Here is a 55,970-nt window from a genome sequence, read left to right on the forward strand (position 1 = left end):
GGGTCCGCACCGGCCGGCAGATCACAGCCTCGTTCATGTCTCTCCTGACTGTTGGTGAGCCGGGCCGCGGGGTCACACCGCGCCGGCCTTGCGGAGCCCGTCCTGCGCGCCGGAGTCGAAGCCCAGGTCGGTGAGGATCGCGGTGGTGTGCTCGCCGAGGGCCGGGACGTCCTCCAGCGGCGTGCCCCATGCGGGGGTGACGATCGGGGGCAGCAGCGAGGCGAGCGGCCCCACCGGGGACCCGACCTCCCGCCATCGGCCGCGCGAGGTGAGCTGCGGGTGGTCGACGACCTCGGTGACCCGGTTGAACTCGGCGTTGCCGATGCCCGCCGCGTCTGCGCGCGCGCAGATCTCGGCGAGGTCGAGGGTGGACGTCCAGGCGGCGATGGCGTCATCGAGCCGGGCGCGCTGCCCGCACCGCAGCGGGGTGGTGGCCAGGGACGGGTCGTCGGCGAGGTCCGGACGATCGATGAGGTCGCGGGCGAGGCGCTGCCACTCGGCGTCGTTCGTCGTGCCGAGCACGACCGTGCGGCCGTCCTTGGTCGGGTAGGCGTTGTAGGGGGCGACGATGGGCGACGACATCCCGATCGGCGCGCGCTCCTCGCCCGTGTACCGGGCGTACAGGAGGGCGAAGCCGAGGAAGTCGGCCGCCGTGTCGAACATGCTCACCTGCAGTGCGGCGCCGGTGCCGGTGCGGGCGCGCCCGAGCAGCGCGGCCATGATGCCGGACGCGGCCTGCATCGCCGTCCCGATGTCGGCGATCGGGATGCCGGGCTTGGCGGGCGCGTCGGCCCGGCCGGTCGCGGCGCACGACCCGCTCTCGGCCTGGACGAGCAGGTCGTAGGCGCGGCGGTGGTCGAGCGGGCCGCCCGTGCCGTACCCGGAGATGTCCACGGCGACCATCGACGGGTACCGCTCGACCAGCGTCGTCGCGTCCAGTCCGAGGCGGCGGGCGGAACCGGGCGCGAGGTTCTGCACGACGACGTCGGCGCGTTCCAGCAGCCGGTCGAGGACGGGCCGCGCCTCGGGCCGCTTGCAGTCCAGCGCCAGCGACCGCTTGTTGCGGTTGAGCCAGACGAAGTAGGTCGCCATGCCGTCGGCCGCGTCGTCGAACCAGCGGGTGAGGTCCCCGGCGCGCGGGTGCTCGACCTTGATGACCTCGGCGCCGAGATCGGCCAGCATCCGCGTGCAGTAGGGCGCCGACACCGCCTGCTCGAAGCTCACCACGACGGTGCCGGCGAGGGGCGGTGCGGGGGCGCGGGCCGGGTCTCGGCTGCCTGGCCGGTCGGGCATCGGGGTCCTCCAGGACGTGCGGCGCGGGTGCGGATCGGGCCGGCTTTCACCTGAGTCTAACTTTGACGTCAATGTCGATGACAGCTGGCCGGCGCGCGGGGCGGCTCGGTGACGGGCATTGACCTGGCGATCAGCTCATTATAATTTCGACGTCTATGTCAAGTAATTCGGGCGGGGCCGTGGCGACGGGCAGCGCGCACCTGCGCGCCGCGCGGGCGGGCGGCGTGCTGACCCTCACGCTCAACCGGCCGGAGGTCCGCAACGCCTTCTCGCGGGAGATGCTCGACGGCCTGGCCGCGATGCTGGACCTCGCCGCCGGCGCGGACGACGTCCGGGTCGTGGTCCTGGCCGGGGCCGGCGGCACGTTCTGCGCCGGCGGCGACCTCGCCAGGCTCGCGGCGGGGGAGAGCATCTTCGGCCCGCCGGACGCCCCCGACGTGCGGCTCGCGGCCCAGAAGGCGCTCCAGCGCGCGACCGTCGTCCGGCTCCGCGAGCTGGGCAAGCCGTCCGTGGCGCTGGTCGAGGGCGCGGCCGTCGGTGCGGGGCTCGGCCTCGCCCTCGCCTGCGACCTGCGCTACGCGGCCGCGTCCGCGACGCTGCGCACGGGGTTCGGCCGGCTCGGGCTCGCCGGCGACTTCGGCTGCACCTGGGCGCTGAACCGGCTGGTCGGCCCGTCCCGGGCGCTGGAGCTGCTGTACCTGTCGCCGCCCCTGCCCGCCGCGCGAGCCGAAGAACTCGGCCTGGTCACCGAGGCCGTCCCCGACGACGAACTGCACGGCCACGTCGCCGGCGTGGCCGGACGCCTCGCCGCCGTCTCCCCGGACGCGGTGAAGGCGATGAAGCGCCATGTGGCCCGCGCCCACGACCACGACCTCGCCGAGTGCGCGGACGCCGAGGCCGAGTGGCACGTCCGGCTCCTGGAGTCCGGCGCCCACCGCGACGCGGTCCGCGCGATCGGGCGCGCCCGCGCCGTGCCCGCCCCGTCCGTCCCCGAGAACACAGGAGCCGAGCATCATGACGAATCTTGACGGCCGCGTCGCGCTGGTGACGGGCGCCGCCCGCGGCATCGGAGCGGAGATCGCCCGGACGTACGCCCGCGCCGGTGCCAGCGTCGGCGTCCTGGACCTGGAGGAGGAGCTGACGCGGGAGACCGTGGCCTCGATCGGGAAGGAGGGCGGACGCGCCCTCGGCCTCGGCGCGGACGTCGCCGACGCCGCGCAGGTCGAGCGGGCGGTGGAGCGGGTCGTCCAGGAGCTCGGCGGGCTCGACATCGTGGTCAACAACGCCGGGGTCACCCGGGACAACCTGCTGTTCAAGATGACCGAGGACGACTGGGACACCGTGGTGAACGTGCACATGCGCGGCGTGTTCCTGGTGACCCGCGCCGCGCAGAAGATCATGGTCGAGCGCCGGTACGGGCGGGTCGTCAACATCTCCTCCACCTCGGCGCTCGGCAACCGGGGCCAGGCGAACTACTCCGCGGCCAAGGCGGGCATCCAGGGCTTCACCCGGACGACCGCCATCGAGCTCGGCCCGTTCGGCGTCACGGTCAACTCGATCGGCCCCGGCTACGTCGACACCGAGATGACCCGGGCGACGGCGGAGCGCCTCGGCGTCCCGGTCGAGCGGCGGCTGGCGGACGTCGCGGCCACCCTGCCGATGCGGCGGGTCGGCAAGCCCGCCGACATCGCCAACGCCGCCCTGTTCCTCGCCGCCGAGGAGTCGGGGTTCGTGACCGGGCAGGTGCTGTACGTCGACGGCGGGCGCTCGGTGCGCTGACGCAGGAAACCGATCTGGGAGCATTCGATGAGCCAGGACACCGCGCCCTCCGGCGCCACCGCCGACGAGGCGCTCACCGACGAGGAACTGCGCGCGGCCGTCCGGGACGTGGCCGGGCGGTTCGACGACGCCTACTGGGCCGAGGCCGACCAGGAGTCCCGGTTCCCCTGGGAGTTCTACAACGCGTTCGCGGAGGCGGGCTGGCTCGGCATCGCGATCCCGCGCGAGTACGGCGGCGCGGGCATGGGGATCTCGGCGGCGTCGTCCATGATGTACGAGATCGCGGCGTCCGGGGCGGGCATGAACGGCTGCAGCCCCTTCCACCTGACGATCTTCGGGCTCAACCTGGTGGCCCGGCACGGCGGCGACCGGCTGTGCCGCGAGCTGCTCCCCGCCGCCGCCACCGGCGACCTGCACGTCTGCTTCGCCATCACCGAGCCCGACGCCGGCTCCGACACCAGCCGGATCCGCACCTTCGCCCGCCGGGACGGCTCCGACTACGTGATCAACGGGCGCAAGGTCTGGATCACCAAGGCGGCGCAGTCGCAGAAGGCGGTGCTGCTGGCGCGCACGAGCGAGCCGCGCGAGGGGAAACGCCCGACGGACGGGCTGTCGATGTTCGTCGTCGACCTGACCGGCGGCGGCGTCGAGATGCGCGCGATCCCGAAGCTCGGCCGCAACGCGGTGTCCTCCTACGAGCTGTTCATCGACGACTTCCGCGTGCCCGGATCGGCGCTCGTCGGCGAGGAGGGCAGCGGGTTCAAGTACCTGCTGGACGGCATCAACCCCGAGCGGATCCTGCTCGCGCACGAATCGCTGGGCATCGGCCGCGCGGCGCTGCGCCGGGCCGTCCGGTACGCGGGGGAGCGGGTGGTGTTCAACCGTCCGATCGGCCAGAACCAGGGGATCGCGTTCCCGCTCGCCGAGGCGTCGATGCGGCTGGACGCGGCGGAGCTGGCCGCGCGGCACGCCGCCGCCCGCTACGACTCCGGGGAGCCGTGCGGCAAGGAGGCGAACACGGCGAAGTACCTGTGCGCCGACGCCGCCTTCGCCGCGGCGGACGCGGCCGTCCAGACGCACGGCGGGTTCGGTTATGCCCGCGAGTACCACGTCGAGCGCTACTTCCGGGAGTCCCGCCTGATGCGCATCGCGCCGGTCAGCCAGGAGATGGTGCTGAACTACATCAGCGAGCACGTCCTCGGCCTGCCGAAGTCGTACTGAAGGCGGAACGATGACTCCAAGCTCTGCTCTCGACGGCTGGGGCCTCCGGACGGTGCCCGCCGCGCTCGTGCGGCGTTACCGCGACGAAGGCCGGTGGACCGGCGAGTCCCTCGGCTCGACGGTGGCCGCCGGGCTCGGCCGGGCCCCGCACCTGCCCTTCCACGTCCGCTCCCGGGTGCGTCCCTACAGCGGCACGCTCGCCGACGTGGACCGGGCCGCGCGGTCGCTGGCCCGGTCCCTCAAGGCCCGCGGCGTCGGCCCCGGCTCGGTGGTCGTCCTGCAGCTGCCGAACTGGGTCGAGGCCGCCGTGACGTTCTGGGCCGCCGCCTATGTCGGTGCGATCGTCGTCCCGGTGGTGCACTTCTACGGCCCCAAGGAGGTCGGCCACATCCTGGACGACACCCGTCCCGCGGTGGTCGTCACGCCCGACGCCTTCGGGCGCACCGACCACCTCCGCCAGTACGAGGACCTGTTCGCCGCGCGCGGCGGCGAACCGCTGTGGCTGGTGGTGAGCGAACGCCCGGAGCGGGAGCTGCCGAGGAACGCCGTCCCCTTCCACCGGATGCTGGACGCCGACCCGCTGCCGGCGCCGGAGCCCGTCGACCCCGCGTCCCCGGCGATCGTGGGCTTCACGTCCGGGACGACGCTCAAGCCCAAGGGCGTGGTGCACAGCCACCAGACGATCGGCTGGGAGGCGCGGCAGGCCGACCACTTCTACGGCAAGGGCGGGCCGCCGCAGGTGGTGGGCACCCCGGTCGGCCACTTCATGGGAATGATCAACGCGTTCCTGCTGCCGCTGCTGCGCTCGGAGCCCGTGCACCTGATCGACGTCTGGGACCCGGCGGAGGTGCTGGCGCTGATGGGCGAGCGGGGCGTCGGCATCGCCGGCGGGCCGCCCTACTTCCTGACCAGCCTGCTCGACCACCCGGACTTCACCCCCGGGCACCTGGCCCTGATCCCGTACATGGGGCTGGGCGGCGCGACGGTGCCGGAGGCCTTCACCGAGCGGGCGACGAAGGAGGGCATCGCGGTGTACCGGTCGTACGGGAGCACGGAGCACCCGTCGGTCACGGCGAGCCTGCTGGAGGACGCGCCGGGCAAGCGCCTGCGCACGGACGGCCGGGCGCTGCCGGGCGCCGAGTTCCGCCTGGACGGCGACGGCGAGATCCTCACCCGCGGCGCCGACTGCTTCATCGGCTACACCGACCCCGGCCTCACCGCCCGGGCGTTCGACGCCGACGGCTGGTACCGCACCGGCGACATGGGCGAGGTGGACGGCGACGGCTACCTCACCATCACCGACCGGGTCGCCGACGTGATCATCCGGGGCGGCGAGAACATCAGCGCCCAGGAGGTCGAGGCGCTGCTGCTGAGGATGGAGCGGGTCGCCGAGGTGAGCGTGGTGGCCGAGCCGGACGCGCGGCTGGGCGAGCACGCCTGCGCCGTGATCCGCCCGCGCGATCCGGCGCGCCCGGTGACGGTGGACGACGTGCGGGCGCACCTCGCCGCGGCCGGGCTCGCCCGGCCGAAATGGCCGGAGTCGGTGCACCTCGTCGCGGACTTCCCGCGCACCGCCACCGGAAAGATCCAGAAGTTCCGCCTCCGCGAACAGGTCCGCGGCGGCTCGCTGCCGGACGCGCTGTGACGCGCCCCGAGGAGGAAGCCTTGGAAGCATCGGGATACATCGACCGGCCGGACTACCTGGTGGACGTGCGCCGCAAGCGCAACCTCGTCCGCGTGACCCACGAGGGCGTGACTCTGGCCGAGACCACCGCCGCCCTCGTCGTCGACGAGCAGGACCACGGGCTCGTCCTCTACATACCGAGGGCGGACGTGCGGACCGAGCATCTCGCGCCGTCGGACCTGACCTCGCGCTGCCCGTTCAAGGGGCAGGCGAAGTACTGGCGGCGGCGGGACGGCGCTGAGCCCATCGCCTGGGAGTACCCGGAGCCGTACACCGAGGTCGCCGTCCTGCGCGACCACATCGCCTTCTACCAGGACCGGGCCGTCGTCCAGATCGGCGCGGCCGACCCGGTCACCTCCGCCGGAAGGTGAGGGACCTGGGGACCGCGGGGGCGGAGCCCGCCACCGGGGGAGAGCCGGAGAAGGCCTGGGACGAGGACGAGCTGCTCCGGCTGATGGACGTCCGGCCGGCCGGACCCGGGCGGTACAGGGCCCCGGCCCACGGGGTCGCCGTCCGCAACGTCGTGGAGGCCGGGCAGCTCCTGGCGGACGCCGTCGTCGCGGCGTCGAAGGAGATCCCCGATCAGCGGGTCGCGTCGGCGTCCATGGTGTTCTCGCGGGCCGCCCGACACGACGCGGGGATCGAGGTCGAGCTGGACGTACCGCACAGGGGCCGGACCTACTCGACCGTCCAGGCGCGCGTGTCGCAGGACGGCCGGTTCTGCTGCGCCGGGCTGATCCTCATGGGAGCCGACGCCGACGACCTCATCGGCTCGACGGCGCCGATGCCCGACGTCTCCCGGCCGGCGCGTCCCTTCGAGCGGCCGGGCATGCGGGTGCAGGGCCGCGAGCTGCGCATCGTCGACGACGCCTACGACGAGGACCCGCGGAGCGTCGGGCCGCCCGAGCTGTTCGTGTGGACGCGCTTCGCCGACGCGCCGCCGGCCGCCTACCTGCACAGCGCCCTGATGACGCACCCGGTCGCGCACTGGACGATCGCCGCGGCGCTGCGTCCGCACGCCGGATACAGCGAGGCCATGGCGCACAGGACCATCTCCACCGGCATATCCAAGGTCACGGTCGCCTACCACGAGGACGTCGACGTCACCGAGTGGCTGCTGTACGCGACCCGGGTCGTCTACACGGGCCGCGGAACGACCCAGAGCGAGGGACGCGTGTACAGCGAGGACGCGCGCCTGGTCGCCTCCTACTCCGTGCAGGGGATGATCCGGCCCCCGACCGGCCGGCTCGCGGACCCGTCCACCGCGCTCTGACGCCGCGCGGCGCTCACTCGCTCTTGAGCTTGTCCTTCATTCCCGCGTGCCGCAGGAGGACGGGGAACCCGACGTCGCTGAGGGCGTTGCCGTGCCCGGTCTGGTGGATGTCGAACACGGTCTGGATCGCAGCGTAGAAGCCTTGCACGTCGAGGGTCTGGTTGACGGCGCGTTTGGCCTGCCGCAGTGCGAAGGGGTGCATCTGCGCGATCTGCCCGGCGAGTTCCATCGTGGTCGGCTCCAGCTCGTCCAGCGGGACGACGCGGTTGACCATGCCGACCTTCTCCGCCTCGTCCGCGGTGACCGGACGGCCGGTGAACAGGATCTCCTTGGCCTTGCGGGGGCCGAGTTCCCAGGTGTGGCCGTGGTACTCCACGCCGCCGATGCCCATGTGGACCACAGGATCGGAGAACTGCGCGTTCTCGGCGGCCACGATCAGGTCGCACGGCCAGCACAGCATGAGCCCGCCCGCGATGCACTTGCCCTGCACCGCCGCGATCGACGGCTTGGGGACGTTGCGCCACCGCAGCGTGTACTCCAGGTACCGCCGCGCCTCGACGGCGTAGATCGACTCGAGGGTGATCTTCGCGGGCGGCGGGCCGCCGCTCTTCAGGTCGTGGCCGGACGAGAAGTGCTTGCCGTTGCCCTTCAGCACGATGACCCGCACCTCGTCATCGGCGGCGGCGCGGCTCCACGCGGCGTCGAGGTCGTCCAGCAGTTCCATGGTCTGCGCGTTGGCGACCTCGGGGCGGTTCAGGGTGATGACCGCGACGCGGTCCTTGACGTCGTACAAGATCTGGTCCATCGGTTCCTCCTCTGCGGGGGGGTCTGCGGAGCCGCGTCGCCGGGCGTCATGGCGCGGACCGGGACCCGGTCATCTGCGGTGGTCCATGAGGGCCAGGGTGGCGTCGGCGGCGTCCAGGACCGCGCCCGGCTCGGCGCCCGCCGCCTCGGCGACGCCCGCGATCAGCCCGACGTCCTTGCGGAGCAGCGCGCCGGCGTAGGCGGCGAGGCGGTCGAGGCTTCCCCCGGTCGGGGCGACCCGGTCGAGGGCGAAGCTGGCGCCGCTGCCGTGGGAGATCACCTCGGCCAGGCTCCCGGGGTCCACGTCCAGCGCCCGGCCGAGGGTGAGCGCGGTCGACGCCGTCGCGAGGTTGGCGGTGAACAGCAGGTTGTTCAGCAGCTTGGCGACCTGCCCGGAGCCGAGCGGACCCGTGTGGACGATCGGGTCGCCGTAGGAGGCGAACACCGGGCGGCAGCGTTCGACGGTCTCCTGCTCGCCGCCCGCCATCACCAGGAGGCGGCCCTCGGACGCCGCGGGGCCGCCCCCGCTCACCGGCGCGTCGATGAGCGAGACCCCGGCCTTGTCCGCCTCGGCCGCCAGGCGGCGGCAGGTGTCGGGGTGGACGGTGCTGTGCACGGCGATCACCCCGCCGTCCGCGAGCCCCGCCAGCACACCGCCCTCACCGGCCACGACCTGCTCCACCCCGGCGTCGTCGACCACGCAGACGCAGACGAGGTCGCTGGCCGCGGCCAGCTCGGCGGGGGACGCGGCGACGGCCGCGGCGGTGCCGGCGAACGGCTCCAGCGTCGCGGGGCGGCGCGCCCACAGCGTCGTCGGGTGCCCGGCGTCGACGATCCGCCGCGCCATGGGGCCGCCCTGGCTGCCCAGCCCGATGAAACCGACGCGCATGCCCGAGGCGCTCATACGCCCCTCCTCACTGAGATCGATGTGCTCTTGCAGGTCGCGGCCCTGCGCGGGCCGATGCTTAGCGGGGCAGGCCGAGGATGCGCTCGGCGATGATGTTGCGCTGGATCTCCGACGTGCCGCCGGCGATCGTCCCGCCGAAACTGCGCGCGTACCGCTCGAACCAGCTCGCGTAGTGGTCGGCGAGGTCCATGTGGTTGTACGGCGCGGTCAGGGTGGGATGCACCAGGGAGTCGGGCCCGTGCTCCTCCAGCGCGTGCAGGGACGCCTCCTGCACGGCCTCGGACCCGAACAGCTTGAGCACCGAGAGCTCGGCGGGGTCCCGGCCGCCGGCGAGCTGGCGGTAGCCGAGGAGCCGGATCGCCTGGAGGTCCATGAGCAGCGTCGCGTACCACTCCTCGCTGCTGGGCGAGTCCTCGATCAGGTAGCTCATCCAGTCGGCGTAGCTCAGCCACAGCAGCGTCCGCTCGTGCCCGAGCGAGCCGTGCGCCACCCCCCAGCCGCCGTGCAGGGGGCCGATCAGGTTCTCCCGGGGGACCCGGACGTCGGTGAAGAACACCTCGTTGAAGTCGTGGTCGTCGGGGGCGGCGATCGATCCGAACGGCCTGCGGACCAGACCCTCGCTGCCGGTGGGGATGACGAGGACGCTGATGCCCTTGTGCTTGGGCGCGTCGGGATCGGTGCGCACGAACGTCAGCAGGATGTCGGCGTCGTGCGCGCCGGACGTCCACACCTTCTGCCCGTTGACCACGAACTCGTCGCCGTCGAGGACGGCGCGGGTGCGCAGCCCGGCCAGGTCGGAGCCGGCGCCCGGCTCGCTCATCCCGAGCGCGGCGGTGATCTCGGCGCGCAGGATCGGGACGGCCCACCGGCGCTTCTGCTCCTCGGTGCCGAACGTCAGCAGCGAGGCGGCGACGATGCCGAGGCCCTGCGGGTTGAAGCTGTGGTAGATCCGCCGCCGCGACAGCTCCTCCAGGTGGGCGAGCTGCTGCGGCAGCGTGGCGTCGCGGCCGCCGTACTCCGGCGGGTTCCCCGGCAGCAGCCAGCCCGCGTCGAAGAGCGTGCGCTGCCAGCGCCGCGCCCACTCCGGGATGTCCGCGCTGGACTTCGGCCGGACCGCGGCCTCCTCCGCGCTCGGCAGGTTCGCGTCGAGGAACGCGGCGAACTCCGCGCGGAACTCCTCGACCTCGGGGTCGGGGGCCAGCTTCATCGGACGGCTCCCTTCTGTGCGAACTCCTCCAGCAGCGCTCGCCGGTGCACCGACGCTCCGCCCAGCAGCAGGTCGCACGCCTTGGCTCGTTTGAGGTAGATCTGCAGGTCGTTCTCCCACGTGTAGCCCATGGCGCCGAAGAGCTGGTAGCCGTGCTTGAACACGATCCGCTGGCACTCCCCGGCGGCGGCCTTGGCCATCAGCGCGGCCTCGCGGCGGCGGGCGTCGTCCTCGGCGATGGTCAGCGCCGAGTAGTAGGCCAGCGCCTTCGCCCGCTCGATCGCGACGTGCATGTCCGCCGCCTTGTGCTTGACGGCCTGGAAGGAGCCGATCGGCACGCCGAACTGCTCGCGCCGCTTCACGTGCGCCAGCGCGAGGTCCAGGATGCGGCGGCACGCCCCGACGGCGGTGATCGCCAGGCCCATCAGGGTCAGGTCCGGGATCCCGGCGGCGAGGTCCGGGGCCGCGACGTGCGCGACGCGCAGGGTCGGGTCGAAGACCGGGACCGGTTCGACGTCCAGTTCCGCCCCGGCGACGACGACCACGCCGTCACGGGTGAGCAGCGCCACCTCGTCGGCGCGGTCGGCGTCCAGGACGAAGCGTCCGGTGCCGTCGCACACCCCGGTCCCGGAGCCGTCCGGCAGCCGCCCGGCGAGCGGCGCGAACCAGGTCGCCGTGGCGAGGAACGGGGTGGGGTCGGCGACGTAGCCCAGCTCGTCCAGGATGATCGCGAGCTCGACCGGCGGGGTCTCCAGCCAGCCGAGCTCCTGGTAGGTCCGCCAGAGCTTCTCCTCGGGCTGCGACCGCGACTTGGCCACCGTGTCGCGGACCATCTCCTGCAGCAGCCGCTGGTCCTCGTCGAACTCGAAATCCATGAGCGCCCTCGCCTCAGAGCAGTGTCGTGGCGGCCGGCCCGGCGGCGTCGGCCGCCCCGCGCCGGACCGCTTCGCCGTGATGGGCCGTCTTCGGATCGCCGGAGGCCGGTGCCATTCAGACGATCCTCGTTTCGTGGTCCTGCCAGTAGCCCTCCCGGAGCAGGGCCTTGCGCAGCTTGCCGCTCGGGTCCCGCGGCAGGGCGGGCACGAAGTCGACGTCGCGCGGGCACTTGTAGTGGGCGAGGCGGTCCCGGCAGTACGCGAGCAGCTCGTCCTTCAGCTCGTCGCCGCCTTGCCCGTCCGCCGGCTCGACCACCGCCAGGACCCGCTCGCCCATCTCCGGGTCGGGTACCCCGATCACCGCGGCGTCGGCCACGCGGGGGTGCATGACCAGGAGGTTCTCCGCCTCCTGCGGGTAGATGTTGACCCCGCCGGACACGATCATGTGGGCGACGCGGTCGGTCAGGTACAGGTAGCCGTCCTCGTCCAGGCGGCCGACGTCGCCGAGCGTGCGGTCGCCGAAGTAGACGACGCCGTCCCGGATGCTGACGTCGTCGCCGGCCTTGCCGACCGAGCCGGGGTGCGCGAGCCATTCCTCCGGGCCGATGGCGACGTGCCCGTAGCCCTCGGTGCCCGAGTAGTACTCGTGGATGATCGGCCCGAACCAGTCGAGCATCCGCCGCTTGACCTCCACCGGGCAGGGCGCCGCGCTGTGGAAGACCAGCTCGAGGCTGCTCAGGTCGCGGTCGCGCTGCCCGGCGGGCAGCTTCAGCATGCGGATGAACATCGTCGGGACGAACTGCGCGTGGGTGACCCGGTGTCGTTCGATCAGCTCCAGGCAGCGGGCCGCGTCGAAGCGGTCCATGACGACGAGGGTCGCGCCCAGCCGCAGCAGCGACATGCAGTACACGAGCGGCGCGGCGTGGTAGAGCGGGGCGGGGGAGAGGTAGACGCTCCCGGGGCCGATGCCGTACCGCTCCAGGCCCATCGCGACGCGGACGCAGTCGGCGGACGGGTCGCCCATCGGGCCGGCGGTGAGCTGCTTGCGGATCGCCTTGGGGCGTCCCGTGGTCCCCCCGGAGTACAGCAGCTCGCGTCCCTCGCACTCGCGGGACTCGCCGTTCGCCGGGGCCGCGAGCAGCCGCTCGTAGACCTCCGTGGTGACGAGCAGCGCGCCGTCGGTCATCTCCTCGATCTCCGACGGCCGCAGGTGGGTGTTCACCGGCGTGTAGTACAGGCCCGAGCGCTGGGCGGCCCAGGCGACCTCCAGCAGCGCGGCGCCGTTGGGCATCTGGACGGCGATGCGCTCGCCCGGGGCCAGGTCCAGCGCGGCGGCCAGCCGGCGGGAACGGGCGTCGAGCTCCCCGTAGGTCACGGTCCTGCCGCCGCTCTCGATGACGGCGGGCGCGTCGGGGCGCTCCCGCGCCTGCCAGCCCAGGTGGTGCATGGCGAGAGAATAGCATTCTCAAGAATCGATAGTAAGAGTCTCTTGAGGGAGACGTTTTTAAGTCCATCATGAGTGTGGCTTTATCGATAGCGCAGAGTATCGTTCTGCACGTGACCGAAGTCTCCGAAGAGCCGGCGTGGCGCAGGCGGGCCGTCGAGCGATCCACCCGAGCCGCCAAGCTCCGCGCCGAGCAGCGCGTGCAGCGCTTCCTGGACGCGGCGCAGGAGCTCATCGTCGAGAACGGGACGACGGACTTCACCGTCCAGGAGGTCGTCGAACGGTCCCAGCAGTCGCTGCGCAGCTTCTACCAGCACTTCGACGGCAAGCACGAGCTCCTGCTGGCGCTGTTCGAGGACGCGCTGGCCACCGGGGCGCTGGAGATCAGGCACGCCGCCGTGTCCGAGGCCGACCCGCTGCGCCGCCTGCGGGGCGCCGTCGAGCTCCTCTACGAGCAGTCCCGCCCGAAGCCGCACGTGCGGCGCCCGCTGTTCAGCGACTTCGCGCAGCAGCTGCTCGTCCGGCATCCCGCCCAGGTCGCGGCCGCCCATCTGCCGCTGCTCTCGGTGTTCACCGAGCTCATCGAGCAGGCGGCCGAGGCCGGCGCGATCCCCGCGGACCGGCCGCGGCGCCGCGCCTCCCTCGTGATGCAGACGATCATGTTCGCCGCGCAGGGCAACGGCGTCTCCGTCGACGGGCGCGCCGTGCCCTTCACCTCCGCTGAGGTCTGGGACTTCTGCTTCCGCGGCATCGCCGGCGCCGCCATCGGGTCCCGGACCCCGAAGGCCGCGGACTGACCGCCGCGGTCCCGGCCTGAGGGCCCGACCGCTCAGCGCGGCGTCTCCTCGCCCACCGTGTGGGCCCGCCCGGACGGGCGCCGGCCATCCGACCGCTCCCGGGCCAGGACGCATTCCTCCGCGAAGGCCAGGACGCGCAGGTGGTACGCCATGGCCGACAGGCCGAGGCTCAGGTTGTGCCCGCCGCCCGCCTGCTCCTCCGCCTCGACGCGCGGCGCGGCGGTGAACATGGCCGCGACGTCCGCGAGTCCCGCCGGACCGGATCTCCACACGCCCTCGTGTTCGGCGAGCGTGTAGTGCACCGGGACGCGCACCCGGGCGGCGACCGCCGGGAAGTCGTGCGGCCAGCTCCGCGCCACGGCGCCCTCATGCGGCGGACCGGGGACCAGGACGCCCGCCTCACTCGCGATGCGCTCCGGGTACAGGCCGTCGCCGCCCCACACCAGGTCGCGGACCCCGCTCGCCTGGGACGTCCGTGACGAGCCGCCCCGGAACCGGCCCGTCAGGATCTCCGCGGCGGACGGCCGGTAGTGCCGCCCCGTCCCGGAGATCTCCAGCCCGAGCAGGTCGCGGACGCGCTCGCCGGCCGCCATCCTGACGGCCAGCTCGCAGCCCAGCGAATGCCCCACCAGCAGGACGCCCGCGCCGCGGGGGCGCGACCCCAGGAACCGGTCCACCGCCGCGTCCGCCAGGTCGACGCGCTCCTCGGCGGTCGTCATCCGCTCGGGGCGGACCGCGGACGCGCCGTAGCCCGGACGGTCCAGGGCGAGGACGGTGAAGCCGAGCGCCGCACCGGTCCGCAGCAGCGACAGCCGGGGCCGGTTCGGCGCGTCGAAGTACACCGAGGTCGTCGCGCCGCCGTGCAGGGCGACGACGACGGCCCGGGGCCGGGGGGCCTCCGCCAGCAGCGCCGACATCGGGACACCGTCGACGTCGGCGACCAGGCGGGACGGTACAGGGTCCGCGGCGGCCGTCACGCGTCCGACCGCAGCAGGATGGCTCCGCTCGGTGTGAGCCCGCCGCTGCTGACCACCGCGACCCGGGCGTCCGGCACCTGCCGTTCCCCGCCCTCCCCGCGCAGCTGCGCGACGGCCTCGTGGACGAGGCCCATGCCGTGGGTGCGCCCGTGCGAGAGCTGCCCGCCGTGGGTGTTGAGGGGAAGGACGCCGTCGCGGGCGATGTTCTTGCCGCCGTCGAGGAAGTCCTTGGCCTCGCCGATGCCACAGAAGCCGAGGGCCTCGATCCACGACAGGCAGTTGAAGGTGAAGCCGTCGTAGAGCAGCGCCACGTCGACGTCGGCGGGCCGCAGCGAGGTGCGCGTCCACAGGTGCGCGGCCTGCCCGAGGACCTGCGGCTCGTGGGTGAGGGTGCTCTGGTCCCATTCCAGCCGCTCGATGATCTGCGTCCCGACGGCCTCCACGCGGACGGGCGGTTTGGCCAGGTCGCGCGCGGCGTCGGCCGCCGACACGATGACGGCGATCGCGCCGTCGCAGGGCACGTCGCAGTCGTAGAGCCCGAACGGCGTGGTGATCGGACGCGCGCCGAGGTAGTCGTCCATCGTCATCGGGTCGCGGTAGACCGCCGCCGGGTTCAGCGCGGCGTTCGCCCGCTGGTTCAGCGCGATCCAGCCGAGCGTCTCCCGGGTCGTCCCGTACCGGGCGAAGTGCCGCTGGGCGTTCTGCGCCAGCGTGTGCGCCGCCGAGATCGCGCCGAACGGGTGCGTCCACGCGGAGCCGCCGGAGACCCGCTCGCCGCCGGGCGGGGTGATCTTCCCCTGCCGCATCAGCTCGGTGTGCGTGGCCTCCCAGAGCGTGCGGAAGCACAGCACGTGCCGGGCCAGCCCGCCCGCGACCGCGAGCATCGCCGCGATCAGGGAGCCGCCCGGGCCGAAGGTCTCCGCGCCGCCGTTGTACCAGGTCGGCCGGATGCCCAGCGCCGACTCCAGGGCGGTGACCCCGCCCTCGGCGAACCCGCCGAAGGCGCCCGCGCCGGGGTAGGTCGCCAGGCCGTCGATGTCGTCGAGGGTGAGGCCGGCGTCCGCGACCGCCCGCTCGCACGCCGCCACGGTCAGCGACAGCGGCGCGACCATCAGGCGCCGTCCGATCTCCGAGGTCCCGATGCCGGTGATCGCGGCGCGGTCCTCGAACTTGTCCGCCGCGGCCATCGGCCGGACGTGCCGGCCGATCCGCTCCGGCTCCACCGCGTCCGCGACCGGCTCCGCCGGCCCGCCCTGCTCGGCCGCCGGGCGGAACAGCGGCAGCCACACGTCCTCGGCCTGCTCGAAGGCGACCTCCATCCGCATGCCGAGTTCGAGGTCGCCGGGATCGCAGCCGACGGCGTTGGTCGTCAGCCGGACGCGGGGGTCCTCCTCGATCGCCACCTGCGCCACGACGTACGGCGGGGGCAGCCCCGGCAGGGCGAACCGGTGGTTGACGGTGAAGCCGATGAGCGTGGCGGAGCCCGACACCGCCCGCACCCGCAGCCGGGTGCCCCGGCAGTACCGGCACACCGGCTGCGGCGGGTGGATCAGCGCCTCGCACGCCTCGCACTGCTGGAAGCGCAGCCGGCCGTCCGCCCCGGACGTCCAGAAGAAGGCGTTCTCATCGGTGATCGACGGCAGGGGGCGGCCCGACGGTCCGGCCACATGGACTCCTTGTCATCCTCGCTGGGCAGGGAACGGGCGGGTCAGGACACCGAGATCGCGCGCTCCGGGCACGACCGGACGGCCTCCAGGACCTTCGCCTCCTGGTCGGCCGGGACCTCCTCGCTGACCGGCGACGAGTGGCCGTCGACGTCGTCGAGTTCGAAGACGTCGGGCGCCCTCATGGCGCAGAGCGTGTGGCCCTGGCAGCGCTCCAAGTCGACCTTCACCTTCACGTTGTCTCCTCCTCCGGGGACTCCGGCTGTTCGGGCTGGGACCTGCGGGGCTCAGACCTTGTAGTCATGCCACTTGAGGTAGCCGCCGGCGTCCACGCGCATCTGCATGCCCGTGACGTAGCGGGACTCGTCCGAGGCCAGGAACAGGACCATGTCGCTGATGTCGCTCGGCTCGACGTAGGGGATCGGCATCGCCTGCTGCACGCTGAACGCGGGCTCGGCGTCCGCGCGGGTCGGATGCTCCAGGTCCGGCCGGAACGACTTGTACATCGGCTCGCTCTGCAGCATGTCGGTGTTGCAGTTGGTGGGGTGCACGACGTTCGCCCGGATCCGCAGCGGGGCGACGTTCCGCGCCAGCTCGTGGATGTACTGCGAGAGCGCCTGCTTGGCGTACATGTAGGCGTGCCCGCCGGGGTCCTTGCCCGGCTCGTCGATGGTGCCGATGACCATGAGCGCCGCGGTCGATCCGGTGGCGATGATGGAGCCGCCCTCGGGCAGGTGCGGCAGCGCCGCCTGGACCGCGTTGATCGTGCCCACGAGGTTGGTGTCCACGACGTCGGTCCACGCCTGCAGCGGCGGCCGCCCCTTCATCCCGGCGATCCCGGCCTGCGCCACGACGATGTCGAGCCGGCCGAGCTCGGCGATGCCCCGCTCCACCGCGTCCCGCAGCTGCGCGGCCTCGCGCACGTCGGCCTGCACCGCCACGATGCGCCGGCCCAGCTCCTCGACGAGCCGGACGGTCTCCTTGAGGTCGTCCGGCCGGGCGAGGGGGTAGCCGACCGTCTCGTAGTCCTGGCAGAGGTCGACCGCGATGATGTCGGCGCCCTCTTCCGCCAGCCGCACCGCGTGGCTGCGGCCCTGGCCGCGGGCGGCGCCCGTGATGAACGCGACCTTTCCCGCAACACGTCCCATGGATGGTGTCCTTCCGGTCTGGAGCCGCTCGGCCCGCGCACTCCGGTCCAGGGGTAGAGAACCCTCGTTCCGGATATGAGAACATTACTCTCACCAACGGCCCGCCCGGAAGACCCGCGGCCGTGGATCGGCGGAGGTGGCCGCCGGTGCCGGTGAGTTGATTCTCCAATTCTGAGAATGTAACTTCCAGGCAGTGTGCCCTTCCGCGGCCGGGAGCCGCCGGGCACCGTTCGCAGGTCGGGCGTCGCCGGGTTGGAGGAGTTCATGGAGATCGGGTTCTGCGCGGCGGTGGCGGCGTGAGGCCGCTGGAGGGGGTCCGCGTCCTGGAGGTCGCGATGTACGGGTTCGTCCCCTCGGCGGGCGCCGTGCTGGCCGACTGGGGCGCCGACGTGGTCAAGGTGGAGCACGCCGTCACCGGCGACCCGCAGCGCGGCCTGCGGCAGATCGGCACGATCCGCGTCGAGGGCGACCCCAACCCCAACATCGAGCACGCCAACCGCGGCAAGCGCTCCCTGGGGCTCGACCTGACCGTGGCCGAGGGCAGGGAGGTCCTCGAAGAGCTGATCCGCCGCTCGGACGTGTTCCTCACGAGCTTCCTGCCCGGCGCGCGCGCCAAGTTCGGGATCGACGTCGACGACGTCCGCGCCGTCAACCCGAAGATCGTCTACGCGCGGGGCAGCGCGCTCGGGCCGCGCGGCCGGGAGGCGGACAAGGGCGGCTACGACATGACGGCGTTCTGGGCGCGCGGCGGCACCGCCGCCAGCCTCACGCCCGCCGGCACGGAGGGCATGATCAGCCCGCCCGGACCGGCCTACGGCGACACGATCTCCGGCACGAACCTGGCCGGCGGGATCGCGGCGGCGCTGTTCCGGCGCGAGCGCACCGGCGAGCCGTCGGTGGTCGACGTGTCGCTGTTCGGCAGCGGCCTGTGGGCGATGGGGCACGGGATCGCGCTGTCGCTGCACGTCGGCGAGCCGCTCGTCCCGCCGCCGGCGGGCGCGCACGGCTCGCCGTCCAACCCGCTGTCCGGCCTGTACGCCACGTCCGACGGCCGGCACCTGGCCTTCGTCATGCTGCAGCCCGGCAAGTTCTGGGCGGACGTGTGCCGCCACATCGGCCGGCCGGAGCTGGCCGACGACCCGCGCTTCGCGGACGCCGAGCGGATCGCCGCCAACACCGGGCAGGCCGTGAAGATCCTCCGGGAGGCCATCGCCGCCCGGACCCTGGCCGAGTGGACCGAGCGCTTCGCCACCCTCGCCGGTCCGTGGGCACCGGTGCAGGACTCGCTGCAGGCCGGGAACGACCCGCAGGCCCGCGCGAACGAGTACGTCGTCCGGGCCGGCGACCTGGACCTGGTCGCCAGCCCCGTGCAGTTCGACGTCGCCGCGCCCGAGCTCGGCCCCGCGCCCGAGTTCGCCGCCCAGACCGAGGAGATCCTCGCCGAACTGGGGCTGGACTGGGACCGCATCATCGCCCTCAAGGCCGCGGGCGCCGTCACCTGAACAACGGCCCGGCCGGGCGGAGGGGCATGAGCCCGCCGAGCCCGGCCGCGGCCGTCCGAGGTCAGCGGGAGGGGACGGGCGAACCGTTCGCGCGCGTCCACTCGGCGGCGAAGCCCGCGATGCCGGAGACGGTCTCGGCGGGCAGCAGCGACCGGTCCTGCACGACGCGGAGGTCGACGGTGACGCCGGAACGGGCGGCGCGGGCGGCGAACGCCAGCGAGTCGTCCAGCAGCGGGTCCGTCCCCGCGGCCAGGAGCCTGATGGGCGGCAGCCCGTGCAGGTTGCCGTACAGCGGGCTGAGCAGCGGATCGGCCCGGTCCGCGCCCGCGGCGTAGCGCTCGACGCGCCGCCGCAACCGGGCGGCGTCGAACGCCGGGTCGGCGCCGGCGTTGAGGCGCAGGCTCGGCGCCTCCAGCGTCAGGTCCAGCAGCCCCGACACCAGCACCGCGCAGCGGGGCGGCTCGGCTCCGAGGTCGCGGAGCCGCAGCAGCAGGGCCGCGGCCAGCCCGGCGCCGAACCGTTCGCCCGCGACCACCGTCGGCCCGGACGCCCGGCAGTGCTCGTAGGCCGCGCGGACATCGTCCAGGGCGGTGGCGAACGACGTCCCGTACCGGCCGCAGACGACGGTCGCCGCCATCCGGGTCGCGAGGCGCCCGGCCAGGTCGAGCACCGGCTCCGGCGTGCCGTGCGGGCCGCCGTCGCCGGGCAGGTAGAGGACGGTCGTCTCGGCCGGCCCCGCCGGACGCACGATGAGCCCGACCGGGCTCTCGGACCGCCGCACGTCATCGCGCACGGTTCATCACCCTCTCCGCCGCCTCCCAGTGCTCGTCCGCCACCCACAGCCGGGCGAAGGCGCGGGCGGCCTCGTCCGCGCTCAGGCCGCCCGCGACGACGCGCTTGATCTCGCGCGCCGCGCCGGTGGCGAGCGACGCGGCCAGCGACCGCCAGCCCTCCTCGAAGGAGGAGCGCGGCAGCACCACGTCCACCAGCCCGAGCCGTTCGGCCTCCGCCGCGCCGAGCACGGTCCCGGCGCCCGCGAGCAGCAGCGCCCGGCCCGGGCCGACGAGCGCCGCGAGCCGTTCCGCGCCGCCCCACGCCGGCATGATCGCCAGCGTCGACTGGGTGAAGCCGATCCTGACGTCGTCGGCGGCCACCCGGATGTCGGCGGCGACGGCCACCTCGGCCCCGCCGCCCAGCGCGTGCCCGTTCAGCGCGGCGATCACCGGGGCGGGGAAGGCCGCGATCCGGTCGCAGACGCCCCGCATGCGCAGGGCCATCGCGACGGCCTCGTCCTCGGTGCGGATCGCGGCGAGCTCCTTCAGGTCGCCGCCCGAGACGAACGCGCGGTCGCCCCCGCCCCGGACGACCAGCGCGCCGGCCCCCTCGGCCTCGTCGAGGGCCTTGTCCAGCTCGTCCATGGTGGCCGGTGCGATGGCGTTGCGGGCCTGCGGGCGGTCGATGGTGATGACCGCCACGCCCCGCTCCAGCTCGAGATCGACCATGCGGGCTTCTCCAGATGAGGCGAGATTGACATTCTCATTTGTGGAAATAGCGTATTCGCCCGTCACGGCGCAGGCAACCCCCGGCGGGGCCGGGCGGACCGGTGCGGACGCGCGGTCAGGCGGCGGCCGGGCCGGCGGGCCCGGCGCCGGGCCCGTGCAGCGCGGTCAGGCAGAACCGCCAGACGTTCTCGGCGAGCGCCCCGCGGTCGGGCTCGGGCGGCTCGCCCATCCCGAGGACCAGCGTGTGGAAGGACGTGGTGACGATCGAGGTGATGATGTGCACGTCCCAGTCGAGGTTCGCCGGGCGCACGAGCCCGGCCTCGGCCGCGCCGACGATCAGCTCGCGGACGAACTCCTCGTACGGGCGGCCCGTCACGGCGATCGTCTCGGGACTGGTCCGGGCGATCCGCACGTGCTCGTAGGCGATCACGCGGCTGAGCGACTCGTTCTCCCGGTGCCACACCAGCGGCCAGGTGACCGCCATCCGCAGCCGCTCCAGCGGGTCGCCGGACGTGGCCAGGATGTACTCGCGGATCCTCGGCAGCGCCCCCGTGACGGACGTGGTGAAGACCGTCCGCAGGAACTCCTCCTTGGTGGGGAAGCACCGGTAGAACGTCTTGATCGCGACGCCGGCCCGGCGCACGAGCTCCTCGATCGTGTAGTCGGAGTCGCCCTTCTCCAGGAGCAGCCGCTGGCCGGCCGCGATGAGCTTGGCCCGCGGCCCGACGAACCCTCCTCGGGCGGGGCGGTCCTCGACGGCGTGCCGAGTCATGCGCTCCGCCCACCCCGGCTCCAGCGTCACGCGCCAAGGGTATCGCCCGCCCCCCGGACCGGCCGGAAGACGGGGATCACGACGTCCGGGGCGATCGTCTGGAAGTCGGCCTCCACCCGCATCCCGATCACCGGCCGGTCCGTGCCGATCACGGTCGAGTGGACGAGCGGGCCCTCGTCCAGTTCCACCAGGGCGACGTTGGGGGGCGGGTCGTCGAACGACGTCGCGTACCGCTGGTGCACGACCGTCCAGGTGTGGAGGCGGCCGAGGCCGCTCGCCGGCTCCCACGCCATCGGCGCCATCCCGTGGCTCGGGCAGCCGCCCGCCGGCCACACGGCCCGGCCGCAGGTCCCGCAGCGCAGCAGGAGGAAGCGGCCCTCGCGGCAGCCCTGCCAGAACTCCGCGTCCGCCAGGTCCGGTGCGACGTCCCCGGGGAACGGCCGCGGCGCGCTCACCGCGGCCTGCCCAGCACGAGCGACACGTGCGCCCACGAGCCGTGCACGCCGCCGTTGCCGCCGCTGCCGCTGACGAGGCACAGCTCGGCGTCCGGTACCTGGTTCGTCGGGGCCCGGCCGCGGACCTGCAGCACGCCCTCCGACAGCGGGGTGAACCCGGTGGCGTAGAAGCCGGAGTGCTGCCCTCCGCCGGTGTTGGTGGGCAGGCTCCCGGCCGGCCCGGTGTGCCCGTCCCGGACGAAGGCGGGCGCCTCGCCCTCCCCGCAGAACCCGTACTCCTCCAGCTGCATCAGCGTGGCGATGGTGAAGGGGGAGTAGAGCTGGGCGGTGGAGATGTCCTCCGGCCCGACGCCGGCCTCGGCGTAGGCGCGGCGGGCGGCGTCGGGCGACGCGCCGAACCGGCCCGCCATCGTGCCGTCCCACCAGTTGGCGATGTTGTGCCCGCAGCCCGACCCGAGGACCGCGACCGGGCTGCCGGCGCAGTCCGCGGCCCGCTCCGCCGAGGTGATCACGATGGCGACGCCGCCGTCGGTCGGGCGGGAGCAGTCGAGCAGCCGCAGCGGGTCGGCGATCATCCGGGACGCCTGGTGGTCGGCCACCGTGATCGGCCGCCCGTACCCGACCGCGCCCGGCCGGACGCTCCCGTACGCCCGTTCGACGACGGCTACCGCGCCGAGGTCCTGCGAGGTCGCGCCGTGGACCTCCAGGTAGCGCCGGGCGGCCATGGCGTACACCGCGCCGGGGCCGACCAGCCCGTACAGGTAGGGGTAGCCGTAGCTGTACCCGCCGATGTCGGACCGTCCGGCGACGCCGTGGTTCGGCTCCGGCCGCGGCGCCGTCCCGGTGAACGCCTCCCCGTAGACGCTGAGGACGTGGTCGGCCTGCCCGGTCGCGATGAGACCGGCGGCGACGACGACCGACAGCGCGGGGGAGGCGCCCCCCGAGTTCAGCGCGAACGACGCCCGCGGGGACAGGCCCGCGTAGCGCAGGTCCTCGGGCTGGGCGCCGAAGCAGACGCAGGTGTCGACCAGCTCGCGCCCGATCCCCGCGTCGGCCAGCGCCGCGTCGATCGCCTGCCGCCGCAGCTCTCGCGGCGAGATCCCGAGCCGGCGGCCCTGCGGGCTCATGCCGAGCCCGACGATGACGGCGGACCGGGCGTCCGTCACGAGACCCCGCCGGGGACGGGCAGGTCCGCGGTGTCCGCCGGGGTGAACTGGAACAGCCGCTCGGCGTTGCCCCGCAGGACCTTGTACTGCACCTCGGGGGCGAAGCCGGCGAGCCGGTCGTGCGCGAGCTTCATCGAGTTCGGCCAGGTGGTGTCGGAGTGCGGGTAGTCGGTCTCGATCATGACGTTGTCCTCGCCGATGAGGTCGAGGTTACGCAGGCCGGCGACGTCGTCGATGAAGCAGCCGTAGACGTGGTCGCGGAAGCTCTGCCGGATGTCGAAGTTCAGGTAGTCGATGCTGTGCGCGCCGCCGTCGGTGCGCTGCTGCTTGCTGCCCTTGCCGGGGTCGTAGTCGATGCCGCGCTGGAACCAGAAGCGCTGCTTGTCGATGACCTGCTCGGCCCGCTCCAGGAAGTAGGGGATCCAGCCGATGTTGCCCTCGGCCAGGGAGATCTTGAGGTCGGGGAAGCGCTCGAAGACGCCGCTGAACAGCCAGTCGAGCATGGTGCCGGACGTGCGGACGGCGCCCCACGACAGGTTGGCCATGAAGTTGGTGTCGGCGTTGATCGACGGGATCTGCGACGACGAGCCGACGTGCATGCAGATGACCACGCCGCACTCCGCGGCGGCCCGGAAGAACGGGTCCCAGTAGCGGCCGGGGTCGTTGATCGTCGGCAGCCCGAGCGGCTCGGGGTTCTCGCTGAACGCGACCGCGTGCACGCCCCGGCCGGCGACGCGCCGCACCTCCTCGGCCGCGGCCTCGGGATCCCACAGCGGGATCAGCGTGAGCGGGATGAACCGGCCCGGCGCGCTCGCGCACCACTCGTCGACCATCCAGTCGTTGTAGGCCTTGACGCAGGCGAGCCCGAGCTCCTTGTCCTCGCCGCGGTAGAACGTCTGGCCGCAGAACGCGGGGAACGTCGGGAACGTCATCGAGGCGAGGATGCCGCCCTGGTTCATGTCCTCGACGCGGGCCCGCGGGTCGTAGCAGCCGGGCCGCATCTCGTCGTAGCCGAGCGGCTCCGGGCTGATCAGGCTCTTGTCCCGGCCGACCGTCGCGGACAGGCCGCTGGCGCGCTGCTTCGCGCCGAGGTAGTGCCAGGTGCCCTTGCCGTCCCCGTCGACGACGAGCTTCGGCCCGCGGTCGCGGTACTTCCGCGGCAGCCACGTCTCCCACAGGTGGCCCGGTTCGAGGACGTGGTCGTCGACCGAGATCAGCCAGTTCAGGTCCGGGTTCGTGCCGGTCATGATGGTCCGTCCTTCCGTCGGGGCGCCGGTGGGCCCGGCGCCGGGGTTCGTTCGTCGCCCGGCTTCGTCGCCGCCGGGGCGGGTCGCCGCCGGATCAGGCCTCCGCCGGCTCCACGCCGAGACCGCCGGCGGGCTCCGCCGCCGCGCGCGGACGGCGGCCGCCGATCATCAGGCCGATCACCGTGCCGACGAGCGCCAGGACGGTGACCGACAGCAGCGCGGCCACCAGCGCCGACCGGGTCGGCAGCTCCGTGCCGGGCACGGTCGAGGCCGCGAGGATGACCGAGGTGAGCGCCAGCCCGCAGGCCACGGCGATGTTCTGGGTCACCCGGTTGATCCCGGTCGCCTCGCCGGTGTGCTCCGCCGGCACCCCCTCCACGATGAGGACGGGCAGCGCGGTCGCGGCGAAGCCGGTGGCGATGCCGGTGAGGGTGAGGCAGAGCAGGGTGCCGGCGACGCTCTTGGCGAGGAAGATCCACAGGACGATGCCGGCGGCGTAGGTGCAGGTCCCGATGACCAGCGGCCACCGCGCCCCCACCGCCTGGGCGATCCGGCCGCTGACCGCCGCGCCCCCGTAGCCGAACACCGCGACGACCAGCAGCAGCCATCCGGACCTCGTGGGCGACAGCCCCAGGCCGACCGGTGCCTTCTCGGGGAGCTGCAGCACCATCTGCGACAGGATGGCGATCGCCCCCATGGGCCCGAGCCCGACCATGACCGTCGCCGCCGTCGTCAGCCGGACCTTGCGGGCGGCGAACAGCCTCAGGTCGACCATCGGCTCCGGGACGCGCCGCTCCCACCATGCCCAGACGAGGAAGGCCGCGACGCCGAGCACGAACGCCGCGATCACCCGCGGGTCGTCCCAGCCCCAGGTGCGGCCCTGGGTGGCGCCGAACAGCACGCCCCCGGCGGCCGGCGCCAGCAGCACGCCGCCGACGACGTCGATGGTCGGCCGCGGTGTGATCCCCGGGGTGCGCGGCAGGCCGAAGACCGCGATCACCGTCGCCGCCGCACCGAGGACGGTGGCCACCAGGAACATGGCGCGCCATCCGCTGTGGTCGATCAGCAGGCCGGCGAGCAGCGCCCCGGCACCGGTGCACACCGGCACCACGCCGCCGAGCAGCGACATGGCGAGCGGCACCCGCCGTTCCGGCAGCAGCTCGCGGACCAGGCCGAACGACAGCGGCAGGGCGCCGGCGGCCATGCCCTGGACACCGCGCCCGACCACCACGAGCCACAGCCCGCCCGCCAGGACGCTGATCAGCGACCCCAGCGCGGCGACCGCCAGCACGGCGATCAGGACCCGCGTCCGGCCGAAGATGTCGCCGAGGCGCCCGCTGGTGGCGGCGGACGCGGCGCCCACCAGCAGGTAGATGGTCGTGCTCCAGCCGACGGTCGCGGCGTCGGCCGAGAAGACCTTCATGAAGGTGGGGATGGCGGCGACCGCCATCGCGGTCTCGAAGACGGCGCAGACCTCGATGGCGATCAGCGCGACCAGCAGGGCCGTCGCCGCGCGTTCGGTGGGGAAGGGGGGCCGATCCGGCGTGGGTCGCGCGGTCACCGGGTCCTCCAGGGGGTGGGGTGGGTGGAGCTGCGGTTCCGGCCCGCGCGGTCGTCAGACCACGCCGGACTCCTTGAGCGCCGCGATCGCGTCCCAGCCGTGGCCGAGTTCGAGCAGCACCTCCTCGGTGTGCTCGGCGTGCTCGGGGGCGCGGCGCGGTTCGGGGACGCGCTCGTCGAACTGCACCGGGGCGCTCATCAGCCGGACCGCGGTGCCGTCGTGGTCGACGGGCACGGTGTATCCGTTCTCGGCGACCTGGGGGTCGTCGGCGGTCTCGAGCATCGTGCGCTGGACGGCCCAGGGCCCGGCGAGGCCGGCGAGGCGCCGTTCCCATTCCGCCAGCGGCAGCGCGGCGAAGACGTCCTCCAGCACGGCGGTGCACGCGTCGTGGTGCGCGGAGCGGGACGCGGCGTCCGCGAACCGCTCGTCCGCGATCAGGTCGGGGCGGCCCAGGTGCCGGCACAGGTCGGGCCACCAGCGGTCGGACTCGATCATCATCAGCGCGATCCAGCGGCCGTCGGCCGTCCGGTAGCCGCGCCCGATCGGGTTCGCCGAACGCCCGGTGGCCACGGGGAACTCCCGGCCGAGCCCCCAGGAGTAGAGGATCGCGCTGGAGTGCTGCCACAGCGCGGAGCCGAGCAGCGAGACGTCCACGCACGCCCCCTCGCCGGTCCGCTCGCGGCGGAACAGCGCCGCGGCGATCCCGAACGCCAGGTTCATCGCGCCGGCCTTGTCGCCGAAGGCGGGCGGCTGGGGCAGCGGCCGGTCGGCGTCCGGCGCGGTGAGCGCGGCGGCGATGCCGCTGCGCATCCAGAACGAGGTGAAGTCGTACCCGCCGCGGTCGGCGTCGGGGCCGCGGACCCCCTGGGCGGTGGCGCGGGCGTAGACGATGCGCGGGTTGCGGGCCCGGACCGCGTCCTCGTCGAACCCGAGCTTCACCCGCGCGGGTCCGCGGAAGTTCGTCACGAAGACGTCGGCGCGGTCGACCAGCTCCATGAGCAGCTCGCGGCCGCGGGGCTTGCGCAGGTCGAGCCCGATGCTGCGCTTGCCGCGGTTGGTCTGGGCGGTGACCAGGTTGACCTCGCCGGCCTTCGGGACGATCCCGGAGGTGGCGAGCCCGCGCTGCGGGTCGCCGGTGACCGGATCCTCGACCTTGATGACCGAGGCTCCGAAGTCGGCCAGCACCGCGGCGGCCGCCGGCGCGAACGTCCACTGCGCCACTTCCAGGACCTGGACGCCGTCGAAGACGGGCGGCGGGCCGGCCGGCCGGTGGGGCATGGGGCTCTCCTTCGCGGGCTCGCGCCGCCGCGGCGCGGACGCCGCGGGACGCAGGGAAACCGGGACTGAACGGCGGGGCGGAATGGTCTCGGCGGCGCGGTGCGCCGGCGGTGCGGGCGACGCCTCGTCGGTGGCATCGCGACCTCAACGTAACCAGTAGAAGCGCATATGTCCATAAGTGCGAGAAGATCGTTCTCGACAGTGAAGATGAGAATCCCTCGCATGCGATCGATGCACGGCTTGATGGCTTGACCAGCTGCGAGTACCTATGGAGAAGCTCATTCTCTTGACGCTTTTCACCAGCCGTGCTTACCTTCGAAAAGCCCGGCCTGTTCACCTCGCCGGGTCCAATCCCGACCGGTCCGGCGGCGGAACGACTGCGCGCCCGCCGGACGGTCCGGCATGCCTTTCGGCAGGGCCGAACGGCAGCGATCACCGAGGAGAGGCCGACGACAATGGGGCAACTGGACGGCAAGGTCGCGTTCATCACGGGCGCCGGCCGCGGGCAGGGACGCTCGCACGCGGCGCTCCTGGCCGAGCACGGGGCCGACGTGATCGCCGTGGACATCTGCGCCGACATCCCGACCGTCCCCTATCCGATGGCCACGGCGGACGACCTGGCCGAGACGGCGCGCCTCGTCGAGGCGGCCGGGCGGCGGTGCGTCACCGCGATCGCCGACGTTCGCGACATCGGCGCACTGGCGAAGGCCCTGGACCACGGCATCGCCGAACTCGGCGGCGTGTACATCGTGCTCGCCAACGCGGGCGTGCTGCACAGCGACCGCACCGAGACCACCCTGGAGCAGGCGGCGGCCCGTTGGGACGACGCGGTCGGGGTGATGCTCACCGGCGTCTTCAACACGCTGAAGGTGGTCCAGCGGCCGCTCGTCGAGCAGGGCCGCGGCGGCTCGATCGTGGTGACCGGGTCCACTGCCGGGCTCAAGGGCATGACGGACGGCTCCGGCGGCATGTCCGGCTACAACGCGGCCAAGCACGGCGTCGTCGGCCTCGCGAAGGGCTTCGCCCGGCTGCTCGGCCCGCACGGCGTCCGGGTCAACGTCGTCCATCCGACCGCCGTCGACACCTACATGATCAACAATCCGCACTCGCCGATGACGCGGGCCAGCGACGCGCAGGCGCTCACCCGGGTGCTGCCGATCGACCGGCTGCAGCCCGCCGACGTCAGCCAGGCGATCCTGTGGCTGGTGTCGGACGCCGCGCACGCCGTGACCGGGGTGGCGCTCCCCCTCGACGCCGGCGTCAGCCTGTGAGGGCGGGCATCACGGACGCGTCGGCCCCGTGCTCGTTCGTGGACGGCGTCCGCCTGGGCCGAGGTCCGCTCCTCCGGGTCACGAACCCGGCGGACCTGTCCACGGTGGCCGAGGTGCCGACGGCGGAGCCCGCGGACTTCCAGCGCGCCGTGCGGGCCGCGCGGCGCGCCTTCGACGGATGGTCGCGGACGCCGGCCGCCGAACGGGCGTCGCTCGTCCTGGCATTCCTGTCGGCGCTGGAGGCCCGGCGCGGGCGCCTGGAGGACACCATCGTCGCCGAGACCGGCGCGCTGCTGTCGTCGGCGCGGACGCTCCAGGTCGCGGGCGCTATCGAGCACGCCCGCGCCGCCGTCCGGATCCACGCGTCCCTGCCGGAGGAGGAGCACAACCCGGTGCCGCTTGACGGTCTCGTCGCCGGCGGGCGGGTGGCCGCGAGCGTCCTCAGCTGGGAACCGCTCGGCGTCGTCGCGGCCATGCCGGCCTACAACGTGCCGCTGTTCCTGGCCCTGTGGAAGGTCGTCCCGGCGCTGCTGACCGGCAACACGGTGGTGCTGCGGCCCAGCCCGCTCGCGCCGATGGCGGTGCTGGCCGCGGGCGAGGCCGCCGAGGAGGCGGGGCTCCCGCCCGGCGTGCTGAACGTGCTCGCCGAGGAGGGCACCGCCGGGGCGGTGCTGATGACGACCGCGCCGGAGGTCGACGCCGTGTCGTTCACCGGGTCCAGCGCCGTCGGCGCCGCGATCGCCATCCAGGCCGCGCCGACCCACAAGCGCCTGATGCTGGAGCTCGGCGGCAAGTCCGCGGGGGTCTACCTGCCCGACGCCGTGGAAGCGGCGGCCGACGGGATCGCGGTCGTGATGCGCGCGATGGCCGGGCAGGGCTGCGTCCTGCAGACCCGGGTGCTGGTGCCGCAGGAGAGCAAGGGGCGCGTCCTGCGCGACGCCGCGGACCGCGTCGCCGCGCTCCGGCTCGGCGACCCGCGCGACCCGGCGACCGACGTGGGGCCGCTCATCAGCGACGCCCAGGTGCGGCGCTGCGAGGACCACGTCGCCGCCGCCCTCGCGCACGGCGGCCGGGTCGTCGCCGGCGGCCGCGCCCGCCGGGACCTCGGCGGCCACTTCTTCGAGCCGACCGTCGTCGACCTCGACGACACGGCCAACCCGCTGGCCCAGGAGGAGACCTTCGGACCGGTCGTGTCGGTGATCGGCTACCGCGACCTCGACCACGCCGTCGAACTGGCGAACGACACCGTGTACGGGCTGTCGGGCGCGGTGTTCGGCGCCGCCGACCGGGCGCTGGCCGTCGCGCGCCGCATCCGCTCCGGCGCGGTGCTGGTGAACGGCGGCTACTTCGGGCCGTTCGCCTCCTCCGGCGGGTGGCGGCACAGCGGCCGCTCGCGGGAGCGCGGACGCGAAGGAATCCGGGCCTACCAGCAGGTCAAGCACCTCACGGCGGTGAGCCGGTGACCGGCCCGCGACCGAACGGGAGACACGCATGCTGCTAGAGGAGATCGCCGGGCTCGACCCGGACGGCATCCGCACGCTGTTCGACACCGGCGGCGAGTACCGCCGCGCCATCTCCGGCGGGGACTACGTCGAGGACTTCCACGCCGACCTGCGGCGGGCCCGTGAGAGCGGGCCCGTGCACGAGGGCAGCGTCGAGGAGGCGCTGGGCCTGCCCCGTCCCGAGTACGCGCGGCGGTGGTCGGAGCCGGTCGTCTCCGTCTTCGACTACGGGACGGTCAACGCGGTGTTCCGCGACTCGGAGACGTTCAACTCCGAGATCCTCCGCGGCACCTTCGCCACCTTCGGCCCGAACATCCTCGGCATGGACGGGGCCGAGCACGCCCGGCACCGGGCGGTCGTCCAGCCCTCGTTCGGACGCGCCGCGACGCAGTGGTGGATCGACCGCTGGATCGCCGGGATCACCGACGCCCTGCTGAGCCGCGTCGAGGGGCGGGGGCGGGCGGAGCTGAACCTCGACTTCTGCGCGCTGCTGCCGCTGCTGACGATCACCGGCAGCTTCGGCGTCCGGATGGCCGAGACGCTGCGGCTGCGCGAGCTGATCGAGCGGATGATCGGCGCCGACGTCGCGCGCGAGGACAAGCTCGCCGCGTCGGCCGCCGCCGCGGACCTGCTGCTCCCGGTGATCGCCGACCGGCGGGAGCATCCGCGCGACGACCTGATCAGCAGGCTCGTACAGGAGCGCGTCCGCGACGAGGACGGGAACCTCCACGGGCTCGCCGACGAGGACGTGCTGGCGTTCGCGCGGCTGATCCTCACCGCCGGGTCCGGCACGACGTGGCGGCAGCTCGGCATCACGCTGTGGGCGCTGCTGAACAACCCCGCCCAGCTCGACGCCGTCCGCCGCGACCGCTCGCTCGTCCGCGCGGCGATCGAGGAGTCCCTGCGGTGGGAGGTCACCGACCCGACGTTCTTCCGCATGGCGACGCGGGACACGGTGCTCGGCGGGGTCCGCGTCCCGGCCGGCGCGCGGGTCGCGCTCTGCCTCACCGCGGCGAACCACGATCCGGCCCGGTGGGACGACCCCGACGCGTTCGACCTCTTCCGGCCGCTGCGCCCCCACCTGTCGTTCGCCGGGGGCCCGCACGTGTGCCTCGGCATGCACCTCGCCCGCGCGGAGATGACGGTGGCCCTCAACGCGATCCTCGACCGGCTGCCGAACCTGCGCTGGGACCCGGACGCGCCCCGCCCCGTCCTCATGGGCCTGCAGATGCGGGGCCCGGCCCGGCTGCCGGTGGTGTTCGGATGAGCGGCGGCACGGCCGGGGCCGGGCGGGCCGGGGAGCGGCCGGAGGTCGCGGTCACGCCGCGGACCTGCGCCGGCACCGGCGTGTGCGCCTTCTACGCGCCCGGCACCTTCGAGCTGGACGGGAAGGGGACGGTCCGGCTGCGGGCCGAGCGCGGCGAGGACTCCGCGGCGGATTCGGCCGAGGACGTCCGCAACGCCGCCGAGGCGTGCCCCACCGGGTCGATCCGGCTCTCCTTCCCCGTCGAGAGATGACTGTTCTCTCGACTGAGAACGTGATATTCACAAGCCATCGGCGGTCCGCATCGCGAACTGGGAGCCATCACCATGCGAACGATCCCTGACGCACTGGTCAAGCGCTACGAGGCGGAGGGCTGGTGGACCAGCGAGACCCTCGGGGAGATGCTGGCGCGCGGGCTCGCCGGGGCTCCCGGCACGGTGTTCCGGGTGCACTCGGCGGTGCGGCCGTGGACCGGCACGTTCCGCGACGTGGAGCGGGTCGCCCGGCGGCTCGCCGCCGGGCTCCGGGCCCGCGGCGTGCGGCCCGGCGACGTGGTCGCGTTCCAGTTGCCCAACTGGATGGAGGCGGCGGCGGTCTTCTGGGCGTCGGCCTTCCTCGGCGCGACGGTCGTCCCGATCGTGCACTTCTACGGCCGCAAGGAGGTCGGCTACATCCTGAAGGCCGTCCGGCCGAAGGTGTTCGTCGGCGCCGAGCGGTTCGGCCGCCTGGAGTTCGACCCCGGCGTGTGCGCGGACGTGCCGGTCGTCGGCGTGGTGGGGCGCGACTTCGACGACCTGCTCGCCGAAGACCCGCTGCCCGGCACGGCCGCCGTGGACCCGGCGGGCCCCGCGGTGATCGCGTTCACCTCCGGCACGACGCGCGACCCGAAGGGGGTCGTGCACAGCCACCGGACGCTCGGGTTCGAGACCCGCCAGCTCTCCGAGCGCTACCCGCCGGACGTCTCCCGGCAGATCATCTCCGCCCCGGTCGGCCACTTCATCGGCATGGTCTCGGCGTACCTGATCCCGGTGCTGAGCGGCGCGGCGGTGAACATCGCCGACGTCTGGGACCCGGGCCGGGTGCTGGCGCTGATGAAGAGCGACGACCTCACCGTGTGCGGCGGCGTCCCGTACTACATGACGAGCCTGCTCGACCATCCCGACTTCACTCCGGAGCATCTGGCGAACATGCGGTTCGCGGGCCTCGGGGGCGCGGCGGTCCCGGTGGCGGTCACCACCCGGCTGCAGGACCTCGGCATCACGGTCTTCCGGTCGTACGGGAGCACCGAGCACCCGTCCATCACGGGCTCGCACTTCACCGCGCCCGCGGCCAAGCGGCTGCACACCGACGGCGCGGCGCTGCCGGGCGTGGAGATCCGCCTCGGCGAGGACGGGGAGATCTACAGCCGGGGCCCGGACCTGTGCGTCGGCTACACCGATCCGGAGCTGACCGCCCGCGCGTTCGACGAGGACGGCTGGTACCGGACGGGCGACATCGGCGTGCTCGACGGGGACGGCTACCTGACGATCACCGACCGCAAGTCCGACATCATCATCCGGGGCGGGGAGAACATCAGCGCGCTGGAGGTCGAGGAGTCCCTGCTCGGCCTGCCGGGCGTGGCCGAGGCGGCGGTGGTGCCGGCGCCCGACGCCCGGCTCGGCGAGCACGCCGCGGCGGTCGTCAGGGCGAAGCCGGGCGAGCCGGTTCCGACGATCGAGGCGATGCGCGCCCACCTGGAGCGGGTCGGGCTGGCCCGGCAGAAGTGGCCGGAGGAGCTGCACGTCGTCGAGGACTTCCCGCGCACCGCGAGCGGCAAGGTGCAGAAGTTCCGGCTCCGCCGGGACATTGCGGTACGCGCTCACTGAGAATACTATTCTCAATATCGCCTAAGGAGGATATCGATGCCGTCGCGCGCGCTGCCGTATCCGCTGTTCGACGCGGACAACCACCTCTACGAGACCCAGGAGGCGCTGACGCGCCACCTGCCGAAGCAGTACGCGGGGGCCATCCAGTACGTCCAGGTGAACGGCCGTACCAAGATCGCCATCCGCGGCCAGATCAGCGACTACATCCCCAATCCCACCTTCGACGTCGTCGCCCGCCCGGGCGCGATGGAGGACTACTTCCGGCACGGCAACCCCGACGGCAAGAGCAAGCGGGAGATCTTCGGCGAGCCGATGCGCGCGATCCCCGCCTTCCGCGAGCCCGGCCCGCGGCTGGAGCTGATGGACGAGCTCGGCATCCAGCGCACGCTGATGTTCCCCACCCTCGCCAGCCTCATCGAGGAGCGGATGCGCGACGACCCCGACCTGATCCACGTGGTCGTCCACGCCCTCAACCAGTGGCTGCACGAGACCTGGTCCTTCAACTACAAGGACCGCATCTTCACCACCCCCGTCATCAGCCTGCCGATCGTCGAGAAGGCGATCGAGGAGCTCGACTGGTGCCTGGAGCGCGGCGCCAAGACGGTGCTGATCCGGCCCGCGCCCGTCCCCGGCCACCGCGGCCTCCGCTCGTTCGCGCTGCCGGAGTTCGACCCGTTCTGGAAGCGGGTCGTCGACGAGGGCGTGCTGATCGGGATGCACTCCTCCGACAGCGGCTACAGCCGGTACGCCAACGACTGGGAGGGCCACGGCGCCGAGATGCTGCCGTTCAAGACCAACGCCTTCCGGATGCTGGCCGAATGGCGGCCGGTCACCGACGCCGTCGGCTCGATGGCCTGCCACGGGCTGCTGACCCGCTTCCCCGAGCTGAAGATCGCGGTCATCGAGAACGGCTCGTCCTGGCTGCCGCCGCTGCTGGACCAGCTCGCCGACGTGCGCAAGAAGGCCCCGGAGGCGTTCGGCGAGGACCCGGTCGAGGCGGTCAAGCGCAACATCCACGTCAGCCCGTTCTGGGAGGAGGACATGGCCGAGCTCGCCGACCTCATCGGGGTCGAGCGGGTGCTGTTCGGCTCCGACTACCCCCATCCGGAGGGCCTGGCCGACCCGGTCAGCTACGTCGACGCGCTCGGGCGGCTGGACGAGGCCGACCAGGCGAAGATCATGGGCGGGAACCTGGCCCGTCTGATGTCGGTCTGACGCGTCCGCCGCCATGGCCGACATGAACGACGACGCCGTCCGGACCTCCTCCGGCATCCCCCTCCGCCCCGTCTACGGGCCCGAGGACGTTCGCGGGGGGCCGCCCGGACCCGGCCGGTACCCCTTCACCCGCGGGAACTACCCCTCCGGGTACCGGGGGAGGCTCTGGACGATCCGCCAGTACTCCGGGTTCGGCACCGCCGAGGAGTCCAACCGCCGGTACCGGTACCTGCTGGACCAGGGCGGCACCGGGCTGTCGGTCGCGCTGGACCTGCCGACCCAGTGCGGCCACGACTCCGACGACCCGGAGGTGACCGACGAGGTCGGCCGGGTGGGCGTCGCCATCGACACCCTCGCCGACGCCGAGGTGCTGTTCGCCGGCATCCCGCTCGACCGGATCAGCACCAGCTTCACCATCAACGGGACGGCGGCGATCCTGCTGGCGTTCTACGTCGCCGCCGCCGAGAAGGCGGGCGTGCCGCGCGCGAAGCTCACCGGGACGATCCAGAACGACATCCTCAAGGAGTACGCCTCGCGCGGCACCTGGATCTGGCCGCCGGAGCCGTCGCTGCGGCTGATCGCCGACACCATCGAGTTCTGCGCGGCGGAGGTGCCGCGGTTCAACGCGATCTCGGTGGCGGGCGCGCACTTCCGCGACGCCGGCGCCAACGCCGTCCAGGAGATGGCCTTCACGCTCGCCGACGGGGTGACCTACTGCGACACCGTCGTCGAGCGCGGCCGGATGACGATCGAGGAGTTCGCGCCGCAGGTGTCGTTCTTCTTCTACACCCACGGCGACTTCTTCGAGGAGATCGCCAAGTACCGGGCGGGACGGCGGCGCTGGGCGACGATCGTCCGGGAGCGGTACGGCGCGACGAGCGACAAGGCGTCGATGTTCCGGTTCGGCTGTGTGGCGGGCGGCGCGTCGCTGTACGCCCCGCAGGCGCGCAACAACGTCGTCCGGGTCGCCTACGAGGCGATGGCGTCGGTGCTGGGCGGCGTGCAGTCGATGTTCACCGCCGCGTGGGACGAGCCGTTCGCGCTGCCCAGCGAGGAGTCGGCGACGCTCGCGCTGCGCACCCAGCAGATCCTCGCCCACGAAACCGGCGTCGCCCGGGTCGCCGACCCGCTCGGCGGCTCCTACTTCGTCGAGGCGCTCACCGACGCCACCGAGGAGCGGATCGTCGAGATCATGGACGACCTCGACCGGCACGGCGGCATGGTCCGCGCGATCGAGGACGGCTACCTGCAGGGCCTCATCGCCGACGAGGCGTACCGGATCCAGCGCGACCTGGAGTCCGGCGCCCGCCCGGTGGTGGGCGTCAACCGGTTCGCCTCCGACGAGCCCGCGCCCGACATCGACGGCTACGAACTGGACGCCGAGGGCCGGGAGCGGCAGCTCAAACGGCTGGCGCGGGTGAAGGCGGAGCGCGACCCGGCGGCCGTCCGCGCCCGGCTCGCCGAGCTGTCCCGGGCCGCGGAGGGGGACGCCAACCTGATGGGCCCGCTGATCGACTGCGCCGGCGCCTACTGCACGGTCGGCGAGATGGTGGCCGCGCTCAAGGCGGTCTGGGGCGAGTTCCAGCAGCCGGTGGTGTTCTGATGCCCGCGCGCATACTGATCGCCAAGCCGGGCCTGGACGGCCACGACCGCGGCGCGAAGGTCGTCGCCCGCGCGCTGCGGGACGCCGGGTTCGAGGTCGTCTTCACCGGCATCCGGCAGCGCGTCGAGGACATCGTGGCGATCGCCTTGCAGGAGGACGTCGCCGTCGTCGGCCTGAGCATCCTGTCCGGCGCGCACCTCGCGCTGACCGGCCGCACCGTCGAGGCCCTGCGCGCCGCCGACGCCGCCGACATGACCGTCATCGTCGGCGGCACGATCCCGGCCGCCGACGTCCCCCGGCTGCGCGAGGCGGGCGCCGCCGCGGTGTTCCCGACCGGTACCGCGCTCGACGACCTGGTCGCGGAGGTGCGCGCCCTGACGGCCGCCCCGCCGGCCACGACCGGATGACCACCGCACGGCGGCGGACTTTCGCCGCGCCGCCGGTGTGACCCGAGACCCTCCGCGCACGGCGCGCGCGGAGGCGCATGCGGCCGGGCCGGCGCGCCCGGCCGCGTGCGCATAGCCCAACCCCTGCGAACTTGGAGGAGCCGTGCGGATCGGTGTGATGAGCGGGCCCGAGCGCGGGGACTCCGCGCGCAAGGCGAGCCGGATGGTCGACGACGCCCGGTGGGCCGAGTCCGCCGGGCTGGACACCGTGTGGGTGCCGCAGGTGCCCACGGACTTCGACGCGCTGCTCGCGGTGGCCCTGATGGGCACGGGGACGAGCAGGATCGAGATCGGCACCGCGGTGGTGCCGCTGCAGGCGCAGCACCCGATCGCGCTGGCCCGCCAGGCCCTGTCCGCCCAGGCGGCGACGGGCGGGCGGCTCGCGCTCGGCGTGGGGCCGTCGCACCACTGGATCGTCCGGGACATGCTCGGCCTGCCCTACGAGCGGCCCGCCGCGTACACCCGCGACTACCTGGACGTCCTGGACGCCGCGTTCGCCGGGCCGGGCCCGGTCGACGTGGAGAACAAGACCTTCACCGTGCACAACCCGCTGGGGCTGGGGGCGGTGGCCCCGCTGCCGGTCCTGGTCGCCGCGCTCGGCCCGGTGATGCTGAAGATCGCGGGGGAGCGGGCCGACGGCACCGTGCTGTGGATGGCCGACGAGAAGGCCGTCGGCGAGCACGTCGTCCCCCGCATCACCAGGGCCGCCGAGGAGGCCGGACGCCCCGCGCCGCGGATCGTCGCCGGCGTCCCGGTCTGCCTGTGCGGGCCGTCGGAGGTGGACGCGGCCCGCGAGCGCGCCAACCGGATCCTCGGCGAGGCCGAGATCTCCCCGAACTACCAGCGGCTGCTGGAGTACGGCGACGCCCGGGACGTCGGCGACATCTGCGCGGCGGGCGACGAGGCGGCCATCGCCGCCCGGCTGCGCCGGTTCGCCGACGCGGGCGTCACCGACCTGTCGGTGCGGCTGCTGCCGATCGGCGAGGGCAGGGACGAGCTGGTCGCCTCCAAGGAGCGGACGAGGGAGATGCTCGCGGGGCTCGCGGCGGAGCTGAGGTGAGCGCCGGGCCGCTGGCGGGCATCCGCGTGCTGGAGGCCGGGCACATCCTGGCCGGCCCGTACGCCACGATGATGCTCGCCGACCTCGGCGCCGAGGTCACCAAGATCGAGCCGCCGGGCGGCGACCTGTCGCGGCAGGTGAGCGACGCGTACTTCGCCAGCCTCAACCGGAACAAGCGCAGCGTCCGGATCGACCTGACCTCCGAGGCCGGGCGGGAGCGGCTCGGCGAGCTGGTCGCCGGGGCGCACGCCCTGCTGGTGAACCTGAAGCCGTCGGCGATCCGGCGGCTGGGGCTCACCTACGAGGCGCTGCGGCACCACAACGAGCGGATCGTCTGCGTCGCGCTCACCGGATTCGGGCTGGAGGCCGGCGATCACCCCGCGTTCGACTACGTCGTCCAGGCCGCCACCGGCGTCGCCGCGCTCACCGGCGACCCGGACGGGCCGCCGACCCTGCCGGGCTACTCCTCGGCGGACAACTCCGCCGGCCTCACCGCGGCGCTGGGCCTGCTCGCCCAGATCGTCTCCGGGCGCGGCGGGCAGGTGGAGGTGTCGCTGCGGGACGTGATGCTGTCCCAGCTCAACTACCGCGCGTCCGCGTACCTGAACGAGGGCGCCGAGCCGCGCCGGCTGCCGTTCGGCGCGCACTCCTACTACGTCCCGGCCCAGCTGTTCCCGACGGCCGGCGGGCATCTCGCGCTGTTCATCACGCACGACCGCTTCTGGAAGGCGTTCTGCGCGGAGGCGGGCGTCGAGGGGTTCGCGACCATGGCCGAGCGCGTGGCGCGGCGGGAGGACGTGCTGGCCGCCGTGACCGCCGTCCTGGCGACGGACACCGCCGCCGGCTGGGAGGCCCGGCTGCGCCCGCTCGGCATCCCGGCGGCGGCCGTGCGGACGCTGCCGGAGGCGCTGGCGGCCGCGCCGGACACCATCGTGGAGGCGGGAGGATACCGGCTGGTCGGCAGCCCGATCCGGGTCGCCGGTTACGAGCCCCGCTACGGACCCCCTCCCCGCCTGGGGGAGCACGGAGACCTGACGTGAGCGGGCGGGCCGCCCTCGCCTTCGAGGAGCGCGAGTACACGGCCGCGCGGCTGGACGCGCTCGCCGCCGGGCTGGCCGGGACGCTCGCGCGGCGCGGCGTGCGGGCCGGGGACCGCGTCGCGCTGATGTCCTCGAACCGGCCGGAGTTCGTCGTCGCCGTGCGGGCGGTCTGGCGGCTGGGCGCGGCGGTCGTGCTGTTCAGCCCGTCCTGGAAGCGGGGCGAGGCCGAGCACGCGCTGAAGGTCACCGAGCCGGCGCACGCGGTGGGCGACCACCCGCTCCTGGCCGGACTGATGCCGATGCTCCACCTGGACGAGGAGCCCGTCCGGCCCTCCGGCGCCGCCTTCCCCGAGCCGGCACCGGACGCCGACGCCCTCCTGGTGTTCAGCTCGGGGACGACCGGCCTGCCGAAGGCGGTCCGGCACACCCACGCCTCCTTCGGCGCCGCCGTCCGGAACTGGCGCGCGACGCTGGAGCTGACCGCGCGGGACAGGATCCAGATCGCCACGCCGCCGTCCCACATCCTCGGCCTGCTCAACATCGAGACGGCCCTGCAGACCGGCGCTTGGATGCGGCTGCACCGCCGCTACGACCTGGACCTGCTGCTGCGCACCATCGAGTCCGACCGGATCACCGTGGAGATGGCCGTCGCGCCGATCGCGCTGGCGATCGCCTCGCATCCGAAGCTGGAGTCGTTCGACCTGTCGTCGCTGCGCTACATCATGTGGGGCGCGACGCCGGTGACCCCGGAGATCGCCGAGGCCGTCACCCGGCGGACCGGCGTCGGCTGGGTGCCGGCGTACGGGGCGAGCGAGCTTCCCGTCATCGCCTGCAACCCGGTCTCCGGCGCACGGCTGGACAGCGTCGGGCGGCCCGCGCCCGGCGTGACGCTCCGGGTGGTGTCGCTGGAGACCGGCGAGCCGGCCGGGCCGGGGGAGACCGGCGAGATCCAGGCGCGGTCGGACTCGCTCATGGCCGGCTACCTGCCCGCCGAGGCGACCGCGGCCGCGTTCGACGGCGGCTGGTACCGCACCGGCGACGTCGGGCACATCGACGAGGGCGGCTGGGTCCGGCTCACCGACCGCGCCAAAGAGATGATCAAGGTGCGCGGGTTCCAGGTCGCGCCCGCCGAGGTCGAGGCCGTGCTGCACGGCCACCCGGCCGTCGCGGACTGCGCGGTGTACGGGATCCCGGACGGCGCGAACGGGGAGGCCGTCGTCGCGGCGGTCGCCGCGGACGGCCCGGTCGACCCCCGCGAGCTGATCGCGCTGGTCGGCGACCGGCTGGCCTCCTACAAGCGGCCGCGCGAGGTCGTGCTCGTCGAGGAGATCCCGCGCCTGCCGTCCGGCAAGGTGCTGAGGCGGCTCCTCAAGGAACGCCACGGGGGCACGGCCGGCGACTGAGCCCGGGACCGCCCCGGGCCGGTCAGCCGCCCTCGCCGCGGGCGGCCATGGCCTTCAGCACGGGCACGGGCACGTGGTTCGCCCAGCCCGACTCCGGCCAGTTGAACCAGCCCGAGGACGCGTACGTGCCCCCGTCCGGGTGCAGGGTGCTCCCGGTGACGTACGCGGACAGCCCCGACGCGAGGAACACCACGCAGCCCGAGATGTCGGTGACCTGCCCCACGCGTCCCATCGGGAACGCGATGCGGACGCCGTCGGCGCCGGCGAGGGCGTCGTCGCCGGTGGCGAGCTTCGCGAGGTTGTCGGTCGGGGCGTAGTCGGGCGCGACGTTGTTGACCCGGATGCCGTCGGGGGCGAGTTCGACCGCGAGCGTCCGGCCGAACTGCTCCACCGCCGCCTTCGCCGCCGCGTAGACGGCGAAGCCGGGCGCCGCGCGGTGCGCCTCGATGGTCGTGATGTTGACGATGCTGCCGCCGCGCCCGCCCGCCCGCATCCGCTCGATGGCGAGCGAGCAGGCGTGCAGGACGTGGGACAGGTTCGCGCGCAGCAGCGCGTCCCAGCCCTTGGGGGCGGTGTCGGCGAACGGCGCGCGGAACGTTCCGCCGACGACGTTGACGAGGGTGTCGAGGCGGCCCCAGCGCTCGTCCACGGCGGTGCAGAGCGCTGCGAGCGCGTCGGGGTCGCGGACGTCGCCGTGCCGGACGATCGCGTCGACGCCCCGGCCCTCCAGCGAACGGCGCAGGGCGCCGGCCGCGTCGGCGTCGATGTCGAGGACCGCCGGGCGGACGCCGTTGGCGGCGAGGTCGGTGGTGATGGCCTTCCCCAGCCCGCCCGCTCCGCCGGTGACGACGGCGACGGTGCCGTCCAGGCCGCCCCGCTCCTCGAACCAGCCCATGCCGCTACCGCCCGTCCCGCAGATAGGTCGCGCCGAAGGCCTCCAGGAACTCCAGGGTGGCCGCGAGCGAACCGGTGCCGCTCGACACCACCACCCAGGTGACGCCGGCCTTCTCGATCTCGGCGAGCGCCTCGCGGTGGCGGTCGGCCTCGGCGGCCGGGGTCGCGAGCCCCGCGTCCTGGTAGGAGTGCAGGACGTCGATCCGGTCGGTGCGGCCGTTGGCGGCCGCCGCCTCCCGCAACTCGGCGACGGCCGCGGCGAGGTCGTCGAGCGAGCCGAGCGCGGGGGTGCGGGCGGTGGCGCTCAGCTGCGCGCCGCCGGTCATCGGCATCCAGCCCTGCGCGCGCTCGGCGACGCGGCGGCGGCTCAGCCGGGAGTTGCCGCCGATCCAGATCGGGATCGGGTCCTGGACGGGCCGGGGCCGCGCGATCACGTCCCGGGCGCTGAAGTGCCGGCCCTCGTAGCCGAACGGCTCGCCGCTCCAGTGCAGCGGGAGCACGTCCAGGGCCTCGTCGAACAGCGCGTTGCGCTCGTCCATGTCGACGCCGAGGGCGTGGAACTCGCTCTTCTGGTAGCCGGTGCCGAGGCCCAGGGTCAGGCGTCCGCCGGAGAGCTTGTCGAGCGTCGCGGCGGCCTTGGCGAGCAGGAACGGGTTGCGGTAGGGCGCGACGGCCAGGTGGGTGAGCAGCCGCAGCCGCTCGGTCGCCCCGGCGGCGTAGGCGAGCGCGACGAACGGGTCCAGCGTCTGGTGCCCGCCCGCCGCGAGCCACCGGGCGCCCGGCACCGGGTGCTCGCTGAGGGACAGGCCGTCGAAGCCGGCCCGTTCCGCCGCGACCGCCACGTCGCGCAGCGGACCGGCGTCCAGGACGTCGCCGTCGAGCCCGCTCGTCTCGGGGTAGTGGTAGATGAACCGCATCGTCACCTCACGGGTGCTGGACGAAGGGATATATCCGGGTGAAGTCGGCGCCGGGTTCGGCCTCGGCGAACCGCTCCCAGATCGACGCGGTGACCGCGCCGACCGCGGACGGGCCGCCCTGGTCCGCGACCGAGCGCAGGTAGAGCCGCACGTCCTTGCACATGAGGGAGTTGGTGAAGCCGGAGGCGTAGCGGCCGGTGAGCACGTGGTCGGGGAACTTGTCGCCGGTCGCGCCGCTGCGCCCGCTCGCCGCGTTGAGCACGGCGAGCATGGTGCCCATGTCGAGCCCGGCGGCCACGCCGAAGGCGACGGCCTCGCTGGTCGCGGCGAGCGCGGTGGCCGACAGGAAGTTGTTGGCCAGCTTGAGCGCCTGCGCGAGCCCCGGCCGGTCGCCCACCCGGTGGCGGCGGTCGCTCAGCCCGGCGAGCACCGGTTCGACGTGCTCGCAGGCGTCGTCGGACCCGGAGTACATCACCGCGAGGGTGCGGGCGCGGGCTCCGGCGACGCCGCCCGACACGGGGGCGTCGACGTAGCCGATGCCGCTCCCGGCCAGCAGGTCGGCGACGCCCCGGGCGGCGGCCACCCCGATCGTCGAGGTGTCGACCACGTGCGTCACGCTGAGGACGGGCGCCTCGGCGATGCTCCGGGCGACCTGCTCGGAGGCGGTGCCGTCCGGGAGGCTGAAGACCACCACGTCGGCCTTCTCCGCGAGCGCAGCGACGTCGTCGGCATGAGCGGCGCCCTCAGGGGAGCGGGCGGGGCCCGCGACGTCGTACGTCACCACTGTCAGCCCGGCGCCGACGAGGTTGGACGCCAGCACGGCGCCCATGTTGCCGAGACCCACGAACCCGACGGTCGTCACCGGCCCGCTCCCTTCTGTTCCCGCGCCGTCCGCACCTGCTGGATGCTCCGCTTGGCGGCGACGCCCGCCGGGGCGCCGCAATAGGCGGCGACCTGGAACAGCAGCTCGTCGACCTCCGCGTCCCCGACGCCCGCCCGGTGCGCGCTGCTCGCATGCAGCCGGAATTCCTCCATCCGCCCGAGCGCGGCGGTCATCGCCATCACCAGCAGGCTCCGGTCACGGGACGTCAGGGCGCCTTCTCGCGCCCACACGCCCCACGCCATCGTGGTGATGTAGTCCTGGAACTCCCCGGCCACCGTGTCCGGGTCGGCGGCCGTGCCGTCGACGTAGGCGTCGCCGAGCACCGCGCGGCGCACGGCCCGCGCCGCACGCAGGTCTTCGCTCTCTTCCATGGGTCCTCTCAGGGGGCCGGGGTTCAGGGGCGCAGGGACAGGCTGACGGTCTTCACCTGGGCGTACTCGTGCAGGGCCTCGACGCCCTTCTCGCGCCCGTACCCGCTGGACTTGAAGCCGCCGAACGGCGTCTCGATGCCGAGCGCGCCGCCGTTCACCGACACCTGCCCCGCGTCGATCCGCTCGGCGAGCCGCAGGCCGCGGGCGGCGTCGCCGCTCCACACGGCGCCGACGAGCCCGTAGTCGGTGTCGTTGGCGAGGGCGAGCGCGTCCGCCTCGTCGGCGAACGGCATCGTGACCAGGACGGGGCCGAACACCTCCTCGCGGGCGATGCGCAGGTCGGGCGGCACGCGGGCATAGACGGTCGGGCGGACGAAGCGTCCGCGCGCCCCGGGCCCGTCGTCGTAGGCCGACCCTCCCGTCACCGGCACCGCGCCCTGGCGCTCGGCGTCGTCGAAGTGGTCCAGGACCTTGCGGAACTGCGCCTCGGTGATCATCGGCCCGAAGTCGGCGCCGGGCCGCAGCCGCTCGACGGCCGCCACGACGCGTCCGACGACCGCGTCGTGCGCCGGGGCCTCGACCAGGAGCCGGGTGGTGGCCGAGCACACCTGCCCGGCGTTGAACGCGACGGCGGACACCGCCGCGGCGACCGCCCCGTCGATGTCGGCGTCGGCGAACACCACCAGCGGCGACTTGCCGCCGAGCTCCAGCGTCAGGGGGATGAGCCGTCCGGCGGCGATCCGGGCGAGGTGCCGCCCGGTGACGACCGAGCCGGTGAAGGTCACGCGCCGCACGGCCGGGTGGGCCGCGAGTGGGGTGCCCGCGTCCGGGCCGGTGCCCGTCACCACGTTCAGCAGGCCGGCGGGAAGCCCGGCCTCGCCGGCGAGCCGGGCCAGGGACAGCGTCGACACCGAGGTGAACTCCGACGGCTTGGCGACGACCGCGTTGCCCGCGGCCAGCGCCGGTGCCAGCGCCCGGCACGCCTGGTTCAGCGGCAGGTTCCACGGGGTGATCGCGGCGACGACGCCGTACGGTTCGAGCCGCGTGTAGGCGTGGTTGCCCGTGCCGAGGTCGATGGTGCGGCCGTGGTGGGCGCGCAGGACCCCGGCGTAGTAGCGGAAGTAGCCGGCCGACATGCCGATCTCCATGCGGAGCTGGCCCTCGGTCTTCCCGGTGCAGGCCCGTTCGACCTCCATGAGCTCGCCGGCGCCGGCCTCGATCGCGTCCGCGACCCGGTGCAGCACCTCGGCGCGGTCCGCGCCGGACCGGCCGGCCCAGTCCGGCTGGGCGGCCGCCGCCGCTGCCACCGCGCGGTCCACGTCGGCGGCCGAGCCCGCGGCGATCTCGTCGCCCGGCAGCCGTGTCGAGGGATCGGTGGTGGGCAGGTAGGCGCCGCCCGCCGGGTCGTCGGGCCGGCCGCCGATCCAGTGGCGGTGGCGAACGGGCATGCCTTCCCCCATCTCGTTCCCCGCTGACGCGGTCAGTCGTCGTAGACGACGGTGATGTGCTCGGTCGCCGGCTCGCCCTGGCAGGTGAGCACCCACCCTTCGGCGACCTCGTCCTCCTCCAGGGCGTTGTTGACGCGCATCTTGGCCTCGCCGTCGGTGACCTGGGCCATGCACGTGGCGCAGTTGCCCGCCTCGCAGGAGAACGGCGGGGTGAGGCCCGCCCTGCGCGCGCTCTGCAGCAGCGTCTCGCCCGCGCGTTGCGGGATCGTCTTCCGCTTGCCGGACAGGACGATGGTGACCGTGCCCTCCTTCTCCGGGCCCGCCGGCGCGTCGTCCGCCGCGGCGAACCGCTCGATGAAGATCCGGCCCTCCGCGACGCCGAGGGACAGCAGGGCCCGCTCGACCAGGTCCATGAAGGGGGCGGGGCCGCAGATGTAGAAGTCGGCGTCCTGGTCGGCGCCGGCGAAGCCGCGCACCCGGTCGGCGGTGACGAAGCCGCTCTCGGCGTCGAGGTGGCGCTCGATCTCGAACCGCCCGGGGTGGCGGCCGGCCAGCTCGGCCAGCTCGGCGCGGAAGATGGCCGAGCCGGCGTCCCTGTCGGCCGCCAGCACCCGGACCCGCCGGTCCGTGGTGGCCAGCGCGCTCTTGACGAGGGACGCGATCGGGGTGATCCCGCTGCCCCCGCAGAACGCCACCAGCGGCGCGGCGGTCTCCCGCAGGCAGAACGCGCCGGCCGGCCGGGTGACCTCGACCAGGGCCCCGGGCTCCAGGTTGTCGAGCATCCAGTTGGAGACCAGCCCGCCGGGCACGCGCTTCACCGTCGTCCGCAGCTCGGCGTCGGTGTCCGGCGAGCTCGACATCGAGTAGCTGCGCAGAACGCCGCAGGCCTTGAACGTCAGGAACTGGCCGGCCCGGTAGGGGAACGGCGCGTCCAGCGCGTACGTCCGCGCGTCGGCCGTCTCGTCGATGACCCGCGTGATCCGGACCGGGTGGAAGCCGTGGTCGTGCGCCATACATGAAATCTAGCTTCTCAATGACCGAGAACGCAATTCTCTGGACCGGGCGGGTCAGGGCAGGGCCTCCGAGCGCTGGACGGTCCCGGTGACGCCGCCCGCGTCCTGGCCGGCGAGCAGCACCGCGGCCCTGCCCATCGCCTCCGGCGGCTCGACCATCTCGTCGGGGATCTCCCTGCCGCCGCCACCGGCCGTCCAGCCCTCGGTCAGCACGACACGGGACGGGGCGAGGCAGTTCACCGCGATGTTGTCGGGCGCGAGCTCGGCGGCGAGCCCCAGGTAGAGGCGTTCGACCGCCGCCTTGGAGACCCAGTAGGCGTTGGCGCCCCGGTCCGTCATGCCGACGCCCGAGGTCGTCACCGCCACCAGCGAGCCGCCGCCGCGCGCCTTCACGTGCGGGATGACGGCCCTGGTCACCAGGAACACGCCGGTGAGGTTGACGTCCAGGCACAGCTGCCAGCGCTTGAGCGGCGTCGACTCGATCGGGCCGAGCCAGAGGACCCCGGCGTTGGCGATGAGGACGTCGATGCCGCCGAACTCCGCGACGGTCGCGGCGACGGCCGCCTCCACGGAGTCCTCGCTGGTGACGTCGCAGGGGACGGCGAGGGCGCGGCCGCCCGACCCGTTGATCCGCTCGGCGACCGAGTGGATCGTGCCGGGCAGCCGCCCCTCGCGTTCGGACCGGGCGGCGACGGCGACCGCGGCGCCCGCCTCGGCGAGCGCCACCGCCACCGTCCGCCCGATGCCGCGGCTTGCGCCGGCGACGAACGCGACCTTGCCCGCCAGCGGTCCCGTCACTTCGGCGGGAACCGCAGGGCGCCGTCGAGGCGGATGACCTCGCCGTTGAGGTAGTCGTTCTCGCAGATGTGCTGGACGAGCGCGGCGTACTCGGGGGAGCGGCCCATGCGCTTCGGGTGCGGGACCTGCGGCCCCCAGTACGCCTCCAACTGGTCCCCGGCCTTGCCGTAGGCCGGGGTCAGGAACGTCCCCGGCGCGATGGTCACGACGCGGACGCCCAGCGGCGAGAGGTCGCGGGCGGCGACGATGGTCATGCCGACGACCCCGCCCTTGGCGGCCGCGTAGGGGATCTGCCCGATCTGCCCCTCGTACGCGGCGATGGAGGCGGTGTTGACGATGACGCCCCTCGCCCCCTCCTCCGAGACCGGCTCCTGCTTCCCGATCGCGGCGGCGGCCAGGCGCATCACGTTGAAGACGCCGGTCAGATAGACCTCGATCGTCGTGCGGAAGCCGGCGAGGTCCAGGGGCGAGCCGTCCTTGCCGACGAGCCGCCCGCCGCTGGCCGGGCCGCCGTGCGCGTCCACGGAGATCCGCAGCGGCCCCGCCGCCTCGGCCGCCGCGATCGCCGCCAGCACGGAGTCCTCGTCGGTGGCGTCGGTGCGCACGTAGCGGACGCCGAGCTCGCCCTCCAGCGCCTTGCCCTTCTCGTCGGCCAGGTCGGCGACGACGACCTTCGCGCCGGCCGCGTGCAGGCGGCGGACGGTGGCCTCGCCGAGCCCGCCGGCACCGCCGACGACGATCGCGGAACTGCCCTCGATGTGCATTCCGTTACCCTCTCTTGCGAGTAGGAATCTTAATGGGCGAGAATAGCATTCTCATGAACATCATCATGATCCTCGAGATGGCGGCCTCGGCGGGCGACCGGACGGCGGTGACGGCGGACGGCCGCTCGCTGACCGCCGCGCGGCTGCTGCGCCTGGCCCGCGCGGCCGCCCACCGGTTCCGGCGGCATCCCGCCGTCCTCTACCTGGCGGCGAACCACCTCGCCTACCCCGTGGCGCTGTTCGGCGCCGCCGTGGCGGGCGTGCCCTTCGTCCCCCTCAACTACCGGCTCGGCGAGCGGCAGCTGGACGAGCTGCGGGCCCGCCACCCCGGCGCGCTGGTCCTGCGGCCCGGCGACCTCGACTCCTTTCTGGCGGAGGCCGAGGCGGCGGCGTCCGCGAACGAGCCCGGCCTGGAGGCGGTCCCCGACAACGACCGGGACGCGGTCGCGGTGCTGCTGTACACCAGCGGCACCACCGCCGCCCCGAAGTCGGCCGTGCTGCGGCACCGGCATCTGCTCGCCTACGTGCTCAACACCCTGGAGTTCGGGTCCGCGGGGGAGGAGGACGCGGCGCTGGTCGCGGTCCCGCCCTACCACGTCGCCGGCCTGGCGAACCTGCTGTCGAACCTCTACACCGGCCGCCGGCTGGTGTACATGTCCGCGTTCGACGCGCGGGAATGGCTGGAGACCGTCCGGCGCGAACGGATCACCCACGCGCTGGTGGTGCCGACGATGCTGGCGCGGATCGTCGCCGAGGTGCCCGGGGACGACGCCGGGACGCCGACGCTGCGCAACCTCGCCTACGGCGGCGCGCGCACCCCGCTGCCCGTCCTGGAACGGGCGCTGCGGGTCTTCCCGGAGACGGGGTTCGTCAACGCATACGGCCTGACCGAGACGGCGTCGTCCATCGCGGTCCTGGAACCGGACGACCACCGCGCGGCTCTCACCTCGGACGACCCGGATGTCCGGGCGCGCCTCGGGTCGGTGGGCCGGGCCCTGCCCGGCGTCGAGTTCCAGATCCGCTCCGACGAGGGCGAGCCCCTGGGGCCGGGGGAGACCGGGCTCGTGTTCGTGCGGGGCGAGCAGATCTCCGGGGAGTACGGGGGCAGGAGCGCCCTGGACCCGGAGGGCTGGTTCGCGACCCGCGACCGGGGGCGGCTCGACGCCGGCGGCTACCTGTTCATCGAGGGGCGCGCCGACGACACCATCATCCGCGGCGGGGAGAACATCGCCCCGGCCGAGATCGAGGACGTCCTGGTGGCGCATCCCGGGATCGAGGAGGCCGCGGTGCTGGGCGTGCCCGACCCCGAATGGGGGCAGCGCCTCGTCGCCGTCGTCGTCGGGCGGGGCGACCCGGAGGAGATCAGGCGGTGGGTCCGGGAACGGCTGCGCTCCTCCAAGACGCCCGACGACATCGTGTTCCGCGCCGAACTGCCGAAGACCGACACCGGGAAGCTGCTGCGCCGCGTCCTGCTGTCCGAGATGGACACGACCTTGGAGAACACCAGTGCCTGAAGCCGTCATCACCTCCGCCCTGCGCACCCCCGTGGGCACCGCCTTCAAGGGGACCCTGCGCGACACCACCGCCTACGACCTGGCGCACCACGTGGTCGCCGCCGCGGCGACGGGGCTCGATCCCGAGCAGGTCGACGACGTGATCCTCGGAGAGGGGCTCTACGGCGGCGGCGTCGTGGCCCGGCACGCCGCGATCACCGCCGGGCTCACCTCGGTCGCCGGGCAGGCCTGCAACCGGCACTGCGCCGCCGGGCAGGCCGCCGTCCAGGACGCCGCCGCGAGCATCCGGGCCGGCATGGACGAGCTCGTCATCGCCGGCGGGGTGAACTCCGCCTCCACGTCGCCGAAGTCGCGGTTCCTCGTCGGCGGCGAGTGGGTCGAGCCGTGGAACCCGCCCACCCATCCGGACCGTCCGGACGCCCCCAACCTGGACATGTCGATCACCGTGGGCTGGAACGCGGCCGTCAAGGCGGGCGTGTCCCGCGAGGAGATGGACGCCTGGGCGCTGCGCTCGCACCGCAACGCGATCCGCGCCATCGACGAGGGCCGCTTCAAGGAGGAGATCGTCCCCATCGAGACGCCGCACGGCACGTTCTCCGTGGACGAGCACCCGCGGCGCAGCACGTCCATGGAGAAGCTCGCCTCGCTCAAGCCGCTGCATCCGGAGATCGAGGGCTTCAGCATCACCGCCGGCAACGCCTGCGGCAGCAACGACGGCGCCGCTGCCCTCGTGGTCGCCAGCGACCGGCTCGCCGCGCGCGCGGGGCTGCCGGTGCTCGGCACCGTCCGGTCGTGGGCGTCGGTCGGCGTCGACCCCGCCGAGACCGGGCTCGCGCCGGTGAAGGCGATCCCCAAGGCGCTGGCCCGCGCCGGGCTCAAGCCCGACGACGTCGAGGTGTTCGAGATCAACGAGGCGTTCGCGTCGATGTGCGTCGCCACGGTCGGGATGCTCGGGCTCGATCCCGACCGGGTGAACGTCAACGGCAGCGGCTGCTCGCTCGGCCACCCGGTCGCCGCCACCGGCGCCCGCATGCTGGTCACGCTGGTGCACGAGCTGCGCCGGCGCGGCGGCGGCGTCGGCGTCGCCGCGATGTGCGCGGGCGGCGGCATGGGCTCGGCCACCGTCATCGAGGTCCCGGCGCCGTGACCGCGGGGGCCGGCGCCCGGTGAACGTCCCGGAGATGGTCGCCGCGGCGCGCGGCGGGTCGGTCCGCGCCGCGGGCCGGCTGCTCAGCCTCGTGGAGGGGCCGCGCCGCGGCGAGGTCCTGGACGTCCTCGGCCCGGCGGCCGCACGGGTCATAGGCGTGACCGGCCCGCCCGGCGCGGGCAAGTCGACGACCGTCGCGGCGCTGGTCGGCGCGTACCGCGCGGACGGGTCGCGGGTGGCGGTGCTCGCCGTCGACCCGTCCTCGCCCTACAGCGGCGGCGCCCTGCTCGGCGACCGGATCCGGATGTCCGCGCACGCCGCCGACCCCGGCGTGCTCATCCGCTCGCTGGCGACCCGCGGGCACCTCGGCGGCCTCGCCACCGCCGTGCCCGCGGCCGTCCGGGTCCTCGCCGCGCTCGGCTACGACCCGGTCATCGTCGAGACGGTCGGCGTCGGGCAGTCGGAGATCGAGATCGCCGCGGTCGCCGACCCCGTCGTGGTCGTGCTCGCGCCCGGCGCGGGCGACGCCGTCCAGGCCGCCAAGGCGGGGCTGCTGGAGATCGCCGACATCCTCGTCGTCAACAAGGCCGACCGCGACGGTGCCGAGCGGACCGTCCGCGAGCTGCGCGCCGAGACACGGGCACCGGTCCTCACCCTCGTCGCGCCGAAGGGGGAGGGCCTGCCCCGGCTCGTCGAGGCGATCGGAGCGCACGACCGCGCCGACGATCCCGTCCGGCGAGCGGGACGCGCCCGCGCGCAGATCCTCTCCCTGGCGCAGAGCCGGCTGCGCGGGCACCCGGTCCTCGCCGAGCTGGCCGCCGACGTGGCGGCCGGCCGCACCGACGCCTACGCCGCCGCCGAGGACCTCCTCCGGAGGCCGCCCGGCGGGGCGGGCTGACGATCAGCGGCGGAAGCGCAGGAGGGCCTCCTGCGCGTAGGAGGCGACCAGCGCGCCGTCCTCGGTGAGCACGTCGCCCCTGCCGAAGCAGCGGCCGTGCGCCACCAGCGGGCTGTGCTGGCGGAACAGGAGCCAGTCGCCGGTGCGGAACGGCCGGTGGAACCACAGCGTGTGGGAGGTGACGGCGGAGGTGAACGCGGTGCCGGCGTCCCGCTGGCCGACGCCCTCGACCGGGCGCAGCGCCGTCCCGATGAGGGTGAGGTCCGTCGCGTAGGCGGTGAGGGCGGGGGCGTAGGCGGCGAGGGCGCCGTCCGGACCGGCCCCGGGGATGCGCATCCACAGCTCCAGCTCGGGCGGCCCGGACGCGGCGGCGTCCAGGTCGGCGGACGCGCGGGTCTCCCAGGGGAGCAGGTCGATCTCCACCCGGTGCTCCGGCCCTGGAACGGGCGGCGCCTTCGGGATCGTCTGGTGGTCGGGCCCGTCCTCGGCGGCGTGCATCGAGACCGCGGCGGTGGCGATGACGCCGGACGACTGCCGGGCGGCGACCGCCAGCGTCGCGAACGTGCCGCCCTCGCGGTGGCGTTCCACCTCGTAGCGGACGGGCTCGCCGGAGGCGCCCTCCCGGGGGAACAGCGCGTGCAGGGACTTGACGGTCTTGCCGGGGCAGGCGAGCGCGGCCGCCCGGGCGAACTGGGCCAGCAGCTGCCCGCCGAACAGCCGGTGGTAGCTCAGCCGCTGGTTGCGCCCCTCGTACGCCGCGGACGCGCCCCCGGCGCCGGCCGCCCGGGCCGGGGGGAGCTCGCGCAGATCGAGGCAGGCCAGAAGGTCGCTCCAAAGATCGGGCATACCTTCAGTGTAGTGATGTTCTTCTATTTGAGAACAACGTTCTCACTCAGGGGCGGGCGAGCCCCATCGCGCAGAAGTCCCACACCTCGTCGGCGCTCAGCGGGTGCGCGCCGTCCTCCTCGGAGACCTCGCTGGACTGCGCGACGAACATCACCGTCTGCATCACCAGCGCCGCCGCGCGGCGCGGCCGGACGCCCTCGCGCAGCTGCCCCGCCTCCTCGACCTGCGTCGTCAGCTCGGTGAACAGGGCGAGCATCGGCGCGTGCGCGATCTTCACCTCGGCCGGATGGGAGACCAGCAGCTGCGGGGCGAAGTCGGTGAACAGCGGCCGCTGCGCGCCCGGGTCGGGGCGCGACAGCTCGAACAGCAGCTGCACCGCCACCCGGAGCCGGTCGAGCGGGTCCGACTGGCCGGCCGCGGCGGCCCGGATCTGGTCGGACGACCTGCGCAGGGCGTCCTCGAACAGCGCGAGCAGCAGCTCGTGCTTGCCGTCGAAGTGCTGGTAGAAGCTGCGCAGCGACTGGCGGGAGCGGTCGACGACCTCCTGCACGGTGAAGTCGGTGGTGTTCTTCTCCGTGATGATCGCCTGCGCCGCGTCGAGGAAGCGCTCCACCCGCTGTTCGGCGCGGAGCTTGGCGGCCTTGGTGGAGCGCTCGACCGCGCGCTGCTTCCAGGCCGGTTCCTCGGCCGGGGTGCTCGCGGACGGATCCGTCTTCTGTGCCATGTCAAGAACCTTACTGCACGCAGCCGGGACGACGTTTGCAGTCTCACCGCCCGAACCGGAAACATGGCGAGATCATTACTTTCTTATTCAGAGAATGATATTCTCGCCACTGTGAGAGCGCTGCGTTGCACCGTGCACGGTTCGCTGGACGACCTGACCGTGCGCGAGATCCCCGAGCCGGTCGCCGGCGCCGGCCAGGTCGTCGTCGACGTCCGGGCCGCCGCCGTCAACTTCGCCGACATCCTCGTCGTCCAGGGCGCCTACCAGGTCGCCGCCCCGGTCCCCTTCACGCCGGGGAGCGAGTTCGCCGGACGCGTCGTCGAGGTCGGGCCGGCCGTCGAGGGGTTCGCCGCCGGCGACGCGGTGTCCGGCTCGGTGTTCGTCGGCGCCTTCGCCCAGCGGGTGGTGGTGCCCGCGGCCAGCCTGACCGCGCTGCCGCCGGACGCCGACCTCCGCGCCGCCGCCGCGTCCGGGGTCTCCTACGCCACCGCCTACCACGCGCTCACGCTCGTCGCGGAACTGCGCGCGGGGGAGACGCTGGCCGTGCTCGGCGCGGCGGGCGGGGTCGGCCTCGCCGCCGTCCAGCTCGGACGGCTCCTCGGCGCGCGCGTGATCGCCGTCGCGTCGTCGGAGCGCAAGCGCGGCCTGTGCCGAGCCGAAGGAGCGGACGACGCCCTGCCGTACGAGGATCTGAAGCAGAACCTGGCCGAGGCGGGCGGCGCCGACGTGGTGCTCGACCCGGTCGGGGGCGCGCACGCCGAGCCGGCCCTCCGCGCGCTGCGCTGGGGCGGGCGCTACGTGACCGTCGGCTTCGCCGCCGGCGAGATCCCCCGCATCCCGCTCAACCTCGTCATGCTCAAGGGGATCAGCGTGCGCGGCTTCGAGTTCGGCGGCTGGGCCCGGCACGACCGCGACGCCCTCGCGCGGGGCCGCGCCGAGCTGACCCGGCTGTTCGCGACGGGCGAGCTGAAGCCGCACATCCACGCGGTCTACCCGCTGGAGGACGCGGCAGGCGCGCTCGCCGCCGTCGCCGGCCGCAGCTCGGCGGGCAAGGTCCTGATCGTGCCCGCGGACCCGGACGCCCCGCACGGGGACTAGAGCTGCCTGTCGGTCGGCTCGTCGGGCTCGACGCCGAAGGTGTTGAAGGCCATCGCGAGCATCGCGTAGGTGCCGACGGTGAAGACCAGGTCGATGAGCTGGCGCTCGTCGAGGTGCTTGCCGAGCAGGGCCCAGGTCGCGTCGGAGACGGTCGAGTCGCCGTCAAGTTCGCCGACGGCCCGCAGCACCGCGCTCTCCAGCTCGTCGGCGGCCTCGCCGCGGCCGGCCGCCTCGATCTCGTCCTCGGACAGGCCGATGTCCGTCGCGAGCTTCACGTGCTCCGTCCACTCGTAGGCGCAGCCGCGCAACCGGGCGATCCGCAGGACGGCCAGCTCGCGCAGCCGGGGCGAAAGGGTAGAGCGCATCATCAGGTAGCCGCTGAAGGGCAGGAACCGCTTCGTCAGGCGCGGATTCCGGACCAGCGTGGCCAGGGCGTTGCCCGCCCCGCGCGGGTTGATGAGGTGCTCGGGCAGCAGCACGCCCAGCGCGGCGTGCTCCACCTCGGTCCACTGCTCACCCGGCAGCGGTGGCAGGCGCATGGGTCGCCCCTCTCCTGAGAATTGTATTCTCTCTTTCTGGTTTGAAGATTCTCACGCGGTCGGCGCCACCGTCAACGCCGGGCCCGCGGGCGGCCTCCCCGGCCTGCCTGCGGCGTCGCCGGATCCGGCCGCAGCGCGCGGACCGTGCGGCCATGACCTGAGTGATCAAGGAGTTCTTCGAACCTGGATCCTTGATTCTCGGCATACGAGAAGCTAGTTTCCTTGCAGCAAGAGGACGACACCAGAGGGTCGGCGACCACCTGCTCCGCCAGCCGCTCGGGGGAAGCACCGAGGAGGAAACCCGTGAGAACGCCGACGACCATAGCCGCCCTCGCGGCGGTCGCCCTGCTGGCCGCCGGTTGCGGCCGCAGCGGCGGCGGCAGCGAGGAACCGACGCAGGGCGCGGCGCCGAAGCAGGCCGTCTCGGCCGACTTCGGCGACCTGAAGGACGTGTGCGGGCCCGGCGGCCCGGCCAAGGCGCCCGCGCAGGGCGTCACCAAGAACGCGATCGACGTCGGCGTCTTCAGCGACGTCGGGTTCACCAAGAACCCCGAACTGCTGGACGCCGCGAAGGTGTTCACGTCCTGGTGCAACGAGCTGGGCGGCGTCAAGGGCCGCAAGCTCGTCCCGAACATCCGGGACACCAAGATGATGGAGGTCCGGCAGCGGGTGCTCGAGTCCTGCAAGCAGGACTTCGCGCTCGTCGGCGGCAGCGCCGCGCTCGACGGCATGGGCACCAAGGACCGGCTCAACTGCCTGCTGCCCGACTTCCCCGCCCAGCAGAGCATGGTCCCCAACAACGGCTCGGACCTGCAGCTCGCCCAGACGGGCGGCGTCTCCTACAACCGCTACCAGGGCTACTGGTCGTGGCTGCTGAAGGACGCCTACCCCGGGTCGAAGGGCTCCGTCGGCATCATCTCGGGCGACTCGCCGGTCACCAAGGTCCTCGGCGGCCAGGCGCAGGAGTCGCTCAAGGCGCTGGGCGGGAAGATCTCCTACAGCGACCTCTACCCGGCCCAGGGCGTCTCCGACTGGACCCCCTACGCCCAGTCCATCAAGAGCAAGGGCGTCAAGGGCCTCATCTTCTACGGGGACTTCACGAGCCTGGCCAAGCTCGAGCAGATCCTCACCGGCATCAACTACAAGCTCGACTGGATCGACGCGAACAACAACGCCTACCTTCCCCAGTTCATCAAGCTGGCGGGCCCGTCCCTGAAGGCGCAGAACAACTTCGCCGACCTCAGCGGGCTGCACCCGCTGGAGACCGCCTCGGACAGCCCGGCGACCAAGAAGGTGCAGGAGCTCTACAAGAGGTACGCCTCCGGCGCGAACGTCACGAGCGTGGCGCTGCGCAGCTTCTCGGCCTGGCTGCTGTTCGCCAAGTCGGCCGCCACCTGCGGCGACGACCTGACCCGCAAGTGCGTCTACGAGGCCGCCCGCAAGGAGACCGCCTGGACCGCCGGCGGACTGCAGGCCCCGATCGACCTCTCCAAGAACGACGTCCCACTGGACTGCTTCAACGTCGAGAAGGCCACCCCGGACGGCTGGAAGCCGGCCGACTTCAAGCCCAACAACGGTCCCTACCGCTGCGGCGCGCCCAAGTACAAGTACACCGGCGCCTATGGCAAGCCGCTCACCCTCGCCGATGTCGGTAAGAGCATGAACGACCTCAAGTAATGGACCAGTTCCTCGCCTTCGGGATCGTCGGGCTGAGCACCGCCGCCATCTACGCGGTCATCGGCAGCGGGCTGGTGCTCACCTACGTCACCACCGGTGTGTTCAACTTCGCGCACGGCGCGGCGGGCATGCTGGCGGCGTTCACCTACTGGCAGCTCTCCGCCGGCTGGGGGTGGCCCGTCCCGGTCGCCCTCGCCGTCGTGCTGCTGGTGCTCGCGCCCGCGTTCGGGCTGCTCGTCGAACGCGTGCTGCTGCGCCCCGTCCAGCACCTGGGCGAAGCCGAGCGGATGGTGATGATGGTCGCGCTGCTCAGCGGCCTCATCGCCGCCGCGCGGTGGGTCTGGGACCCGAACGTGGCCCGGCCGCTGCCGACGTTCTTCGCCGACCGGACGCCGCTGCACTGGGGATCGGTCACGATCACCTGGCACCAGGTGCTCACCATGGCGGTCGCGGTGGCGGTCGCGGCCGGCCTCTGGGCGCTGCTCAACCGGACCCGGACCGGCGCGGAGATGCGGGCCACCGTCGACGACCGGGCGCTGGCCGGGCTCACCGGGGCCGACCCGGTCCGCGCGAACCGGGTCGCCTGGGTGCTCGGCACGCAGCTCGCGGCGGTCGGCGGCATCCTCATCGCGCCGGCCGTCGCGCTGGACGCCCAGCAGCTCTCCCTGCTGATCGTCAGCGCCTACACCGCGGCGATCTTCGGGCGGCTGCGCAGCCTGCCGCTGACGTTCCTCGGCGCGGTCGTCGTCGGCTGCATGGAGAGCTACCTGACCGGCTACCTGCCGCAGAACGCCTACCTTCCCGGCCTGCGGCTGGCCGCGCCCGCGCTGCTGCTGTTCGTCGCGCTGCTGCTGTTCCCGCACCGGCGGCTGCGCGGCCGGGACCGGCGCCTGGCCCCGGTGCCGCTGCCGTCGATGCGCGGGGCGCTGCTGTTCGCCGCGTCCGTCGTGGTGGTCGGCGTGGTGCTGGCGACCGTCCTGCAGGGCAAGGACCTCATCACCCTCGGGCCGCTGCTGCCGCTCGGCCTGGTCGCGCTGTCGTACGTCCCGCTGACCGGGTACGCGGGCCAGATCTCGCTGTGCCAGCTCAGCATGGCGGGGATCGGCGCGGTCGTGTGGGCCCATCTCGGCCGGGACGGGCAGCCGTGGGCGCTGGTGGTCGCGGTCCTCGTCGCGGCGCTGGCGGGGGCGCTCGTCGCGTTGCCGGCGCTGCGC

55 protein-coding genes (2 of these 55 running past the window's edge) are annotated in these 55,970 nt (G+C 73.6%); 25 read left to right on the top strand and 30 right to left on the bottom strand.

The window, feature by feature from the left end; translation table 11 throughout:
• Positions 1–37: the 5' portion of an acetyl-CoA C-acetyltransferase gene (locus ACA514_RS18870; protein WP_375042474.1), read on the bottom strand. Its footprint begins 1,193 nt before the window's first position; only the first 37 of its 1,230 coding nucleotides appear in the window; it begins with the start codon at positions 35–37; the stop codon falls past the left edge of the window.
• A 35-nt stretch (positions 38–72) separates the two neighbouring features.
• On the bottom strand, positions 73–1,293 hold the full coding sequence (locus ACA514_RS18875) for a CaiB/BaiF CoA transferase family protein (RefSeq protein WP_375042475.1): 1,221 nt from the start codon (positions 1,291–1,293) through the stop codon (positions 73–75).
• 155 nt (positions 1,294–1,448) lie between these two features.
• Between ACA514_RS18875 and ACA514_RS18880 the strand changes: the two genes are divergently transcribed.
• From ACA514_RS18880 to ACA514_RS18905, 6 genes are read left to right on the top strand one after another with little or no spacing between them, the layout of a single operon-like run.
• Complete coding sequence (locus tag ACA514_RS18880; protein WP_375042476.1) at positions 1,449–2,321, top strand: enoyl-CoA hydratase/isomerase family protein; 873 nt, start codon at positions 1,449–1,451, stop codon at positions 2,319–2,321.
• Positions 2,308–3,072 (top strand): SDR family NAD(P)-dependent oxidoreductase, encoded by a 765-nt coding sequence (locus ACA514_RS18885; protein ID WP_375042477.1) that lies wholly within the window; start codon positions 2,308–2,310, stop codon positions 3,070–3,072. Before ACA514_RS18880 ends, ACA514_RS18885 begins: the two co-directional genes overlap by 14 nt.
• Before the next feature lie 27 nt (positions 3,073–3,099).
• Positions 3,100–4,293, top strand: coding sequence for an acyl-CoA dehydrogenase family protein (locus tag ACA514_RS18890; protein WP_375042478.1), 1,194 nt, complete (start codon positions 3,100–3,102; stop codon positions 4,291–4,293).
• A 10-nt stretch (positions 4,294–4,303) separates the two neighbouring features.
• On the top strand, positions 4,304–5,938 hold the full coding sequence (locus ACA514_RS18895; protein WP_375042479.1) for an AMP-binding protein: 1,635 nt from the start codon (positions 4,304–4,306) through the stop codon (positions 5,936–5,938).
• Between the two features lie 20 nt (positions 5,939–5,958).
• Positions 5,959–6,348 carry a DUF427 domain-containing protein gene (locus tag ACA514_RS18900; RefSeq protein ID WP_375042480.1) on the top strand — a complete coding sequence of 130 codons (390 nt, stop codon included), beginning with the start codon at positions 5,959–5,961 and terminating at the stop codon, positions 6,346–6,348.
• Positions 6,345–7,250 (top strand): acyl-CoA thioesterase, encoded by a 906-nt coding sequence (locus ACA514_RS18905; protein WP_375042481.1) that lies wholly within the window; start codon positions 6,345–6,347, stop codon positions 7,248–7,250. Before ACA514_RS18900 ends, ACA514_RS18905 begins: the two co-directional genes overlap by 4 nt.
• Positions 7,251–7,263: 13 nt before the next feature.
• Here ACA514_RS18905 and ACA514_RS18910 read toward each other — a convergent pair whose 3' ends face one another.
• The 5 genes from ACA514_RS18910 to ACA514_RS18930 form a co-directional block, all read right to left on the bottom strand.
• Complete coding sequence (locus ACA514_RS18910; protein WP_375042482.1) at positions 7,264–8,055, bottom strand: enoyl-CoA hydratase; 792 nt, start codon at positions 8,053–8,055, stop codon at positions 7,264–7,266.
• Between the two features lie 69 nt (positions 8,056–8,124).
• Positions 8,125–8,958: an NAD(P)-dependent oxidoreductase gene (locus ACA514_RS18915; RefSeq protein WP_375042483.1), complete on the bottom strand. Its 834-nt coding sequence runs from the start codon at positions 8,956–8,958 to the stop codon at positions 8,125–8,127.
• 61 nt (positions 8,959–9,019) lie between these two features.
• The gene (locus ACA514_RS18920) at positions 9,020–10,168 is read right to left on the bottom strand and encodes an acyl-CoA dehydrogenase family protein (protein ID WP_375042484.1); all 1,149 of its coding nucleotides are present in this window, start codon (positions 10,166–10,168) and stop codon (positions 9,020–9,022) included.
• Positions 10,165–11,043, bottom strand: a complete 879-nt coding sequence (locus tag ACA514_RS18925; RefSeq protein ID WP_375042485.1) for an acyl-CoA dehydrogenase family protein — start codon at positions 11,041–11,043, stop codon at positions 10,165–10,167. The genes ACA514_RS18920 and ACA514_RS18925 overlap by 4 nt, the downstream gene beginning before the upstream one ends.
• Before the next feature lie 115 nt (positions 11,044–11,158).
• Positions 11,159–12,490 (bottom strand): AMP-binding protein, encoded by a 1,332-nt coding sequence (locus tag ACA514_RS18930; protein ID WP_375042486.1) that lies wholly within the window; start codon positions 12,488–12,490, stop codon positions 11,159–11,161.
• A 110-nt stretch (positions 12,491–12,600) separates the two neighbouring features.
• Here ACA514_RS18930 and ACA514_RS18935 point away from each other — a divergent pair, with 110 nt between their 5' ends.
• Positions 12,601–13,284: a TetR/AcrR family transcriptional regulator gene (locus ACA514_RS18935; RefSeq protein WP_375042487.1), complete on the top strand. Its 684-nt coding sequence runs from the start codon at positions 12,601–12,603 to the stop codon at positions 13,282–13,284.
• Positions 13,285–13,316: 32 nt separating this feature from the next.
• On the opposite strand, the gene ACA514_RS18940 is transcribed toward ACA514_RS18935, so the two are convergent.
• Genes ACA514_RS18940 through ACA514_RS18955 form a run of 4 tightly spaced genes read right to left on the bottom strand, consistent with a single transcriptional unit; the run spans position 13,317 to position 17,073 of the window.
• Positions 13,317–14,261 carry an alpha/beta hydrolase gene (locus ACA514_RS18940; protein ID WP_375042488.1) on the bottom strand — a complete coding sequence of 315 codons (945 nt, stop codon included), beginning with the start codon at positions 14,259–14,261 and terminating at the stop codon, positions 13,317–13,319.
• On the bottom strand, positions 14,258–15,928 hold the full coding sequence (locus ACA514_RS18945; RefSeq protein ID WP_375042489.1) for an OB-fold domain-containing protein: 1,671 nt from the start codon (positions 15,926–15,928) through the stop codon (positions 14,258–14,260). Before ACA514_RS18945 ends, ACA514_RS18940 begins: the two co-directional genes overlap by 4 nt.
• Positions 15,929–15,969: 41 nt before the next feature.
• Positions 15,970–16,161 carry a ferredoxin gene (locus ACA514_RS18950; protein WP_344261317.1) on the bottom strand — a complete coding sequence of 64 codons (192 nt, stop codon included), beginning with the start codon at positions 16,159–16,161 and terminating at the stop codon, positions 15,970–15,972.
• A gap of 51 nt (positions 16,162–16,212) precedes the next feature.
• Positions 16,213–17,073, bottom strand: coding sequence for a mycofactocin-coupled SDR family oxidoreductase (locus ACA514_RS18955; RefSeq protein ID WP_375042490.1), 861 nt, complete (start codon positions 17,071–17,073; stop codon positions 16,213–16,215).
• Between the two features lie 296 nt (positions 17,074–17,369).
• Here ACA514_RS18955 and ACA514_RS18960 point away from each other — a divergent pair, with 296 nt between their 5' ends.
• Positions 17,370–18,575 (top strand): CaiB/BaiF CoA transferase family protein, encoded by a 1,206-nt coding sequence (locus tag ACA514_RS18960; protein ID WP_375042491.1) that lies wholly within the window; start codon positions 17,370–17,372, stop codon positions 18,573–18,575.
• Positions 18,576–18,636: 61 nt separating this feature from the next.
• On the opposite strand, the gene ACA514_RS18965 is transcribed toward ACA514_RS18960, so the two are convergent.
• The 8 genes from ACA514_RS18965 to ACA514_RS19000 all read right to left on the bottom strand — a co-directional run bounded on the left by ACA514_RS18965 (position 18,637) and on the right by ACA514_RS19000 (position 26,556).
• On the bottom strand, positions 18,637–19,368 hold the full coding sequence (locus tag ACA514_RS18965) for an alpha/beta hydrolase fold domain-containing protein (RefSeq protein WP_375042492.1): 732 nt from the start codon (positions 19,366–19,368) through the stop codon (positions 18,637–18,639).
• Positions 19,358–20,077, bottom strand: coding sequence for an enoyl-CoA hydratase/isomerase family protein (locus ACA514_RS18970; RefSeq protein ID WP_375042493.1), 720 nt, complete (start codon positions 20,075–20,077; stop codon positions 19,358–19,360). Before ACA514_RS18970 ends, ACA514_RS18965 begins: the two co-directional genes overlap by 11 nt.
• A 115-nt stretch (positions 20,078–20,192) precedes the next feature.
• Positions 20,193–20,879, bottom strand: coding sequence for a TetR/AcrR family transcriptional regulator (locus ACA514_RS18975; RefSeq protein ID WP_375042494.1), 687 nt, complete (start codon positions 20,877–20,879; stop codon positions 20,193–20,195).
• Entirely contained in the window at positions 20,876–21,304 is a 429-nt protein-coding gene (locus ACA514_RS18980) for a Zn-ribbon domain-containing OB-fold protein (protein ID WP_375042495.1), read from the bottom strand. The genes ACA514_RS18975 and ACA514_RS18980 overlap by 4 nt, the downstream gene beginning before the upstream one ends.
• Positions 21,301–22,470, bottom strand: coding sequence for a thiolase family protein (locus tag ACA514_RS18985; protein ID WP_375042496.1), 1,170 nt, complete (start codon positions 22,468–22,470; stop codon positions 21,301–21,303). The genes ACA514_RS18980 and ACA514_RS18985 overlap by 4 nt, the downstream gene beginning before the upstream one ends.
• Positions 22,467–23,717 carry an amidohydrolase family protein gene (locus ACA514_RS18990; RefSeq protein ID WP_375042497.1) on the bottom strand — a complete coding sequence of 417 codons (1,251 nt, stop codon included), beginning with the start codon at positions 23,715–23,717 and terminating at the stop codon, positions 22,467–22,469. The genes ACA514_RS18985 and ACA514_RS18990 overlap by 4 nt, the downstream gene beginning before the upstream one ends.
• A gap of 94 nt (positions 23,718–23,811) precedes the next feature.
• Positions 23,812–25,278, bottom strand: coding sequence for an MFS transporter (locus ACA514_RS18995; RefSeq protein WP_375042498.1), 1,467 nt, complete (start codon positions 25,276–25,278; stop codon positions 23,812–23,814).
• 54 nt (positions 25,279–25,332) lie between these two features.
• Positions 25,333–26,556 carry a CaiB/BaiF CoA transferase family protein gene (locus tag ACA514_RS19000; protein WP_375042499.1) on the bottom strand — a complete coding sequence of 408 codons (1,224 nt, stop codon included), beginning with the start codon at positions 26,554–26,556 and terminating at the stop codon, positions 25,333–25,335.
• 455 nt (positions 26,557–27,011) lie between these two features.
• Here ACA514_RS19000 and ACA514_RS19005 point away from each other — a divergent pair, with 455 nt between their 5' ends.
• From ACA514_RS19005 to ACA514_RS19055, 11 genes are all read left to right on the top strand, one after another.
• Positions 27,012–27,827: a mycofactocin-coupled SDR family oxidoreductase gene (locus ACA514_RS19005; RefSeq protein ID WP_375042500.1), complete on the top strand. Its 816-nt coding sequence runs from the start codon at positions 27,012–27,014 to the stop codon at positions 27,825–27,827.
• Positions 27,824–29,290, top strand: a complete 1,467-nt coding sequence (locus ACA514_RS19010) for an aldehyde dehydrogenase family protein (protein WP_375042501.1) — start codon at positions 27,824–27,826, stop codon at positions 29,288–29,290. Before ACA514_RS19005 ends, ACA514_RS19010 begins: the two co-directional genes overlap by 4 nt.
• Before the next feature lie 28 nt (positions 29,291–29,318).
• Positions 29,319–30,596 (top strand): cytochrome P450, encoded by a 1,278-nt coding sequence (locus ACA514_RS19015; RefSeq protein WP_375042502.1) that lies wholly within the window; start codon positions 29,319–29,321, stop codon positions 30,594–30,596.
• Positions 30,593–30,847 carry a ferredoxin gene (locus tag ACA514_RS19020; protein ID WP_375042503.1) on the top strand — a complete coding sequence of 85 codons (255 nt, stop codon included), beginning with the start codon at positions 30,593–30,595 and terminating at the stop codon, positions 30,845–30,847. Before ACA514_RS19015 ends, ACA514_RS19020 begins: the two co-directional genes overlap by 4 nt.
• Before the next feature lie 72 nt (positions 30,848–30,919).
• Positions 30,920–32,458, top strand: a complete 1,539-nt coding sequence (locus ACA514_RS19025; protein ID WP_375042504.1) for an AMP-binding protein — start codon at positions 30,920–30,922, stop codon at positions 32,456–32,458.
• 36 nt (positions 32,459–32,494) lie between these two features.
• Complete coding sequence (locus ACA514_RS19030; protein WP_375042505.1) at positions 32,495–33,673, top strand: amidohydrolase family protein; 1,179 nt, start codon at positions 32,495–32,497, stop codon at positions 33,671–33,673.
• A gap of 22 nt (positions 33,674–33,695) precedes the next feature.
• On the top strand, positions 33,696–35,276 hold the full coding sequence (locus tag ACA514_RS19035) for a methylmalonyl-CoA mutase family protein (RefSeq protein WP_375042506.1): 1,581 nt from the start codon (positions 33,696–33,698) through the stop codon (positions 35,274–35,276).
• A complete protein-coding gene (locus ACA514_RS19040; RefSeq protein WP_375042507.1) occupies positions 35,276–35,683 on the top strand; it encodes a cobalamin B12-binding domain-containing protein in 408 nt (135 codons plus the stop codon). The genes ACA514_RS19035 and ACA514_RS19040 overlap by 1 nt, the downstream gene beginning before the upstream one ends.
• A 142-nt stretch (positions 35,684–35,825) precedes the next feature.
• Positions 35,826–36,782: an LLM class F420-dependent oxidoreductase gene (locus tag ACA514_RS19045; protein WP_375042508.1), complete on the top strand. Its 957-nt coding sequence runs from the start codon at positions 35,826–35,828 to the stop codon at positions 36,780–36,782.
• Positions 36,779–37,822 (top strand): CaiB/BaiF CoA transferase family protein, encoded by a 1,044-nt coding sequence (locus ACA514_RS19050; protein ID WP_375042509.1) that lies wholly within the window; start codon positions 36,779–36,781, stop codon positions 37,820–37,822. Before ACA514_RS19045 ends, ACA514_RS19050 begins: the two co-directional genes overlap by 4 nt.
• Positions 37,819–39,225 (top strand): class I adenylate-forming enzyme family protein, encoded by a 1,407-nt coding sequence (locus tag ACA514_RS19055; RefSeq protein ID WP_375042510.1) that lies wholly within the window; start codon positions 37,819–37,821, stop codon positions 39,223–39,225. Before ACA514_RS19050 ends, ACA514_RS19055 begins: the two co-directional genes overlap by 4 nt.
• A gap of 22 nt (positions 39,226–39,247) precedes the next feature.
• Here the strand turns inward: ACA514_RS19055 and ACA514_RS19060 are convergent, their stop codons facing one another.
• From ACA514_RS19060 to ACA514_RS19095, 8 genes are read right to left on the bottom strand one after another with little or no spacing between them, the layout of a single operon-like run.
• Positions 39,248–40,120, bottom strand: coding sequence for an SDR family NAD(P)-dependent oxidoreductase (locus tag ACA514_RS19060; protein ID WP_375042511.1), 873 nt, complete (start codon positions 40,118–40,120; stop codon positions 39,248–39,250).
• A 4-nt stretch (positions 40,121–40,124) separates the two neighbouring features.
• Complete coding sequence (locus ACA514_RS19065) at positions 40,125–41,036, bottom strand: LLM class F420-dependent oxidoreductase (protein ID WP_375042641.1); 912 nt, start codon at positions 41,034–41,036, stop codon at positions 40,125–40,127.
• A gap of 7 nt (positions 41,037–41,043) precedes the next feature.
• A complete protein-coding gene (locus ACA514_RS19070) occupies positions 41,044–41,898 on the bottom strand; it encodes an NAD(P)-dependent oxidoreductase (protein WP_375042512.1) in 855 nt (284 codons plus the stop codon).
• Positions 41,895–42,290, bottom strand: coding sequence for a carboxymuconolactone decarboxylase family protein (locus ACA514_RS19075; RefSeq protein WP_375042513.1), 396 nt, complete (start codon positions 42,288–42,290; stop codon positions 41,895–41,897). The genes ACA514_RS19070 and ACA514_RS19075 overlap by 4 nt, the downstream gene beginning before the upstream one ends.
• Positions 42,291–42,313: 23 nt before the next feature.
• Positions 42,314–43,738: an aldehyde dehydrogenase family protein gene (locus ACA514_RS19080; RefSeq protein WP_375042514.1), complete on the bottom strand. Its 1,425-nt coding sequence runs from the start codon at positions 43,736–43,738 to the stop codon at positions 42,314–42,316.
• 32 nt (positions 43,739–43,770) lie between these two features.
• Entirely contained in the window at positions 43,771–44,751 is a 981-nt protein-coding gene (locus ACA514_RS19085; RefSeq protein WP_375042515.1) for a 2Fe-2S iron-sulfur cluster-binding protein, read from the bottom strand.
• A 54-nt stretch (positions 44,752–44,805) separates the two neighbouring features.
• Positions 44,806–45,549, bottom strand: a complete 744-nt coding sequence (locus ACA514_RS19090) for an SDR family NAD(P)-dependent oxidoreductase (RefSeq protein ID WP_375042516.1) — start codon at positions 45,547–45,549, stop codon at positions 44,806–44,808.
• Positions 45,546–46,313: an SDR family NAD(P)-dependent oxidoreductase gene (locus tag ACA514_RS19095; protein WP_375042517.1), complete on the bottom strand. Its 768-nt coding sequence runs from the start codon at positions 46,311–46,313 to the stop codon at positions 45,546–45,548. Before ACA514_RS19095 ends, ACA514_RS19090 begins: the two co-directional genes overlap by 4 nt.
• Positions 46,314–46,366: 53 nt before the next feature.
• Between ACA514_RS19095 and ACA514_RS19100 the strand changes: the two genes are divergently transcribed.
• Genes ACA514_RS19100 through meaB form a run of 3 tightly spaced genes read left to right on the top strand, consistent with a single transcriptional unit; the run spans position 46,367 to position 49,872 of the window.
• On the top strand, positions 46,367–47,827 hold the full coding sequence (locus ACA514_RS19100) for a class I adenylate-forming enzyme family protein (protein WP_375042518.1): 1,461 nt from the start codon (positions 46,367–46,369) through the stop codon (positions 47,825–47,827).
• Complete coding sequence (locus ACA514_RS19105; protein ID WP_375042519.1) at positions 47,820–48,974, top strand: thiolase family protein; 1,155 nt, start codon at positions 47,820–47,822, stop codon at positions 48,972–48,974. The genes ACA514_RS19100 and ACA514_RS19105 overlap by 8 nt, the downstream gene beginning before the upstream one ends.
• A gap of 19 nt (positions 48,975–48,993) precedes the next feature.
• Entirely contained in the window at positions 48,994–49,872 is an 879-nt protein-coding gene (gene meaB, locus ACA514_RS19110; RefSeq protein WP_375042520.1) for a methylmalonyl Co-A mutase-associated GTPase MeaB, read from the top strand.
• Positions 49,873–49,875: 3 nt separating this feature from the next.
• On the opposite strand, the gene ACA514_RS19115 is transcribed toward meaB, so the two are convergent.
• Entirely contained in the window at positions 49,876–50,718 is an 843-nt protein-coding gene (locus ACA514_RS19115) for an acyl-CoA thioesterase (RefSeq protein ID WP_375042521.1), read from the bottom strand.
• Positions 50,719–50,764: 46 nt separating this feature from the next.
• Positions 50,765–51,442 carry a TetR/AcrR family transcriptional regulator gene (locus ACA514_RS19120; protein ID WP_375042522.1) on the bottom strand — a complete coding sequence of 226 codons (678 nt, stop codon included), beginning with the start codon at positions 51,440–51,442 and terminating at the stop codon, positions 50,765–50,767.
• A 111-nt stretch (positions 51,443–51,553) separates the two neighbouring features.
• On the opposite strand from ACA514_RS19120, the gene ACA514_RS19125 reads away from it, so the two are divergent.
• Positions 51,554–52,540, top strand: a complete 987-nt coding sequence (locus ACA514_RS19125) for an NADPH:quinone oxidoreductase family protein (RefSeq protein ID WP_375042523.1) — start codon at positions 51,554–51,556, stop codon at positions 52,538–52,540.
• Here the strand turns inward: ACA514_RS19125 and ACA514_RS19130 are convergent.
• Entirely contained in the window at positions 52,537–53,079 is a 543-nt protein-coding gene (locus ACA514_RS19130) for a carboxymuconolactone decarboxylase family protein (protein ID WP_375042524.1), read from the bottom strand. The genes ACA514_RS19125 and ACA514_RS19130 overlap by 4 nt on opposite strands.
• Positions 53,080–53,382: 303 nt before the next feature.
• Here ACA514_RS19130 and ACA514_RS19135 point away from each other — a divergent pair, with 303 nt between their 5' ends.
• Positions 53,383–54,756: an ABC transporter substrate-binding protein gene (locus ACA514_RS19135; RefSeq protein ID WP_375042525.1), complete on the top strand. Its 1,374-nt coding sequence runs from the start codon at positions 53,383–53,385 to the stop codon at positions 54,754–54,756.
• Positions 54,756–55,970, top strand: the 5' portion of a protein-coding gene (locus ACA514_RS19140; RefSeq protein WP_375042526.1) for an inner-membrane translocator. It continues 897 nt past the right edge of the window; the window shows 1,215 of its 2,112 coding nt (coding positions 1–1,215); the start codon lies at positions 54,756–54,758; its stop codon lies off the right edge, out of view. The genes ACA514_RS19135 and ACA514_RS19140 overlap by 1 nt, the downstream gene beginning before the upstream one ends.

Source organism: Actinomadura sp. NTSP31 (genome assembly GCF_041951385.1).
Taxonomy (GTDB): domain Bacteria; phylum Actinomycetota; class Actinomycetes; order Streptosporangiales; family Streptosporangiaceae; genus Spirillospora; species Spirillospora napierensis.

What these genes read in the sequence shown, in the direction of transcription:
- ACA514_RS18925 (WP_375042485.1), bottom strand. Translation starts at nt 11,043, where the DNA reads ATGGATTTCGAGTTCGACGAGGACCAGCGGCTGCTGCAGGAGATGGTC.
- ACA514_RS19025 (WP_375042504.1), top strand. Translation starts at nt 30,920, where the DNA reads ATGCGAACGATCCCTGACGCACTGGTCAAGCGCTACGAGGCGGAGGGC.
- ACA514_RS18890 (WP_375042478.1), top strand. Translation starts at nt 3,100, where the DNA reads ATGAGCCAGGACACCGCGCCCTCCGGCGCCACCGCCGACGAGGCGCTC.
- ACA514_RS19040 (WP_375042507.1), top strand. Translation starts at nt 35,276, where the DNA reads ATGCCCGCGCGCATACTGATCGCCAAGCCGGGCCTGGACGGCCACGAC.
- ACA514_RS19060 (WP_375042511.1), bottom strand. Translation starts at nt 40,120, where the DNA reads ATGGGCTGGTTCGAGGAGCGGGGCGGCCTGGACGGCACCGTCGCCGTC.
- ACA514_RS18955 (WP_375042490.1), bottom strand. Translation starts at nt 17,073, where the DNA reads ATGGGACGTGTTGCGGGAAAGGTCGCGTTCATCACGGGCGCCGCCCGC.
- ACA514_RS18920 (WP_375042484.1), bottom strand. Translation starts at nt 10,168, where the DNA reads ATGAAGCTGGCCCCCGACCCCGAGGTCGAGGAGTTCCGCGCGGAGTTC.
- ACA514_RS19130 (WP_375042524.1), bottom strand. Translation starts at nt 53,079, where the DNA reads ATGCGCCTGCCACCGCTGCCGGGTGAGCAGTGGACCGAGGTGGAGCAC.
- ACA514_RS19100 (WP_375042518.1), top strand. Translation starts at nt 46,367, where the DNA reads ATGAACATCATCATGATCCTCGAGATGGCGGCCTCGGCGGGCGACCGG.
- ACA514_RS18885 (WP_375042477.1), top strand. Translation starts at nt 2,308, where the DNA reads ATGACGAATCTTGACGGCCGCGTCGCGCTGGTGACGGGCGCCGCCCGC.
- ACA514_RS19035 (WP_375042506.1), top strand. Translation starts at nt 33,696, where the DNA reads ATGAACGACGACGCCGTCCGGACCTCCTCCGGCATCCCCCTCCGCCCC.
- ACA514_RS19065 (WP_375042641.1), bottom strand. Translation starts at nt 41,036, where the DNA reads ATGCGGTTCATCTACCACTACCCCGAGACGAGCGGGCTCGACGGCGAC.
- ACA514_RS19075 (WP_375042513.1), bottom strand. Translation starts at nt 42,290, where the DNA reads ATGGAAGAGAGCGAAGACCTGCGTGCGGCGCGGGCCGTGCGCCGCGCG.
- ACA514_RS19095 (WP_375042517.1), bottom strand. Translation starts at nt 46,313, where the DNA reads ATGCACATCGAGGGCAGTTCCGCGATCGTCGTCGGCGGTGCCGGCGGG.
- ACA514_RS19120 (WP_375042522.1), bottom strand. Translation starts at nt 51,442, where the DNA reads ATGGCACAGAAGACGGATCCGTCCGCGAGCACCCCGGCCGAGGAACCG.
- ACA514_RS19015 (WP_375042502.1), top strand. Translation starts at nt 29,319, where the DNA reads ATGCTGCTAGAGGAGATCGCCGGGCTCGACCCGGACGGCATCCGCACG.
- ACA514_RS19000 (WP_375042499.1), bottom strand. Translation starts at nt 26,556, where the DNA reads ATGCCCCACCGGCCGGCCGGCCCGCCGCCCGTCTTCGACGGCGTCCAG.
- ACA514_RS19005 (WP_375042500.1), top strand. Translation starts at nt 27,012, where the DNA reads ATGGGGCAACTGGACGGCAAGGTCGCGTTCATCACGGGCGCCGGCCGC.
- ACA514_RS19115 (WP_375042521.1), bottom strand. Translation starts at nt 50,718, where the DNA reads ATGCCCGATCTTTGGAGCGACCTTCTGGCCTGCCTCGATCTGCGCGAG.
- ACA514_RS19080 (WP_375042514.1), bottom strand. Translation starts at nt 43,738, where the DNA reads ATGCCCGTTCGCCACCGCCACTGGATCGGCGGCCGGCCCGACGACCCG.
- ACA514_RS18930 (WP_375042486.1), bottom strand. Translation starts at nt 12,490, where the DNA reads ATGCACCACCTGGGCTGGCAGGCGCGGGAGCGCCCCGACGCGCCCGCC.
- ACA514_RS19030 (WP_375042505.1), top strand. Translation starts at nt 32,495, where the DNA reads ATGCCGTCGCGCGCGCTGCCGTATCCGCTGTTCGACGCGGACAACCAC.
- ACA514_RS18875 (WP_375042475.1), bottom strand. Translation starts at nt 1,293, where the DNA reads ATGCCCGACCGGCCAGGCAGCCGAGACCCGGCCCGCGCCCCCGCACCG.
- ACA514_RS18880 (WP_375042476.1), top strand. Translation starts at nt 1,449, where the DNA reads ATGTCAAGTAATTCGGGCGGGGCCGTGGCGACGGGCAGCGCGCACCTG.
- ACA514_RS19085 (WP_375042515.1), bottom strand. Translation starts at nt 44,751, where the DNA reads ATGGCGCACGACCACGGCTTCCACCCGGTCCGGATCACGCGGGTCATC.
- ACA514_RS18910 (WP_375042482.1), bottom strand. Translation starts at nt 8,055, where the DNA reads ATGGACCAGATCTTGTACGACGTCAAGGACCGCGTCGCGGTCATCACC.
- ACA514_RS18915 (WP_375042483.1), bottom strand. Translation starts at nt 8,958, where the DNA reads ATGAGCGCCTCGGGCATGCGCGTCGGTTTCATCGGGCTGGGCAGCCAG.
- ACA514_RS18990 (WP_375042497.1), bottom strand. Translation starts at nt 23,717, where the DNA reads ATGACCGGCACGAACCCGGACCTGAACTGGCTGATCTCGGTCGACGAC.
- ACA514_RS19020 (WP_375042503.1), top strand. Translation starts at nt 30,593, where the DNA reads ATGAGCGGCGGCACGGCCGGGGCCGGGCGGGCCGGGGAGCGGCCGGAG.
- ACA514_RS18970 (WP_375042493.1), bottom strand. Translation starts at nt 20,077, where the DNA reads ATGGTCGATCTCGAGCTGGAGCGGGGCGTGGCGGTCATCACCATCGAC.
- ACA514_RS18895 (WP_375042479.1), top strand. Translation starts at nt 4,304, where the DNA reads ATGACTCCAAGCTCTGCTCTCGACGGCTGGGGCCTCCGGACGGTGCCC.